The sequence below is a fragment of the Kocuria sp. GQ42 genome (genome assembly GCF_059758435.1).
The window spans coordinates 225,774-279,923 of record NZ_JCAXEN010000001.1 but is presented as its reverse complement, the minus strand read 5'-3'; the positions used below and the strand labels follow the sequence as shown (position 1 = coordinate 279,923).

The 54,150-nt window shown below is 70.5% G+C and carries 60 protein-coding genes (2 of these 60 running past the window's edge); 4 read left to right on the top strand and 56 right to left on the bottom strand.

Annotated features, from left to right (window positions below; all coding sequences use genetic code 11):
* The 4 genes from AC6CH6_RS01315 to AC6CH6_RS01300 all read right to left on the bottom strand — a co-directional run.
* Positions 1 to 94, bottom strand: the start of a protein-coding gene (locus tag AC6CH6_RS01315) for a holo-ACP synthase (protein ID WP_368796615.1). 278 nt of this gene lie to the left of the window's left edge; only the first 94 of its 372 coding nucleotides appear in the window; its start codon is at positions 92 to 94; the stop codon falls past the left edge of the window.
* A 77-nt stretch (positions 95 to 171) separates the two neighbouring features.
* Positions 172 to 2,064: a glutamine--fructose-6-phosphate transaminase (isomerizing) gene (gene glmS, locus AC6CH6_RS01310; protein WP_368812716.1), complete on the bottom strand. Its 1,893-nt coding sequence runs from the start codon at positions 2,062 to 2,064 to the stop codon at positions 172 to 174.
* Positions 2,065 to 2,188: 124 nt separating this feature from the next.
* Complete coding sequence (locus AC6CH6_RS01305; RefSeq protein ID WP_498253766.1) at positions 2,189 to 3,334, bottom strand: mannitol-1-phosphate 5-dehydrogenase; 1,146 nt, start codon at positions 3,332 to 3,334, stop codon at positions 2,189 to 2,191.
* Positions 3,334 to 5,415, bottom strand: a complete 2,082-nt coding sequence (locus AC6CH6_RS01300; RefSeq protein WP_498253765.1) for a PTS mannitol transporter subunit IICBA — start codon at positions 5,413 to 5,415, stop codon at positions 3,334 to 3,336. The genes AC6CH6_RS01305 and AC6CH6_RS01300 overlap by 1 nt, the downstream gene beginning before the upstream one ends.
* A 172-nt stretch (positions 5,416 to 5,587) precedes the next feature.
* Between AC6CH6_RS01300 and coaA the strand changes: the two genes are divergently transcribed.
* The 3 genes from coaA to mscL are packed head-to-tail and all read left to right on the top strand — an operon-like array spanning position 5,588 to position 7,764.
* Positions 5,588 to 6,544 (top strand): type I pantothenate kinase, encoded by a 957-nt coding sequence (gene coaA / locus AC6CH6_RS01295; RefSeq protein ID WP_031282962.1) that lies wholly within the window; start codon positions 5,588 to 5,590, stop codon positions 6,542 to 6,544.
* A complete protein-coding gene (locus AC6CH6_RS01290) occupies positions 6,544 to 7,362 on the top strand; it encodes a M15 family metallopeptidase (RefSeq protein ID WP_498253764.1) in 819 nt (272 codons plus the stop codon). The genes coaA and AC6CH6_RS01290 overlap by 1 nt, the downstream gene beginning before the upstream one ends.
* 36 nt (positions 7,363 to 7,398) lie before the next feature.
* Positions 7,399 to 7,764, top strand: coding sequence for a large conductance mechanosensitive channel protein MscL (mscL, locus tag AC6CH6_RS01285; RefSeq protein WP_240722372.1), 366 nt, complete (start codon positions 7,399 to 7,401; stop codon positions 7,762 to 7,764).
* A gap of 73 nt (positions 7,765 to 7,837) precedes the next feature.
* Here the strand turns inward: mscL and glmM are convergent, their stop codons facing one another.
* The 34 genes from glmM to rpsJ all read right to left on the bottom strand — a co-directional run bounded on the left by glmM (position 7,838) and on the right by rpsJ (position 29,551).
* The gene (glmM, locus tag AC6CH6_RS01280; protein WP_419966163.1) at positions 7,838 to 9,193 is read right to left on the bottom strand and encodes a phosphoglucosamine mutase; all 1,356 of its coding nucleotides are present in this window, start codon (positions 9,191 to 9,193) and stop codon (positions 7,838 to 7,840) included.
* 132 nt (positions 9,194 to 9,325) lie between these two features.
* Positions 9,326 to 9,832, bottom strand: a complete 507-nt coding sequence (gene rpsI, locus AC6CH6_RS01275) for a 30S ribosomal protein S9 (protein ID WP_031282957.1) — start codon at positions 9,830 to 9,832, stop codon at positions 9,326 to 9,328.
* 33 nt (positions 9,833 to 9,865) lie between these two features.
* Positions 9,866 to 10,309 (bottom strand): 50S ribosomal protein L13, encoded by a 444-nt coding sequence (gene rplM, locus AC6CH6_RS01270; RefSeq protein ID WP_017833326.1) that lies wholly within the window; start codon positions 10,307 to 10,309, stop codon positions 9,866 to 9,868.
* A gap of 295 nt (positions 10,310 to 10,604) precedes the next feature.
* Positions 10,605 to 11,573 carry a tRNA pseudouridine synthase A gene (locus tag AC6CH6_RS01265; protein ID WP_498253763.1) on the bottom strand — a complete coding sequence of 323 codons (969 nt, stop codon included), beginning with the start codon at positions 11,571 to 11,573 and terminating at the stop codon, positions 10,605 to 10,607.
* A 103-nt stretch (positions 11,574 to 11,676) separates the two neighbouring features.
* Entirely contained in the window at positions 11,677 to 12,438 is a 762-nt protein-coding gene (rplQ, locus tag AC6CH6_RS01260; protein WP_031282955.1) for a 50S ribosomal protein L17, sunset domain variant, read from the bottom strand.
* A 67-nt stretch (positions 12,439 to 12,505) separates the two neighbouring features.
* Entirely contained in the window at positions 12,506 to 13,513 is a 1,008-nt protein-coding gene (locus AC6CH6_RS01255; protein WP_133409344.1) for a DNA-directed RNA polymerase subunit alpha, read from the bottom strand.
* A gap of 137 nt (positions 13,514 to 13,650) precedes the next feature.
* Positions 13,651 to 14,055: a 30S ribosomal protein S11 gene (rpsK, locus tag AC6CH6_RS01250; RefSeq protein WP_017833322.1), complete on the bottom strand. Its 405-nt coding sequence runs from the start codon at positions 14,053 to 14,055 to the stop codon at positions 13,651 to 13,653.
* An 82-nt stretch (positions 14,056 to 14,137) separates the two neighbouring features.
* Entirely contained in the window at positions 14,138 to 14,506 is a 369-nt protein-coding gene (gene rpsM / locus AC6CH6_RS01245) for a 30S ribosomal protein S13 (RefSeq protein WP_017833321.1), read from the bottom strand.
* Positions 14,507 to 14,674: 168 nt separating this feature from the next.
* A complete protein-coding gene (gene rpmJ / locus AC6CH6_RS01240; protein ID WP_017833320.1) occupies positions 14,675 to 14,788 on the bottom strand; it encodes a 50S ribosomal protein L36 in 114 nt (37 codons plus the stop codon).
* A gap of 55 nt (positions 14,789 to 14,843) precedes the next feature.
* On the bottom strand, positions 14,844 to 15,065 hold the full coding sequence (infA, locus tag AC6CH6_RS01235; protein WP_017833319.1) for a translation initiation factor IF-1: 222 nt from the start codon (positions 15,063 to 15,065) through the stop codon (positions 14,844 to 14,846).
* Between the two features lie 263 nt (positions 15,066 to 15,328).
* The gene (gene rlmN, locus AC6CH6_RS01230) at positions 15,329 to 16,501 is read right to left on the bottom strand and encodes a dual-specificity RNA methyltransferase RlmN (protein WP_031282953.1); all 1,173 of its coding nucleotides are present in this window, start codon (positions 16,499 to 16,501) and stop codon (positions 15,329 to 15,331) included.
* Positions 16,502 to 16,551: 50 nt separating this feature from the next.
* A complete protein-coding gene (gene map, locus AC6CH6_RS01225) occupies positions 16,552 to 17,388 on the bottom strand; it encodes a type I methionyl aminopeptidase (protein ID WP_368796623.1) in 837 nt (278 codons plus the stop codon).
* 117 nt (positions 17,389 to 17,505) lie between these two features.
* Complete coding sequence (locus tag AC6CH6_RS01220) at positions 17,506 to 18,069, bottom strand: adenylate kinase (RefSeq protein ID WP_498253762.1); 564 nt, start codon at positions 18,067 to 18,069, stop codon at positions 17,506 to 17,508.
* A gap of 85 nt (positions 18,070 to 18,154) precedes the next feature.
* Positions 18,155 to 19,465 (bottom strand): preprotein translocase subunit SecY, encoded by a 1,311-nt coding sequence (gene secY / locus AC6CH6_RS01215; protein ID WP_031282952.1) that lies wholly within the window; start codon positions 19,463 to 19,465, stop codon positions 18,155 to 18,157.
* 268 nt (positions 19,466 to 19,733) lie between these two features.
* Positions 19,734 to 20,222, bottom strand: a complete 489-nt coding sequence (gene rplO / locus AC6CH6_RS01210) for a 50S ribosomal protein L15 (RefSeq protein WP_133409341.1) — start codon at positions 20,220 to 20,222, stop codon at positions 19,734 to 19,736.
* 2 nt (positions 20,223 to 20,224) lie between these two features.
* Positions 20,225 to 20,434, bottom strand: coding sequence for a 50S ribosomal protein L30 (gene rpmD / locus AC6CH6_RS01205; protein ID WP_017833313.1), 210 nt, complete (start codon positions 20,432 to 20,434; stop codon positions 20,225 to 20,227).
* Positions 20,434 to 21,165, bottom strand: coding sequence for a 30S ribosomal protein S5 (gene rpsE, locus AC6CH6_RS01200; RefSeq protein ID WP_017833312.1), 732 nt, complete (start codon positions 21,163 to 21,165; stop codon positions 20,434 to 20,436). Before rpsE ends, rpmD begins: the two co-directional genes overlap by 1 nt.
* A complete protein-coding gene (gene rplR / locus AC6CH6_RS01195) occupies positions 21,162 to 21,533 on the bottom strand; it encodes a 50S ribosomal protein L18 (protein WP_017833311.1) in 372 nt (123 codons plus the stop codon). Before rplR ends, rpsE begins: the two co-directional genes overlap by 4 nt.
* Before the next feature lie 2 nt (positions 21,534 to 21,535).
* Positions 21,536 to 22,072: a 50S ribosomal protein L6 gene (gene rplF, locus AC6CH6_RS01190; RefSeq protein WP_031282950.1), complete on the bottom strand. Its 537-nt coding sequence runs from the start codon at positions 22,070 to 22,072 to the stop codon at positions 21,536 to 21,538.
* A gap of 23 nt (positions 22,073 to 22,095) precedes the next feature.
* A complete protein-coding gene (rpsH, locus tag AC6CH6_RS01185; RefSeq protein ID WP_017833309.1) occupies positions 22,096 to 22,494 on the bottom strand; it encodes a 30S ribosomal protein S8 in 399 nt (132 codons plus the stop codon).
* An 85-nt stretch (positions 22,495 to 22,579) separates the two neighbouring features.
* Positions 22,580 to 23,149, bottom strand: a complete 570-nt coding sequence (gene rplE / locus AC6CH6_RS01180) for a 50S ribosomal protein L5 (protein WP_017833308.1) — start codon at positions 23,147 to 23,149, stop codon at positions 22,580 to 22,582.
* Positions 23,149 to 23,493 (bottom strand): 50S ribosomal protein L24, encoded by a 345-nt coding sequence (gene rplX / locus AC6CH6_RS01175; protein ID WP_109268117.1) that lies wholly within the window; start codon positions 23,491 to 23,493, stop codon positions 23,149 to 23,151. The genes rplE and rplX overlap by 1 nt, the downstream gene beginning before the upstream one ends.
* 2 nt (positions 23,494 to 23,495) lie before the next feature.
* Entirely contained in the window at positions 23,496 to 23,864 is a 369-nt protein-coding gene (gene rplN, locus AC6CH6_RS01170; RefSeq protein ID WP_017833306.1) for a 50S ribosomal protein L14, read from the bottom strand.
* A 355-nt stretch (positions 23,865 to 24,219) separates the two neighbouring features.
* On the bottom strand, positions 24,220 to 24,510 hold the full coding sequence (rpsQ, locus tag AC6CH6_RS01165) for a 30S ribosomal protein S17 (protein ID WP_017833305.1): 291 nt from the start codon (positions 24,508 to 24,510) through the stop codon (positions 24,220 to 24,222).
* Positions 24,507 to 24,782 (bottom strand): 50S ribosomal protein L29, encoded by a 276-nt coding sequence (gene rpmC, locus AC6CH6_RS01160; protein WP_017833304.1) that lies wholly within the window; start codon positions 24,780 to 24,782, stop codon positions 24,507 to 24,509. Before rpmC ends, rpsQ begins: the two co-directional genes overlap by 4 nt.
* 2 nt (positions 24,783 to 24,784) lie before the next feature.
* Positions 24,785 to 25,201 carry a 50S ribosomal protein L16 gene (rplP, locus tag AC6CH6_RS01155; RefSeq protein ID WP_017833303.1) on the bottom strand — a complete coding sequence of 139 codons (417 nt, stop codon included), beginning with the start codon at positions 25,199 to 25,201 and terminating at the stop codon, positions 24,785 to 24,787.
* Complete coding sequence (rpsC, locus tag AC6CH6_RS01150) at positions 25,202 to 26,053, bottom strand: 30S ribosomal protein S3 (protein WP_017833302.1); 852 nt, start codon at positions 26,051 to 26,053, stop codon at positions 25,202 to 25,204. It lies immediately after the preceding gene.
* The gene (gene rplV, locus AC6CH6_RS01145) at positions 26,054 to 26,419 is read right to left on the bottom strand and encodes a 50S ribosomal protein L22 (protein ID WP_017833301.1); all 366 of its coding nucleotides are present in this window, start codon (positions 26,417 to 26,419) and stop codon (positions 26,054 to 26,056) included. It lies immediately after the preceding gene.
* A 53-nt stretch (positions 26,420 to 26,472) separates the two neighbouring features.
* The gene (gene rpsS, locus AC6CH6_RS01140) at positions 26,473 to 26,754 is read right to left on the bottom strand and encodes a 30S ribosomal protein S19 (protein ID WP_017833300.1); all 282 of its coding nucleotides are present in this window, start codon (positions 26,752 to 26,754) and stop codon (positions 26,473 to 26,475) included.
* Between the two features lie 12 nt (positions 26,755 to 26,766).
* Complete coding sequence (rplB, locus tag AC6CH6_RS01135; RefSeq protein ID WP_017833299.1) at positions 26,767 to 27,606, bottom strand: 50S ribosomal protein L2; 840 nt, start codon at positions 27,604 to 27,606, stop codon at positions 26,767 to 26,769.
* 30 nt (positions 27,607 to 27,636) lie between these two features.
* Positions 27,637 to 27,942 carry a 50S ribosomal protein L23 gene (gene rplW / locus AC6CH6_RS01130; RefSeq protein WP_017833298.1) on the bottom strand — a complete coding sequence of 102 codons (306 nt, stop codon included), beginning with the start codon at positions 27,940 to 27,942 and terminating at the stop codon, positions 27,637 to 27,639.
* Positions 27,939 to 28,562 (bottom strand): 50S ribosomal protein L4, encoded by a 624-nt coding sequence (rplD, locus tag AC6CH6_RS01125; RefSeq protein WP_017833297.1) that lies wholly within the window; start codon positions 28,560 to 28,562, stop codon positions 27,939 to 27,941. Before rplD ends, rplW begins: the two co-directional genes overlap by 4 nt.
* A 7-nt stretch (positions 28,563 to 28,569) precedes the next feature.
* On the bottom strand, positions 28,570 to 29,226 hold the full coding sequence (rplC, locus tag AC6CH6_RS01120; protein WP_017833296.1) for a 50S ribosomal protein L3: 657 nt from the start codon (positions 29,224 to 29,226) through the stop codon (positions 28,570 to 28,572).
* 16 nt (positions 29,227 to 29,242) lie between these two features.
* The gene (rpsJ, locus tag AC6CH6_RS01115; RefSeq protein WP_003803825.1) at positions 29,243 to 29,551 is read right to left on the bottom strand and encodes a 30S ribosomal protein S10; all 309 of its coding nucleotides are present in this window, start codon (positions 29,549 to 29,551) and stop codon (positions 29,243 to 29,245) included.
* Positions 29,552 to 30,042: 491 nt separating this feature from the next.
* On the opposite strand from rpsJ, the gene AC6CH6_RS01110 reads away from it, so the two are divergent.
* Positions 30,043 to 30,426, top strand: a complete 384-nt coding sequence (locus AC6CH6_RS01110; protein WP_498253761.1) for a VOC family protein — start codon at positions 30,043 to 30,045, stop codon at positions 30,424 to 30,426.
* Between the two features lie 87 nt (positions 30,427 to 30,513).
* On the opposite strand, the gene tuf is transcribed toward AC6CH6_RS01110, so the two are convergent.
* From tuf to gcvP, 18 genes are all read right to left on the bottom strand, one after another.
* Complete coding sequence (gene tuf / locus AC6CH6_RS01105; RefSeq protein ID WP_133409339.1) at positions 30,514 to 31,704, bottom strand: elongation factor Tu; 1,191 nt, start codon at positions 31,702 to 31,704, stop codon at positions 30,514 to 30,516.
* A 159-nt stretch (positions 31,705 to 31,863) separates the two neighbouring features.
* Positions 31,864 to 33,978 (bottom strand): elongation factor G, encoded by a 2,115-nt coding sequence (fusA, locus tag AC6CH6_RS01100; RefSeq protein ID WP_133409338.1) that lies wholly within the window; start codon positions 33,976 to 33,978, stop codon positions 31,864 to 31,866.
* 69 nt (positions 33,979 to 34,047) lie between these two features.
* Positions 34,048 to 34,518, bottom strand: coding sequence for a 30S ribosomal protein S7 (rpsG, locus tag AC6CH6_RS01095; protein WP_017833292.1), 471 nt, complete (start codon positions 34,516 to 34,518; stop codon positions 34,048 to 34,050).
* Positions 34,518 to 34,892 (bottom strand): 30S ribosomal protein S12, encoded by a 375-nt coding sequence (rpsL, locus tag AC6CH6_RS01090; protein WP_017833291.1) that lies wholly within the window; start codon positions 34,890 to 34,892, stop codon positions 34,518 to 34,520. The genes rpsG and rpsL overlap by 1 nt, the downstream gene beginning before the upstream one ends.
* A gap of 314 nt (positions 34,893 to 35,206) precedes the next feature.
* Complete coding sequence (locus tag AC6CH6_RS01085; protein WP_498253760.1) at positions 35,207 to 36,019, bottom strand: IclR family transcriptional regulator; 813 nt, start codon at positions 36,017 to 36,019, stop codon at positions 35,207 to 35,209.
* 76 nt (positions 36,020 to 36,095) lie between these two features.
* Entirely contained in the window at positions 36,096 to 36,773 is a 678-nt protein-coding gene (locus AC6CH6_RS01080) for a 3-oxoacid CoA-transferase subunit B (protein ID WP_133409336.1), read from the bottom strand.
* Between the two features lies 1 nt (position 36,774).
* Positions 36,775 to 37,467, bottom strand: a complete 693-nt coding sequence (locus tag AC6CH6_RS01075; RefSeq protein WP_133409335.1) for a 3-oxoacid CoA-transferase subunit A — start codon at positions 37,465 to 37,467, stop codon at positions 36,775 to 36,777.
* A 50-nt stretch (positions 37,468 to 37,517) separates the two neighbouring features.
* A complete protein-coding gene (locus AC6CH6_RS01070) occupies positions 37,518 to 38,711 on the bottom strand; it encodes a thiolase family protein (protein WP_498253759.1) in 1,194 nt (397 codons plus the stop codon).
* A 71-nt stretch (positions 38,712 to 38,782) separates the two neighbouring features.
* Entirely contained in the window at positions 38,783 to 39,208 is a 426-nt protein-coding gene (pcaC, locus tag AC6CH6_RS01065) for a 4-carboxymuconolactone decarboxylase (protein WP_498253758.1), read from the bottom strand.
* On the bottom strand, positions 39,205 to 40,038 hold the full coding sequence (locus AC6CH6_RS01060; RefSeq protein ID WP_498253757.1) for an alpha/beta fold hydrolase: 834 nt from the start codon (positions 40,036 to 40,038) through the stop codon (positions 39,205 to 39,207). Before AC6CH6_RS01060 ends, pcaC begins: the two co-directional genes overlap by 4 nt.
* Positions 40,035 to 41,480: a lyase family protein gene (locus AC6CH6_RS01055; protein ID WP_498253756.1), complete on the bottom strand. Its 1,446-nt coding sequence runs from the start codon at positions 41,478 to 41,480 to the stop codon at positions 40,035 to 40,037. Before AC6CH6_RS01055 ends, AC6CH6_RS01060 begins: the two co-directional genes overlap by 4 nt.
* A 91-nt stretch (positions 41,481 to 41,571) precedes the next feature.
* Complete coding sequence (pcaG, locus tag AC6CH6_RS01050; protein WP_498253755.1) at positions 41,572 to 42,156, bottom strand: protocatechuate 3,4-dioxygenase subunit alpha; 585 nt, start codon at positions 42,154 to 42,156, stop codon at positions 41,572 to 41,574.
* Positions 42,149 to 42,970, bottom strand: coding sequence for a protocatechuate 3,4-dioxygenase subunit beta (gene pcaH, locus AC6CH6_RS01045; protein WP_017833282.1), 822 nt, complete (start codon positions 42,968 to 42,970; stop codon positions 42,149 to 42,151). The genes pcaG and pcaH overlap by 8 nt, the downstream gene beginning before the upstream one ends.
* A gap of 158 nt (positions 42,971 to 43,128) precedes the next feature.
* Positions 43,129 to 44,328, bottom strand: a complete 1,200-nt coding sequence (locus tag AC6CH6_RS01040; RefSeq protein WP_498253754.1) for a 4-hydroxybenzoate 3-monooxygenase — start codon at positions 44,326 to 44,328, stop codon at positions 43,129 to 43,131.
* Between the two features lie 135 nt (positions 44,329 to 44,463).
* Complete coding sequence (locus AC6CH6_RS01035) at positions 44,464 to 45,228, bottom strand: IclR family transcriptional regulator (protein WP_017833280.1); 765 nt, start codon at positions 45,226 to 45,228, stop codon at positions 44,464 to 44,466.
* A gap of 149 nt (positions 45,229 to 45,377) precedes the next feature.
* Positions 45,378 to 49,262, bottom strand: coding sequence for a DNA-directed RNA polymerase subunit beta' (locus AC6CH6_RS01030; RefSeq protein WP_031282944.1), 3,885 nt, complete (start codon positions 49,260 to 49,262; stop codon positions 45,378 to 45,380).
* Positions 49,263 to 49,323: 61 nt separating this feature from the next.
* Entirely contained in the window at positions 49,324 to 52,833 is a 3,510-nt protein-coding gene (gene rpoB / locus AC6CH6_RS01025) for a DNA-directed RNA polymerase subunit beta (RefSeq protein WP_133409327.1), read from the bottom strand.
* Positions 52,834 to 53,110: 277 nt separating this feature from the next.
* Positions 53,111 to 54,150, bottom strand: partial view of an aminomethyl-transferring glycine dehydrogenase gene (gene gcvP / locus AC6CH6_RS01020; RefSeq protein ID WP_498253753.1) — the end only. Its footprint extends 1,789 nt past the window's final position; only the last 1,040 of its 2,829 coding nucleotides appear in the window; the start codon falls outside the window, past its right edge — the gene reads right to left on this strand; it ends in the stop codon at positions 53,111 to 53,113.

The following is a 54,150-nucleotide window of genomic DNA, read 5'->3' as shown; positions in this document are numbered from 1 at the left end:
GGGTGAACAGCCGGGCCACGAGGCCGGGGGTGCGGGCGATCTGCTCCTCGAAGCGGGCGATGTCCACCACGTCGATGCCGGTGCCGATGATCATGGTCCCCAGCCTAACGACCGCCGGCCCGCCGCCCGGGAGGATCCGGGGCGGCGGGCCGGCGCAGCGGCGGGCGCGGACTACTCGACGGTGACGGACTTCGCGAGGTTGCGGGGCTGGTCGACGTCGTAGCCCTTCGCCGTGGCCAGCTCGCACGCGAAGATCTGCAGCGGGACCGTGGTCAGCAGCGGCTGGAGCAGCACCGGGGACTGCGGCACGCGGAAGATGTGGTTCGCGTAGTCGGCGACCGACTCGTCCCCCTCCTCCGCGATGACGATGGTCACGGCCCCGCGGGCACGGATCTCCTGGATGTTGGAGACCACCTTCGCGTGCAGCGAGTCCCGCCCGCGGGGGGAGGGGACGATGACGAACACCGGCTGGCCCTCCTCGATGAGGGCGATCGGCCCGTGCTTGAGCTCGCCGGCGGCGAAGCCCTCGGCGTGGATGTAGGCGATCTCCTTGAGCTTGAGCGCGCCCTCGAGGGCCACCGGGAAGCCGACGTGGCGGCCCAGGAAGAGCACGGACGAGGCGTCCTTCATGGACTGCGCGAGATCCTTGACCGCGGCCTGCGCGTCGATGACCTGCTGGATCTTGGCCGGCATGGCCTCGAGCTCGGCGAGGATCTCCCCGATCTCGTCCTTGTACTTGTTGCCGCGCAGCTGGGCCAGGTAGAGGCCCAGGAGGTAGGCGGCGGTGATCTGGGCCAGGAACGCCTTGGTCGAGGCGACGGCGATCTCGGGCCCGGCGTGCGTGTAGAGCGCGGCGTCGGCCTCGCGCGGGATCGTGGAGCCGTTGGTGTTGCAGATCGCCACGACCTTGGCGCCCTGCTCCTGGGCGTGCCGGACCGCCATGAGGGTGTCCATGGTCTCGCCGGACTGGGACAGGGCGACCACCAGGGTCCGCTCGTTGACGATCGGGTCCCGGTAGCGGAACTCGTGGGCGAGCTCGACCTCGGTGGGGATCCGGCACCAGTGCTCGATCGCGTACCGGGCGACCTGCCCCGCGTAGGCGGCGGTGCCGCAGGCCACGACGACGATCTTGTCCACGGCGCGGAGCACCGCCTCGTCGATCTTGAGCTCGTCGAGGACCAGGTTCCCGTCCGGGTCGGTGCGGCCCATGAGGGTCTGCTCCACGGCGGCGGGCTGCTCGTTGATCTCCTTCTCCATGAAGGACGGGAAGCCGCCCTTCTCGGCGGCGGCCGCGTCCCACAGCACCTGGAAGGGCTTGCCGTCGGCGCGGTTGCCGTGGAAATCGGTGATCTCGTAGTCGTCGGCCGTGATGGACACGACCTGGTCCTGACCCAGCTCCACGGCGCTGCGGGTGTAGTCGATGAACCCGGAGACGTCGGAGCCGAGGAAGTTCTCCCCCTCGCCCAGCCCGAGCACCAGCGGCGAGTTGCGGCGGGCGGCGACCACGCGGCCGGGGTGGTCGACGTGCACGGCGAGGAGCGTGAACGCGCCCTCGAGCCGGCGGCACGCGACCTGCATGGCCGCGGTGAGGTCCTGGTCGCCGAGGTCGTTGTAGGTGTCGGCCAGGAGCACGGCGGCGACCTCGGTGTCGGTCTCCGAGCGGAACTCGTGGCCCTTCTCGATCAGCTCGCGCTTGATCTCGGCGAAGTTCTCGATGATGCCGTTGTGGATCACGGCGAGCCGGCCGCCGTCGACGACGTGCGGGTGGGCGTTGACGTCCGACGGTCCGCCGTGGGTGGCCCAGCGGGTGTGCCCGATGCCGGTGGTGGAGCGGGGCAGCGGGCTGTCGCGCAGCTCCTGCTCGAGGTTGAGCAGCTTGCCGGCCTTCTTGCGGAAGCCGACGGTGCCGTCCGCGACGACGGCCACGCCCGCGGAGTCGTAGCCGCGGTACTCGAGGCGCCGGAGGCCCTCGACGAGGACGTCCAGGGCGTCGTGCCCGGAGCCGGTGCCGGGCACGTCCGAGCGCTGGGAGGAGGGGCCCACATATCCAACAATTCCACACATGCGCTTCACAGTACCGCATGGATCTCGCCCGGCCGGGTGCACCGGACCCGGCGGGCCGGGCCGTGTTCCCGCCTCTTCTGGGGACACGGCCCGGCCCGCCTGTGGGCCCTTCCGTGGGGCTCGCTCAGCCCCGCCGCTCCCGGACGGCGTCGGCCACCAGCGCCTCGAGCGGCGGGAAGAGCGGGTGCCCGGCGTCCAGCCCCGTGATCTCCCGGACGGCGTCGGCCGGCTCCAGCGTGTCGAGGAGCTCGCCCAGCCGGACGGCCTCCGGGTCGTCGGCCGGGTCGAAGCGCAGGGCGGCCCCGACGGCCGCCTGCAGCCCGTCGGTGCCGAGGCCCCGTTCGGCCAGCTCGGCCGCCGGGCCCACGAACCGCTCGTGCCGGCCGAGCTTGCGCAGCGGGGCGCGGCCCACGCGCTCCACGGTGTCGGGGAGGTGCTCGTTGGCGAAGCGGTCGAGGATCTTCGCGACGTAGCGTCCGTGCTCCTGCTCGTCGAACCCGTGCTTGGCCACGAGCAGCGCCTGCGTCTCCGCGAGCGCCGCCGCGACCCGCTCGCGGATCCCGGGGTCGGCGATCGCCTCCGCGATGCGGTGCCGGCCGGCCCGGTAGCCGAAGTACGCGCACGCGGCGTGACCGGTGTTGACCGTGAACAGCTTCCGCTCGATGTAGGGCACGAGGTCGTCGACGTAGGTCGCCCCCTCGATGGCCGGCTCGCTCCCCGCGAACGGGGTGCGGTCGATGACCCACTCGTGGAACTGCTCCACGACCACGTCGAGCCCGCCGCCGTCCTGCTGCGGCACGATCCGGTCGACGGCGGTGTTGGCGAACACCGCCCGGCGGTCGAGGTCCTCGCCGCCGTACTCGGCGCGGACCGCCTCGGCGAGCAGGTCCGTGGCGGACAGGGCGTTCTCGCACGCCATGACCGCCACGGGGGCGGCGCCGTCCGGGCGCGCGGCGATGCCGCGGGCCACGAGCGGCGCCACGAACTTGAGGATGTGCGCGCCCACGGCCGTGGTGACCACGTCCGCCGTGGCGATCTCGGCGACCACGGACTCCGGGTCGTCCGCCGAGTTGAGCGCCCGGTACCCCTCGACGACCGTGTCGCGGGAGCCGGCGCCGACCTCGTGCACGGTGTAGCTGGGAGTGGACGCCAGCGCGTCGATGAGCGGGGCCGCCACGTCGGCGAACACGACCTCGTAGCCCGAGCGGTGCATGAGCAGGCCGACGAAGCCGCGGCCGATGTTGCCCGCCCCGAAGTGGACGCACTTCATCAGTCGTTCACCTTCCCCAGCAGGTCGAGCACTTCGTCGGCGGTCCCCGCCTCGTCCAGCTGGCGCACCTTCTCCTTGTTGCCGAAGATCTTCGCGACCCGGGAGAGGATCGCGAGGTGCTCGTTGTCCTTGCCGGCGATGCCGATCACCCAGGTGACGGGCTTGCCGTTCCAGTCCAGGCCCTCGGGGTAGCGCACGACCGACAGGGCCGAGGAGCGGATGCTGTCCTTCGCCTGGTTGGTGCCGTGCGGGATGGCGAGACCGTTGCCCATGAAGGTGGACACCGACTCCTCGCGCTCGTGCATGGAGGCCACGTACGCGTCGGTCACGGCACCGGCCGCCACCAGCAGGCCGCCGGCCTCGTCGATGGCCTGCGCGGCGTTGCGCGCGCCGCCGTCCATGACGATCCGGTCCCTGGTGAGGATGGTGGCGTCCCTGGACGTCCCGGCGCCCTCGCCCGGGTCCGCGGCCACGGTGTCGCCGCCGGAGGCCGCTCCCCCGCCGCCGGCCGTGGCCGTGGCCGCCGCCGCGCCGCCGCCCGCCGGGACGGCGGCGCCGTTGCGCTGCTGCACGGCCTCGACGATCTCGTCGTAGCGGGGGCTGCCCATGAAGTTGTCGACGGTCACCACCGAGGCGCTGGGCACCTTCGGCCGGGCCCGCGTGGCCAGGTCCTGGTGGGTGACCACGATGTCGAAGTCGTCGGTGAGGTTGGCGATCGCCGCGTTGGTGACCTTGACGTCGGCGAACCCGGCCGCCTTGACCTTGTTCCGCAGCACGGAGGCGCCCATCGCGGAGGAGCCCATGCCGGCGTCGCACGCGAACACGATGCGCTGCACCGGTCCGCCGTCGGCCAGCTCACGGGCGGGGGTCCCGCCGGTGTCCGCGCCGCCGCTGGTGCCGACGATCGCGGAGGAAACGGAGCTCTTCTTGCCCTTCATCCCCTCCATCCGGGAGGTGGCCTCGGTGAGGTCCCCCTCGCCCTTGTCCTTGGAGGCCTTGAGGATGATCGAGGCCACGAAGAAGGACACGGCGGTCGCGGCCGTCACCGCGAGGGCCACGCCCACGTAGCTGTCGGTGGTGGCCTGCGCGAAGACGGCGATGATCGAGCCCGGGGCGGCCGGGGCGCGCAGGCCCGCGTCGAACAGGGTCAGCGTGAAGATGCCCGTCATGCCTCCCGCGATCGCCGCCAGGATCAGCGCCGGCTTCATCAGCACGTACGGGAAGTAGATCTCGTGGATGCCGCCCACGAAGTGGATCAGGGCCGCGCCGGGGGCCGAGGCGCGCGCGGCGCCGCGGCCGAAGACCGTGTAGGCCAGCAGGATGCCCAGACCGGGGCCGGGGTTGGCCTCGAGCAGGAACAGGATCGACTTGCCCTCCTCCAGGGCCTGGGCGGTGCCCAGGGGGGTGAGGATGCCGTGGTTGATCGCGTTGTTGAGGAACAGCACCTTCGCGGGCTCGATGAGGATCGAGGTCAGCGGCAGCAGCCCCCGGGTCACCAGGAAGTCCACCGCCGAGGCGGCCGCGTTGGAGAAGGCCAGCACGGCGGGGCCGATCAGGAAGAAGCCGAAGATGGCCATGGCCGCGGCCAGGATACCGGCGGAGAAGTTGTTCACGAGCATCTCGAAGCCGGGCTTGATCTTCCCGTCCCAGATGGCGTCGACCTTCTTCATCACCCACGCGGTCAGCGGGCCCATGAGCATCGCCCCGATGAACATGGGGATGTCGGTGCCCACGATCACGCCCATCGTGGCGATCGCCCCGACCACGCCGCCGCGGACGTCGTAGACCATCCGCCCGCCCGTATAGGCGATCAGCAGCGGCAGGAGGTAGGTGATCATCGGGCCGACCAGGCCCGTGTACGGCTCGCCCTCGGCGTTCTCGCCGAACCCGCCCAGCGGGCCGAAGGGGGTGAAGCCCGCCTCGATGAAGAACGCGGTGATCAGCCCCCAGGCGATGAACGCCCCGATGTTGGGCATGATCATCCCCGAGAGGAACGTGCCGAAGCGCTGCACGTGCGCGCGGGCCGCGGTCGATCGTCCTCCCGCCGGTGCTGTGGTCTCTGAGGTCGTTGCCGTCGCCATGGTCCTGTCCTGACTCTCGAGCGGGGTGGTCCTCCACCGGCGGAGCGCACGCGCCGTGCACTGCTGTGAGTTATCTCACGGCGAATACCGGATCGAGACCAAATCTACACCCGGGTACGGGGCCTGTCTCCGGTACACCTCGGGTGCCGGGGTGCGGTCTAGACTGTGGTCGATGACCGCATCTACGCTGAGCGAACGCGCCTCGCCCTTCGTGGAGCTCGACCGGCAGACCTGGTCGAGACTCTCCCACGAGATCGACGTTCCCCTCACCTCTCGGGAGATCGAGAACCTGCGCGGCCTCGGCGACCGGCTCGACGTCGCGGAGGTCCGCGAGGTGTACCTCCCCATCTCGCGGCTGCTGACCCTCTACGACGAGTCGTCGAACCGGCTCAACGCCTCGACCAACGCGTTCCTCGGCGAGGAGCACGCCCGGACCCCGTTCGTGATCGGCATCGCCGGCTCCGTGGCCGCCGGCAAGTCCACCACGGCCCGCCTCCTGCGCGAGCTGCTGTCCCGGTGGCCGTCCACCCCCCACGTGCAGCTCATCACCACGGACGGGTTCCTGTACCCCAACGCGGAGCTGCAGCGCCGCGGGCTCATGGACCGCAAGGGCTTCCCGGAGTCCTACGACCGCCGCGCCCTGCTGCGCTTCGTCGCCAAGATCAAGTCGGGCGCCCCCGAGGTGCGGGCGCCCAAGTACTCGCACCACAGCTACGACATCCTGCCCGGCGAGGAGGTCGTGGTGACCCGCCCGGACGTGGTCATCATCGAGGGGCTCAACGTGCTCGCCCCCGCCAAGGTGGGCCCCGGGGACCGGGCCGCCCTCGCCCTGAGCGACTTCTTCGACTTCTCGATCTACGTGGACGCCCGGCCCGCGGACATCGAGCGCTGGTACGTGGAGCGGTTCCAGGCCCTGCGCTCCTCCGCGTTCGCCGACCCCGGCTCCTACTTCCACCGCTACGCCGACCTCTCCGACGAGAAGGCCGTGGCCACCGCCACCGGCATCTGGCGGCGGATCAACGAGCCGAACCTGATCGAGAACGTGCAGCCGACGCGCGGCCGCGCCCGGCTGATCCTCTCCAAGGACTCCGACCACTCGATCCGGCGCGTGCTGCTGCGCAAGAACTGATGGACGTCCCGCGCGCCGGCGCCCTCCTGCTCGCCGCCGCGGTGCTCGTGGCCGGGTGCGCACCTGATCCCGGGGCCGCTCCCCCGGCCCCGCCCGAACCCTCCGGCACCACCACGGCACCGGCCGCGCCCGCCCCGCCCGGGTCCGGCCCTGCGTCCGGGCCGGCGTCCCCCTCCGGCACGGCGTCGCCGGCACCGGTCCCCACCCCCGGCCGGGGGCCGGGACCGCGCCCGGAGCTGGACGACCCCGCCTCGCTCGCCGTGGTGGTCAACAAGCGTCGGCCCCTGGACCCGCAGGACTGGGCACCCGCCGCCCTCGAGGACGTCGAGGGGCACCTGCTGCGTCCCGAGGCGGCCGCCGCGGCGCGCACGCTGCTGGCCGCGGCCCGGGCGGACGGCGTGCCGGTCCGGATCGTGTCGGGCTACCGCTCCTTCGCCGAGCAGTCCCGCACGTACGCCGGGTGGGTGGCGCAGAAGGGCCCGGAGGCCGCCGACACGGCGTCCGCCCGCCCGGGCCACTCGGAGCACCAGACGGGGCTGGCGGTGGACGTCGGCGACGGCTCCGGGTGCGACCTGCGCGTGTGCTTCGACGGGACGGCCACCGCCGCGTGGGTGGCCGAGCACGGGCCGGAGCACGGCTTCGTGGTCCGCTACCCCTGGGGGGAGCACGACACCACCGGCTACTGGTACGAGCCGTGGCACCTGCGCTACCTCGGCCCGGAGCGGGCCCAGGAGCTCGCGCGCTCGGGCGCCGCGACGCTCGAGGAGTTCTCCGGCCTGCCGCCGGCCCCGGACTACGGACCACCCGCGCCCGGCTAGTCTGTGGCCATGCTCAAGGGGTTCCGGGAATTCATCATGAAGGGCAACGTGCTCGATCTGGCCGTCGCCGTGATCATCGGCGCGGCGTTCGCCCAGGTCGTCAACGCCATGGTCGAGGCGGTGCTCATGCCGCTCATCTCCGCGCTGGTCGGCTCGCCCAATTTCGACTCGTTCGCGGTGCTCACCGTCAACGGCAACGACATCAGGTTCGGCGTGCTGCTCACCGCGCTCGTCAACTTCCTGCTCGTGGCCGCCGCCGTGTACTTCGCCATCGTGCTGCCGATGAACAAGATGATCGAGGCCCGCAACCGCCGGCTCGGCATCGATCCCACCGAGGAGGAGGCCGACGCCCAGGTGCAGCTGCTCACCGAGATCCGCGACGCCCTGCGCCGGCGCACCTGATCCCGGCCCCGCCGGACGCCGGAGGCCCGCACCGTGTGCACGGTGCGGGCCTCCGGCGTCCGGCGGGGCCGGCTCAGACGGTGAGGGCCAGCTCGCGCTCCACGACGGACGCGAGGAACTCCGTCTCGGCCCGGGCGATCTCCTCGGAGGCCGCCTCGACCATCACGCGGACCACCGGCTCGGTCCCCGAGGGGCGCAGCAGCACGCGGCCCGTCTCGCCGAGGCGCTGCTCGACCTCCGCGACGGCCGCCTGCACCCCGGGGTTGGAGCCCACCGCGGTGCGGTCCACCCCGCGCACGTTGAGCAGCACCTGCGGCAGCCGCGTCATCACGCGGGCCAGCTCCGCGAGCGGTGCGCGGGTCTGGGCCACGCGCGAGGCCAGCATCAGCCCGGTCAGCAGCCCGTCGCCGGTGGTGGCGTAGTCGGACATGATCACGTGGCCGGACTGCTCGCCGCCCAGGTTGTACCCGTGCTCGGTCATCGTCTCGAGGACGTAGCGGTCCCCCACGGCGGTCTCCCGCACGTCGATGCCCGCGTCCCGCAGGGCCAGCTTGAGGCCGAGGTTGCTCATCACGGTGGCCACGAGCGTGTCGTCGACGAGCCGGCCCGCGTCCTTGAGCGCCAGGGCGAGGATCGCCATGATCTGGTCCCCGTCGACCTCGCGGCCGGTGGCGTCCACGGCGAGGCAGCGGTCGGCGTCGCCGTCGTGGGCGATCCCGAGGTCGGCCCCGAGCTCGACGACGGCCCGCTGGAGGGGCTCCAGGTGGGTCGAGCCGCAGCCGTCGTTGATGTTCAGGCCGTCGGGCTCGGCGCCGATGACGTGCACGTCGGCGCCCGCGCCGCGGAAGGCGTCCGGCGAGACCCCGCTGGCGGCGCCGTTGGCGCAGTCCAGGACCACGCGCATCCCCTCGAGCCGGTGCGGGATGGCCCCCACCAGGTGCAGGACGTAGCGGTCCTCGGCGTCCGTGAGCAGGTGGATGCGCCCGACCCCGGCGCCGGTGGGGCGCCGGAAGTCGCCGGACTCGAAGACCTGCTGGATCTCGTCCTCCACCCGGTCCGGGAGCTTCCGCCCGCCGTGGGCCAGGAACTTGATCCCGTTGTCGGGGGCCGGGTTGTGCGAGGCGGAGATCATCACGCCGAAGTCGGCGTCGAGGTCCGCCACCAGGTAGGCCAGCGCGGGGGTCGGCAGGACCCCGGCGTCGTGGACGTCCACGCCCGAGCCGGCGAGACCCGCGGTCACGGCGGCGCTGAGGAACTCCCCGCTGGCCCGCCCGTCCCGGGCGACGACCGCCGTGGGGCGCCGCCCCTCGCGTGCGTGGCCGTGGCCGAGCACGATCGCGGCGGCCTGGGCCAGGTCCAGGGTCATGTTGGCTGTGAGGAGGTCGTTCGCGAGCCCGCGCACGCCGTCCGTTCCGAATAATCTAGACATCGCCCCCATCCTACGTTCCCCGCGGCCCGGACACCGGCAGGCGGGCAGAAACGAAAGGACCCCGTCCGACACCGGTGTGCACCGGGTCGGACGGGGTCCGTGACGCTGGGGCGGGCCGGGAGGCCCCTCCGATCAGCGCTTCGAGTACTGCGGAGCCTTGCGGGCCTTCTTGAGACCGGCCTTCTTGCGCTCGATGACGCGCGGGTCGCGGGTCAGGAAGCCGGCCTTCTTGAGGGTCGGGCGGTTGTTCTCGAGGTCGATCTCGTTCAGGGCGCGCGCCACGCCGTGGCGCAGGGCACCGGCCTGGCCGGAGGGGCCACCGCCGTGGATGCGGGCGATGACGTCGTAGGCGCCCTCGAGCTCCAGCACCTTGAAGGGGTCGTTGACCTCCTGCTGGTGCAGCTTGTTCGGGAAATAGTTCTCCAGGGTGCGGCCGTTGACGGTCCACTGGCCGGAGCCGGGGACGACGCGCACGCGGGCGACGGCCTCCTTGCGGCGGCCGACGGCCTGGCCGGAGACGGTGAGGGCCGGGCGCTCGGCGGCGGCCTCGGTCTCCTCCGCGGGGGAGGACTCGGAGGTGTAGCTGCTCAGCTGCTCCTCGCCGTCCACGATGTTCTGCTCTTCAGTATTCTGAGCCACGATTTTCCTCGCTCGTTTCTGTCGTAGGCCCGGTTACTGGGCGACCTGGGTGAACTCGAAGGTCTGCGGCTGCTGGGCACCGTGGGGGTGCTCCGGGCCGGCGTAGACCTTGAGCTTGGACATCTGCTGGGCGGCCAGCTTGTTCTTCGGGAGCATGCCACGGATGGCCTTCTCCACGGCGCGGACCGGGTGCTTCTCCAGCAGCTCGGCGTAGGAGCTGGACTTGAGCCCGCCCGGGTAGCCGGAGTGGCGGTAGGCCCGCTTCTTCTCGAGCTTGGAGCCGGTCAGGGCCACCTTCTCGGCGTTGATGATGATGACGAAATCACCGGCGTCCACGTGGGGAGCAAAGGTCGGCTTGTGCTTTCCGCGCAGCAGCGTTGCGGTCTGGCTGGCAAGGCGACCCAGGACGACGTCGGTGGCATCGATGACGTGCCACTGGCGCTGGATGTCACCGGGCTTCGGGGTGTACGTACGCACGTTAGTTTGCCTTCGTTCGGGTTATCTCGGTGGCGCTAGTTGGGATCACGCCGTTTCTCGGTGTGCCGTCCGGGGCTCGGGTGAGGGCCGAGCTGCATCCGGTGCCCGAGACCCCGGTGCACCGGACCGCCAGGCGTCCTGCAACGGGACAGCGGATCCGGGTACACGTGAACCGAGGCGGGACACGCACAACAGCACCCCACGGTACCGGATGGAGCGGCCAAAGACCACTCGGGCCATACACCCGGAGGGTGCGGCGGTCAATCTCCCCGCGGGCGCCCGGGCCCGCGGCGGCTCACGCTCCGCCGTGCCGGGGCGCCCGGGGAGCGTCGCGGGGATCTCCTCGGAGCTCCTCGCGGCCGGGGTCGCCGAGCGGGGCGCGCCGCGCCCGGGTGCGCTCGGCCCGCTCCCCCAGGGCGGCGTCCCCGGGGTAGCGGACCTCCTCGAGCACGAGCGCGTGCGGCGGGGCCATCAGCGCCTTGGCGTCCCGGACCCGCTCCGCGAGCCGGCGGCCGAGCCAGTCGGGGTCCTCGCGGCCCGCGCCCACGCGGGCGGCCGCGCCCACGACGGAGCGGACCATGTGGTGGCAGAAGGCGTCGGCCTCGATGCCCAGCAGCACGAGCCCGTCCCGGTCCCGCTCGACGGACACGTCCAGGACCTCCCGCACCGTCGTGGCGCCCTCCCGGGGGCGGCAGAAGGACAGGAAGTCGTGCAGCCCCACCAGCTCCTGCGCCGCCCGGGCCATGACGGGGACGTCGAGCACGTCCTTCGACCACCACGTCAGGTGCCGGGTCAGCGGGTCCCGGCCCGCCGCGCCGTCGTCGATCCTGTAGCTGTAGCGGCGGGAGACGGCGGAGAAGCGGGCGTCGAAGCCGGCGGGGGCGGCGCCCGCGCGGCGGACCACGACCGCGCCCGGGCACTCGGGCAGGCACTGCGCGCGGCGGCCGCGGCCCAGGACGTGGGCCAGGGCCCCCGTGAGGCGGCGTTCGAGCGCGCGCCCCGGGTCCTCGTCCCGGCCGCGGGCTAGACCGGTCCACTCCGCCGGGGCCAGGTCCAGGTGCGCCACCTGGCCGCGGGCGTGCACCCCGGTGTCCGTCCGGCCGGCCACCGCGACCCGCACGTCCCGGCGGACCAGCACGGCGAGGGCGTCCTCCACGGCCCCCTGCACGGTGGGCAGGCCCGGCTGACGGGCCCACCCGGCGAACGGCGCGCCGTCGTAGGCCAGGTCGATCCGCACGCGCACGGGGGAATCGGACGGGCTCATGGTCAGCTCCTGGAAGGGGGTGGAGGGGGTCCGGCGGGCACGACGACGCCGCCGGGGACCAGGTCCCCGGCGGCGTCGCGGTGTCCGTCCGTGCGTCGTCCGGTCAGCGCAGCTTCTGCGCGGCGGCGCCGCCGGCCGGCTGGAAGCCGGCCGCCTCGGCGTTGGCCGGCGAGTCGAACCAGATCTCGGCGGTGGTGCCCGCGTACCAGCGCGAGCCGGGCACGTGGTACTTCATCGAGTTCTTGTTGCCCTTGACCTCGAAGCCCTCGGGGGCCTCGCCGGACTCGAGCGGGGCGCGCGAACCGGGGAACTCGGCGTCGGAGTTCTCGGCCGCGACCTCGGCGGCCTGCTCGGAGCCGACCTCGGGGGCCTGCTCGTCGGCGGGGATCTCCTCGGCGGCGACCTCACCGGCGGTGGAGTCCGCCGGGGTGTCGACCGGGGCGGCGGGGGCCGGGGCGGCCTTCTCGGTGGCGCGCTCGGCCTCGGCCACGGTGGCCTTGGTCGCGACGGGCTCCATCACGAGCTCGATGACCGCCATGGGGGCGTTGTCGCCCTTGCGGTTGCCGATCTTGGTGATGCGGGTGTAGCCGCCGTTGCGGTCCTCCATCGCCGAGGCGATGGTGGTGAACAGCTCGTGCACCACGGACTTGTCGGTCAGCTGCGCCAGCACGCGACGGCGGGCGGCCAGGTCACCGCGCTTGGCGAAGGTGATCAGGCGCTCGGCGTAGGGACGCATCCGCTTCGCCTTGGTCACGGTGGTGGTGATGCGCTTGTGCTCGAACAGCTGCTGCGACAGGTTCGCCAGCATCAGGCGCTCGTGCGCGGGTCCGCCTCCGAGGCGGGGTCCCTTGGTGGGAGTAGGCATGGTTGTTGATCTCCTGGAAGTGTGTCCCGGCCCGGGCGGGCACCCGTCGGGACGTCAGCGGGAAGGACTAGTGGTCGTCGTCGTCGAACGGGTTCTCGTCGTCGATCGCGGCGGCGCGAGCGGCGAGGTCGAAACCGGGGGGCGAGTCCTTGAGAGACAGCCCGAGGTCGACGAGCTTGGCCTTGACCTCGTCGATCGACTTGGCGCCGAAGTTGCGGATGTCCATCAGGTCCGCCTCGGAACGGCCCACGAGCTCACCCACGCTGTGGATGCCCTCGCGCTTGAGGCAGTTGTAGGACCGCACGGTGAGCTCGAGGTCCTCGATGGGCAGCGCCATGTCGGCGGCCATCGCGGCGTCCGTCGGCGAGGGCCCGATCTCGATGCCCTCGGCGGCCGTGTTGAGCTCCCGGGCGAGACCGAACAGCTCGACCAGGGTGGTGCCGGCGGAGGCCACGGCGTCACGCGGGGTGATGGCCTCCTTGGTCTCCACGTCCAGGACCAGCTTGTCGAAGTCGGTGCGCTGCTCCACGCGGGTGGCCTCCACGCGGAAGGTCACCTTCAGGACGGGCGAGTAGATCGAGTCGACCGGGATGCGGCCGATCTCCGCGTCCCCGGCCTTGTTCTGGGCGGCGGAGACGTACCCGCGCCCGCGCTCGATGGTCAGCTCGAGCTCGAGCTGGCCCTTCGCGTTGAGGGTCGCGATGTGCAGGTCCGGGTTGTGGATCTCCACACCGGCCGGGGCCGTGATGTCCGCGGCGGTGACGACGCCGGGGCCCTGCTTGCGCAGGTAGGCGACGACGGGCTCGTCCTGCTCCGAGGAGACGGCGAGCTTCTTGATGTTGAGAATGACCTCGGAGACGTCCTCCTTCACGCCCTCCACGGTGGAGAACTCGTGGAGCACCCCGTCGAGCCGGATGCTGGTCACGGCGGCACCGGGGATCGAGGACAGGAGGGTGCGGCGGAGGGAGTTGCCGAGGGTGTAGCCGAAGCCGGGCTCGAGCGGTTCGATCACGAAGCGGGACCGGTTGTCGGCCACGACCTCTTCAGAGAGGGTGGGGCGCTGTGCGATGAGCACTGATGTTTCCTTTCAGCGGGCATCCGCTATATGACGCGCGCAAATGGTGGAAAACAGTTGATGGGTGCGGACCGGTGCCCGGTCCGTTGTCGGCATGCGCACCGGGACCCCGCAGGGTCCCGGTGGGCGTGCTCACATCAGACGCGGCGGCGCTTCGGCGGGCGGCAACCGTTGTGCGCGCTCGGGGTGACGTCCGAGATGGAGCCGACCTCGAGGCCGGTGGCCTGCAGGGAGCGGATGGCGGTCTCGCGCCCGGAGCCGGGGCCCTTGACGAACACGTCGACCTTGCGCATGCCGTGCTCCTGCGCGCGCTTCGCGGCGGCCTCGGCGGCCATCTGGGCCGCGAAGGGGGTGGACTTGCGAGAGCCCTTGAAACCCATCTCGCCGGCGGACGACCAGGAGAGGACGGCGCCGGAGGGATCGGTGATGGTGACGATGGTGTTGTTGAACGTCGACTTGATGTGGGCCTGGCCCTGGGTGACGTTCTTCTTGTCCTTGCGGCGGGGCTTGCGGGCAGCCGCTGCGCGAGTCTTCGGGGGCATGGAGATCTCCTACAAAGTTCGGGAAGAGTGGTGGTGGGCCGCTCGGGGGACCGCGGGGTCCTGGCGCACGAGCGGCAGCGGGCTACTTCTTCTTGCCGGCGACCGTGCGCTTCGGACCCTTGCGGGTGCGGGCGTTGGTCTTGGTGCGCTGACCGTGCACGGGCAGGCCGCGGCGGTGCCGGATGCCCTGGTAGCTGCCGATCTCGACCTTGCGGCGGATGTCGGCGGCCACCTCGCGGCGGAGGTCACCCTCGACCTTGTAGTTGTCCTCGATGTAGTCGCGCAGCTCCACGAGCTGGGCATCGGTGAGTTCGCGCACGCGCAGGTCGCCCGAGATGCCGGTGGCGTCCAGGGTGGCGAGCGCGCGGGTGCGACCCACGCCGTAGATGTAGGTGAGCGCAATTTCCAGCCGCTTTTCGCGGGGGAGGTCGACGCCTGCGAGACGAGCCATATCGGCAGTTCTCCTTGTGGTGTTCCAGAGGTCTGGAGCATCGCTGTCCGGTCGGGGACGTCATGTCCCCTCCGGTCCCCGGCCTCTGTACCGGGGGCGCCCGCCTGGATCTCTCCGGTCGGGAGCGGTGCCTTTATCGATCCACTTGCGTGGGCAGCTCGGGGCGGGTCAGCCCTGACGCTGTTTGTGGCGCGGGTTCTCGCAGATCACCATGACCCGCCCGTTGCGGCGGATCACCTTGCACTTGTCGCAGATCGGCTTCACGCTCGGTTGGACCTTCATCGCATTCCTTCGCGTCGTTCTCTCGAGTGGTGTGCGGCCCGGACGGCCGCCGGTCCTACTTGTAGCGGTAGACGATACGACCGCGGGTGAGGTCGTACGGGCTCAGCTCCACCACCACGCGGTCCTCGGGGAGGATCCGGATGTAGTGCTGTCGCATCTTCCCGGAGATGTGGGCGAGGACCAGGTGACCGTTGTTCAGCTCAACGCGGAACATCGCGTTGGGCAGAGCCTCGACCACAGTGCCTTCGATCTCGATGACTCCGTCTTTCTTGGCCATATCCTCCGCTAACTTCAGGTGCCCCCCGCCGGGGCGGCGAGCAGGGTTTCGGGTGTACATCGTCGTTAAACGCCGCAGCGGACCCGTACGCGCGCACCATCACCGTTCGTGGTGCACGGTGAGGTCGGCGTGGTCCGAAGTGTGCGGAATCGCTGGAGCACAGACAACCAACAGGACACTCTACGGGATCGGGGGCGCCTCCCGCAACGCGGGAGGCGCCCCCGGGGAACGGTGCCGCAGAACGGTGCCGGGGACGACGGCGCTCAGACGGTCGCGGCGAGCTGCCCGCAGGCCCCGTCGATGTCGGAGCCGCGGGTGTCCCGCACGGTGGTGGGGATGCCGTGGGCCCGGAGCCGCTCCACGAAGTTCTGCTCCACGCCGGGCCGCGACGCGGTCCACTTGGAGCCGGGGGTCGGGTTGAGCGGGATGGGGTTCACGTGCACCCATCCCCCGCCGCGGGCGTTGAGCTTCTCGCCGAGGAGGTCGGCGCGCCACCCGTGGTCGTTGATGTCGCGGATCAGGGCGTACTCGATCGAGACCCGCCGGCCGGTGGCCTGGTAGTAGTCGTAGGCGGCGTCGAGGGCCTCGTCGACCTTCCAGCGGGTGTTGATCGGGATGAGCTCGTCGCGCAGCTCGTCGTCCGGGGCGTGCAGGGACAGCGCCAGGGTGACCGGCAGCTTCTCCTGCGTGAACTTCCGGATCCCGGGCACCAGGCCCACCGTGGACATGGTGATGCCGCGGGCCGAGATGCCGAGGCCCTCCGGGGAGGGGTCGATGAGGCGGTGGATCGCCCCGATCGAGGCCTTGTAGTTGGCGAGGGCCTCCCCCATGCCCATGAACACGATGTTGGAGATGCGCAGCGGCTCCTGCTCGGCCCGGCCGACCCTGCCGCCGCGCAGCATCCGCGCGCCCTGCACGACCTGCTCGACCATCTCCGCAGTCGAGAGGTTGCGGGTCAGGCCCGCCTGGCCGGTCGCGCAGAAGGGGCAGTTCATCCCGCAGCCGGCCTGGGAGGAGATGCACATGGTCACCCGGTGGGTGTAGCGCATGAGCACGGACTCCACGGTGGCGCCGTCGAAGCACCGGTGCACGTTCTTGACGGTGTCCCCCTGGTCTGCCTCGAGGCTGCGCACGGTGGTCAGCAGCGTCGGCAGGGCCTGGGAGACGAGCTCCTCCCGGCCGGCCGCGGGCAGGTCGGTCATGTCCTCGGGGGCCGTGGCGAACCGGTCGAAGTAGTGGCGGGAGAGCTGGCCCGCCCGGAAGGGCTGGTGCCCCAGCTCGGCGAGGAACTCCCGGCGGCCCGCCATGTCGAAGTCGGCGAGGTGGCGCGGGGGCTTGCCGCGCCGCGGCGCGGCGAAGGTCAGCTGACCGGGCCGGGGCTTCACGGTGAGCTCGACGGGTGTGCTGGTGGTGCTCTGCTGCGGCTGCTGGGCCACGGTGTTCTCCTCGCGGTGTCGCGGGTCCGGGGTGGTGGAGGGCTGTCCGGTCACGGCAGGTCCTCCGGGATCGGGACGGGGCGCACGCCGAGGGGCTCGAGCTCCGAGGCCCCGCCGTCCTCGGCGGTGAGCACCCAGACGCCGTCGGCGTGCAGGGCCACGGAGTGCTCCCACTGGCTGGAGCGGGCGCCGTCGGTGGTGACCACGGTCCACTCGTCGTCGAGCACGCGGGTGCCGATCCCGCCGCGCACGAGCATCGGCTCGATGGCCAGTGCCATGCCGGCGCGCAGGCGGGGCCCGCGGTCGGTGCTGCGGAAGTTGAGCACGTCGGGCGCCATGTGCATCTTGGACCCGATGCCGTGGCCCACGTACTCCTCGAGGATCCCGAAGCGGTGCCCGGAGGCCTTCCGCACGTAGTCCTCCACGGCCGCGCCGATGTCGCCGACGTGCGTGCCGGTGGCCGCCGCCGCGATGCCGTGCCACATGGCGTTGCGGGTGACGTCGGAGAGCTCGGCGTCCGCGGGGTCCGGGCGTCCCAGGAGCACGGTGCGCGCGGAGTCCCCGTGCCAGCCCTCGACGACGGCCCCGCCGTCCACGGAGAGGATGTCCCCCTCCTGCAGCACCTGGTCCCCCGGGATGCCGTGGACGACCACCTCGTTGACGGACACGCACACCGCGGCGGGGTAGCCGAAGTAGCCGAGGAAGTTGGAGCTCGCCCCGTGCTCGTCGAGGACGGAGCGGAAGACGTCGTCGAGGGACGCGGTGGTCGCGCCGGGCACGGCGGCCGCCACGGCGGCGTCGAGGGCGCGGGAGGTCACCACCCCGGCGCGCTGCATGGTGCGCAGCTGGGCGTGGGTCTTGTACTCGATCCGGCGGCGGCCGAACATGCGGTCTTCCTTCCGAGCCGCTCCCCCGGTCGGGGAGCTCGCGGCTGTCGTGGGTTAAACGTGAGACCCCCGGGGGTGTCCGGGGGTGTCACGGCGTGCGCAGTGCGGGACGGTGCGTCAGGACAGCGCTGTCATGATCCGCTGGGAGACCTCGTCGACGGTCCCGAGCCCGTCGACCTCGCGGACGATGCCGCGCCGGTCGTAGACGTCGACGACCACGGCGGTCTCGGCGTCGTACACGTCGAGGCGGTGCCGGATGACCGCCTCCGTGTCGTCGGTGCGCCCCTCCTTCTGGGCCCGTCCGAGGAGCCGCTGGACGAGCTCGTCGCGGTCGGCGGTCAGCTTCAGCACGACGTCGAGCTCCTGCCCCAGCTCCGCGAGGATGGCGTCGAGCTCGTCCACCTGCGCGGCGTTGCGCGGGTAGCCGTCGAGCAGGAAGCCGTCGGCGGTGTCCGTCTCGGCGAGGCGGTCGCGGACCATCCGGTTGGTCACGGAGTCCGGGACGAGGTCACCGGCGTCGATGTAGCTCTTGGCCTCCTGCCCCAGGGGGGTCCGGCCCTTGATGTTGGCCCGGAAGATGTCGCCGGTGGAGATCGCCGGGATGCCGAGCCGGTCCGAGATGCGCACGGCCTGCGTGCCCTTGCCTGCGCCGGGGGGTCCGATGATGAGCATGCGGGTCATGAAGTCTCCTTGCGGTCGGTGGTGGCTGCCGTCCCAGTCTACCGGGGCGTGCCCGCCGTCCCCGGCGGGGGACGGCGGGGAGGGGTCAGCGCAGCAGGCCCTCGTAGTTGCGCTGCTGCAGCTGGGCCTCGATCTGCTTCACCGTGTCCAGGCCCACGCCCACCATGATCAGCAGCGACGGACCGCCGAAGGGGAAGTTCTGGTTCGCGTCGATCAGCACGAGCGCCACGAGGGGGATCATCGACACGATGCCCAGGTAGAGGGCGCCCGGGAACGTGATCCGGCTGAGCACGTAGGCGAGGTACTTCTCGGTGGGCCGTCCCGCGCGGATCCCCGGGATGAAGCCGCCGTAGCGCTTCATGTTGTTGGAGACCTCCTCCGGGTTGAACGTGATCGACACGTAGAAGTACGTGAAGAACACGATCATCAGGAAGTACATCGCCATGTACACGGGGTGGTCGCCGGTGACGAGGTAGGTGTTGATCCAGTTCACCCAGCCGGGGATGTCCGTGCCGTCGTCCGGCATGCCGAACTGGGCGAGCATGCCGGGGAGCATCAGCATCGAGGACGCGAAGATGATGGGGATGACACCGGCCATGTTGACCTTGAGCGGGATGTAGGTGGTGGTCCCGCCGATCGTGCGCCGGCCCACCATCCGCTTGGCGTACTGCACGGGCACGCGGCGCTGGGACTGCTCCACGAACACCACGCAGGTGATCACCACGAGCCCCACGGCCAGCACGGAGAGGAACACGCCCCAGCCCCGGGTGCGGAGGATCTCGCCCAGCGCGGAGGGGAAGGTCGCGGCGATGGACGTGAAGATGAGCAGCGACATGCCGTTGCCCACGCCCTTCTCCGTGATCCGCTCCCCCAGCCACATGATGATCGCCGTGCCGGCGGTCATCGTGATGATGATGATCAGCACGGTCAGCCAGGTGTCGTTCGGGATGATCGGCAGGGGGCAGTCCCCCAGCAGGGCGCCGGACCGGGCGAGCGAGACCACCGTGGTGGCGTTGAGCAGCGCGAGGCCGATGGTGAGGTAGCGGGTGTACTGGGTCAGCTGCGTCTGCCCCTGCGCCCCCTCCTCGTGCAGCTCCTGGAAGCGCGGGATGACCACGCGCAGCAGCTGCACGATGATGCTCGCGGTGATGTAGGGCATGACGCCCAGGGCGAAGACCGACAGCTGCAGCAGCGCGCCGCCGCTGAAGAGGTTCACCATGTCGTACACGCCGCCCGTGGTGGTCCCGAGGGCCAGGCACTGCTGCACGTTGCCGTAGTCGACGCCCGGCGCCGGGATGAACGTGCCCAGGCGGTAGAGCACGATGAGGGCGAGGGTGAACCCCAGCTTGCGTCGCAGGTCGGGGGTTCGCAACGCCCGTCCGAAAGCGCTGAGCACATGTCCTCCTAGAGACTGGGTCCGACCGGCATCCGGTGGCGGGGGGTGTGGTGGTGCGGGAGCTCGGTCCGGGGTCCCCGCGCCCGGTGGGCGCGGACGACTCCGGCAAGTCTAGCGAACGCGGCCCGCCCGGGACTCACCGGGGGCGCGCGCCGACGGGGCGGGCTCGTGCCCGCCGACGGATCAGGCCCCGCCCACGCTGGCGTGGACGAGGCCTGATCCGTGGGTGCCGCGGGGCCGGGCGTGCGCCCGGCCCCGCGGCCCGCGCTCACAGCGCGGTGGTGCTGCCGCCGGCGGCGGCGATCTTCTCCGCGGCGGAGCCCGAGAAGGCGTGCGCCTTCACGTCGACCGCGACCGCGATCTCGCCGGAGCCCAGGACCTTGACGGGCTGGTTCTTGCGCACGGCGCCGCGGGCCACGAGCGACTCCACGGTCACCTCGCCGCCCTCCGGGAAGAGCTCGGTGAGCTTGTCCAGGTTGACGACCTGGTACTCCACGCGGAACGGGTTCTTGAACCCGCGCAGCTTGGGCAGGCGCATGTGCAGCGGAAGCTGCCCGCCCGCGAAGCCCGCCTTGACCTGGTACCGGGCACTGGTGCCCTTGGTGCCGCGGCCGGCGGTCTTGCCCTTGGAGCCCTCACCGCGACCCACGCGGGTCTTGGCGGTCTTCGCGCCCGGGGCCGGACGCAGGTGGTGCACCTTGAGCGCGTGCACCTTCTCGTTGCTCTGAGCGGTGTTCTCAGCAGTGTTCTCTGCCATGGTTACTTGGCCTCCTCGACCTTGACCAGGTGGGCGACGGTGTTGACCATGCCCGCGGTCACGCCGTCGGCCTTGCGGACCACGACGTTGCCCGGCCGCTTGAGGCCGAGGGACCGCAGGGTGTTGCGCATGTTCTGCTTCTGGCCGACCACCGACCGGACCTGCGTGATGCGCAGCTCCGTGCCGTCGGGCTGGATACGCTTGCCGGACATCAGGCACCTGCCTTCTGGATCGAGCGCAGCAACGGACCGGGGACGACCTCGTCCATCGGGAGCCCACGACGGGCCGCGACGGCCGCCGGCTCCTCGAGCTGGCGGAGCGCCTCGATGGTTGCGTGCACGATGTTGATCTGGTTCGACGAGCCGAGGGACTTCGACAGCACGTCGTGGATGCCGGCGCACTCGAGCACGGCGCGGACCGGACCACCGGCGATCACACCGGTACCCGGGGTCGCCGGGCGCAGCATGACGACGCCTGCGGCGGCCTCGCCCTGCACGCGGTGCGGGATCGTGCGGTCCTCGATACGCGGGACGCGGAAGAAGTTCTTCTTCGCCTCCTCGACGCCCTTCGAGATCGCCGCCGGCACCTCCTTGGCCTTGCCGTAGCCGACGCCGACCATGCCGTTGCCGTCGCCGACGACGACGAGGGCGGTGAAGCTGAAGCGACGACCACCCTTGACGACCTTGGAGACACGGTTGATGGTCACGACGCGCTCGAGGAACTTGTCCTTCTCCTCGTCGCGGCCGCCGCGGCCACCGCGGCCGCCGCGCTCGCCGCGGCCCCCGCGCTCACCGCGGCCGCCGCGCTCGCCGCGGCCCCCGCGGTCGCCGCGGGAGTCCTGGGAGCGGTTGGCCTCGGTGGTCTGCTGGGCCCCGGTCGCCTCCGTGGAGGCAGTGCTGGCTTCGGTCACCTGGGTTTCCTTCTCGTTGTTCTGCTCGCTCACAGTGCCAGACCTCCTTCGCGGGCGCCGTCGGCGACAGCCGCCACGCGACCGTGGTACTTGTTGCCGCCGCGGTCGAACACGACGGACTCGACACCGGCGGCCTTGGCGCGCTCGGCCACGAGCTCACCCACGCGCTTGGCCTTGGCGGTCTTGTCCGCGTCGGCGCCGCGCAGGTCGGCCTCCATGGTGGAGGCCGAGGCGACGGTGACACCCTTGGTGTCGTCGACGACCTGGACGAACACGTGGCGGGCGGAGCGGTTGACGACCAGGCGCGGGCGCGCGGCCGTGCCGGCCAGGTGCTTGCGCACCCGGACGTGGCGGCGGCTGCGGGCGGCGGCCTTGGACTTGCCCTTGATCTTCAGAGCCATGGTTACTTACCAGCCTTTCCGGCCTTGCGGCGGATCTGCTCGCCGGCGTACCGCACGCCCTTGCCCTTGTAGGGCTCGGGGGCGCGGAGCTTGCGGATCTTGGCGGCGACCTCGCCGACCTGCTGCTTGTCGATGCCGTTGACCGAGAGCTTGTTGACGCCCTCGACGGCGAACGAGATGCCCTCCGGCGCCTTGAAGGTGATCGGGTGGCTGTAGCCGAGGGCGAACTCGAGGTCCTGGCCCTTGGCCTGCACGCGGTAACCGGTGCCGACGATCTCGATGCCCTTGGTGTAGCCCTGGGTGACGCCCTGGATCATGTTCGCGATCAGGGTGCGGGTGAGACCGTGCAGCGAGCGGGACTCGCGCTCGTCGTCGGGTCGGGTGACGGTGAGGGTGCTGTCGTCGAGCGCGACGGTGATCGGGCTGGCAACGGTGTGCTGCAGCTCGCCCTTGGCGCCCTTGACGGAGACGACGTTGCCGTCGATCTTGATCTCCACACCGGCCGGCACAGAGATGGGGAGACGTCCGATACGTGACATGTTCTCTTCCTTTCTGTTCCGGGTTACCAGACGTACGCGAGGACTTCGCCGCCCACGCCCTTCTTCGCGGCCTGCTTGTCGGTCAGCAGCCCGGAAGAGGTGGACAGGATGGCGATGCCCAGGCCGCCCAGGACCTTGGGGAGGTTGGTGGACTTGGCGTAGACGCGCAGGCCCGGCTTGGAGATGCGCCGGACGCCCGCGATGGAGCGCTCCCGGTTGGGGCCGAACTTCAGGGAGAGCGTGAGGGTCTTGCCGACCTCCGCCGCCTCCTCCTTGTAGTCCGCGATGTAGCCCTCGGCCTTGAGGATGTCCGCCACGCGAGCCTTGAGCTTCGAGTACGGCATGCTCACGGAGTCGTGGTAGGCGGAGTTGGCGTTGCGCAGACGCGTCAGCATGTCCGCGACAGGATCTGTCATTGTCATTTTGGGGGCACGTGCCCTTCCTCGTCCCGGTTTCCGCACCTGGCGGCGCCCGTGGGCGCCCGGCCGGACCTGGAACGTAGCGAGATTAGTTGGTCTTGAAGGGGAAGCCGAGCGCCTTCAGCAGCGCGCGGCCCTCGTCGTCGGTCTTCGCGGTGGTGACCACCGTGATGTCCATGCCGCGGACCCGGTCGATGCGGTCCTGGTCGATCTCGTGGAACATGGACTGCTCGGTGAGGCCGAAGGTGTAGTTGCCGTTGCCGTCGAACTGGCGGTCGGACAGACCCCGGAAGTCGCGGATGCGCGGCAGGGCCAGGGTCACCAGGCGGTCGAGGAACTCCCACATGCGGTCGCCGCGCAGCGTGGTGTGCGCGCCGATCGGCATGCCCTCGCGGAGCTTGAACTGCGCGATGGACTTCTTCGCCCGGGTCACGAGCGGCTTCTGGCCCGTGATGGCGGTGAGGTCGCGGACGGCGCCGTCGATGAGCTTCGAGTCCTTGGCGGCGTCACCGACACCCATGTTCACGACGACCTTGACGACGCGCGGGATCTCCATGACGTTGCCGTAGCCGAACTGCTCCTGCAGCGCGGGCACGACGGTCTCCTGGTACTTGTCCTTGAAGCGCGGGGACACGCTGATCTCGGTGGTTTCGGTCATCACAGGTCCTTGCCGGTGCTCTTGGAGACGCGGACGCGGACGGTCTTCTGGCGTCCGTCGCGCTCCACGGTCTCGGTGCGGTGGCCGACGCGGGTCGGCTTGTTGGTCTCCGGGTCCACGAGCGCCACGTTGGACACGTGGATCGGGGCCTCGACCTTGTCGATGCCGCCGGCTTCGCCCTGCATGGAGGCCTTGCGGTGGCGGGTGATCACGTTGATGCCCTCCACGACCACGCGGGAGGTCTCGGGGATCACGCGCAGGACCTTGCCCTGCTTGCCCTTGTTGTCCTTGCTGCCGGAGATGACCTGCACCAGGTCGCCGGTCTTGATCTTGAACTTCGCCATGGTCAGAGCACCTCCGGGGCCAGCGAGATGATCTTCATGAACTTCTTGTCGCGCAGCTCACGGCCCACGGGGCCGAAGATGCGGGTACCACGGGGGTCACCGTCGTTCTTCAGGATCACTGCGGCGTTCTCGTCGAACTTGATGTAGGAGCCGTCCGGACGACGGCGCTCCTTCTTGGTACGGACGATCACGGCCTTGACCACGTCGCCCTTCTTCACGTTCCCGCCGGGGATCGCGTCCTTCACGGTGGCGACGATGATGTCGCCGATGCCTGCGTAGCGACGTCCGGATCCACCGAGAACACGGATGGTGAGGATTTCCTTCGCACCCGTGTTGTCGGCGACCTTCAGTCGCGACTCCTGCTGAATCACTGATTACTCCTGTCGTCACGCCGGTTCCAACACCGATCGAGAGCACGGTGCGGGCCTTGCGGAACAGCTTGTCGGATGATGTGCCCTCCCCCGGCGCGCACGCCGGACCGGGCCCAGCCCTCCATGCCAGGAGCATCTGAACCCGCCACCAGGTGGCACGGGGGCGCCCTGCACGCGGTCATTATGCGCTGGCACGAAGAGCTGTGGATTGCACGGGCAGAGATTTCCGCCCATACAAGCTCACCAGCCTAGCACAGGCGGGGCGCCGTCCGTGCGGGCGGTGAACGGGCGACGGCCCGCCCCCTCGTGGAGGGGACGGGCCGTCGGGGCCGTGGCCGGCTCTAGCGAGCTCGGGTCACTTGGCCTTCTCGAGGATCTCCACGATCCGCCACCGCTTGGTCGCGGACAGCGGGCGGGTCTCGGAGATCAGGACGAGGTCGCCGACGCCGGCGGCGTTCTGCTCGTCGTGGGCCTTGACCTTCGAGGAGCGGCGCATGACCTTGCCGTACAGCGAGTGCTTGACGTTGTCCTGCAGCTGCACCACGACGGTCTTGTCCATCTTGTCGGAGACCACGTAGCCACGACGGCTCTTGCGGTCACCGCGCTCGTCGGCCTGCTCGGCCTCGTTGTTGATCTGCTCGGTCACTTGGCGTCCTCCTCGGAGGTGGTCTCGGCGGTGGTCTCGGCGGAGCCCGCCTGGGGCCGGATGCCGAGCTCGCGCTCACGCAGCACCGTGTAGATGCGCGCGATGTCGCGCTTGACGGCCTTGAGGCGGCCGTTGTTCTCGAGCTGACCGGTTGCGGACTGGAAGCGGAGGTTGAACAGCTCCTCCTTGGCCTTGCGCAGCGCCTCACCCAGAGAGTCCTTGTCGAGGGCCGCGAGGTTCTCGATGCTCAGATCCTTGGATCCAACAGCCATTCTCATTCACCACCTTCGCGACGCACGATGCGTGCCTTCATCGGGAGCTTGTGGATCGCCAGGCGCAGGGCCTCGCGGGCGACCTCTTCGGAGACACCGGAGAGCTCGAACATCACGCGCCCGGGCTTGACGTTGGCGACCCACCATTCGGGGGAACCCTTGCCGGAGCCCATGCGGGTCTCGGCGGGCTTCTTGGTCAGGGGGCGGTCCGGGTAGATGTTGATCCAGACCTTGCCGCCACGCTTGATGTGGCGGGTCATGGCGATACGGGCGGCCTCGATCTGACGGTTCGTCACGTAGGCCGGCGTGAGCGCCTGGATGCCCCACTCGCCGAAGGCGACAGTGGTGCCGCCCTTGGCAGCGCCCGACCGCTTCGGGTGGTGCTGCTTGCGGAACTTCACACGACGTGGGATGAGCATTTACTTACCACCCTCTGCGTTGGTCGCTCCCGCGGCCGGAGCCGGGGAGGCGGCGGAGTCGTTGCGCTCACGGCGTCCGCCACGGTCGTTACGGTCGGGACGACGACGGTCGCCGCCGCCGCCTCCACGACGCTCGCCCGGACCGCCGCGACGGTCACGGTCGCCGCCGCGCCCGCGCGAGGGAGCGGCGGCCTGCTGGGCCGCCAGTTCCTTCGCGGTGAGGTCGCCCTTGTAGATCCAGACCTTCACGCCGATGCGGCCGAAGGTGGTCTTGGCCTCGAAGAAGCCGTAGTCGATGTTCGCGCGCAGGGTGTGCAGGGGCACACGGCCTTCGCGGTAGAACTCCGAGCGGCTCATCTCGGCGCCGCCGAGGCGGCCGGCGCACTGGATGCGGATGCCCTTCGCGCCGGCGCGCTGCGCCGACTGGATGGCCTTCTTCATGGCGCGGCGGAAGGCCACGCGGGAGGCGAGCTGCTCGGCGACACCCTGGGCGACCAGCTGGGCGTCCACCTCGGGGTTCTTCACCTCGAGGATGTTCAGCTGGATCTGCTTGCCGGTGAGCTTCTCGAGCTCGCCGCGGATGCGGTCGGCCTCGGCGCCGCGGCGGCCGATGACGATGCCGGGGCGGGCGGTGTGGATGTCCACGCGCACGCGGTCCCGGGTCCGCTCGATCTCGACCTTGGAGATGCCGGCCCGCTCCATGCCCGTGGACATGAGCTTGCGGATCTTGATGTCCTCACGGACGTAGTCCTTGTAGCGCTGGCCCTCCTTGGTGGAGTCCGCGTACCAGTGCGACACGTGGTCGGTGGTGATGCCCAGCCGGAACCCGTGCGGGTTGATCTTCTGTCCCACTTAGCGGACCTCCTCGCTGTCAGGGCTCGCCACGATCACGGTGATGTGGCTCGTGCGCTTGTTGATGCGGTAGGCGCGGCCCTGGGCCCGCGGCTGGAACCGCTTCATGGTCGGACCCTCGTCGACGAAGGCCTCGCTCACGACGAGCTCCTCCTCCTTGAACGGCAGGCCGTCGCGGTCCGCCAGCTGGCGCGCGTTGGCGACCGCCGACTGGAGGACCTTGAACACCGGTTCCGAAGCACCCTGGGGGGCGAACTTCAGAATCGCCAGAGCCTCATTCGCCTGTTGGCCACGAATCAGGTTGACGACGCGCCGGGCCTTCATAGGCGTCACGCGGATGTAGCGCGCAGATGCCTTGGCTTCCATTGCTTTCCTTCTCTCGTCTTCTCGAAGTGCTCACGCTGCGGGATCCCGGAGGATCAGCGGCGCTTGCCCTTCTTGTCGTCCTTCACATGGCCGCGGAAGGTCCGCGTGGGGGCGAACTCGCCGAGCTTGTGCCCGACCATCGACTCGGTGATGAACACGGGGATGTGCTTGCGTCCGTCGTGCACGGCGATCGTGTGCCCGAGCATGTCGGGGACGATCATCGAGCGGCGGGACCACGTCTTGATGACGTTCTTGGTGCCCTTGTCGTTCTCCTTGGCGACCTTCAGGAAAAGGTGCTGATCGACGAAAGGGCCCTTCTTCAGGCTGCGTGGCATGTGTCAGGCTCCTTAGCGCTTGTTCTTGCCGGTGCGACGACGGCGGACGATGAGCTTGTCGCTCTCCTTGTTGGGGCGGCGGGTGCGGCCCTCGGGCTTGCCGTTCGGGTTGACCGGGTGACGGCCACCGGAGGTCTTGCCCTCGCCACCACCGTGCGGGTGGTCGACGGGGTTCATGACCACACCGCGGACGGTCGGGCGGACGCCCTTCCAGCGGTTGCGGCCGGCCTTGCCCCAGTTGATGTTCGACTGCTCGGCGTTGCCGACCTCGCCGACCGTCGCGCGGCAGCGCACGTCGACGTTGCGGATCTCGCCGGAGGGCAGCCGGAGCTGGCCGTACTTGCCCTCCTTGGCGACGAGCTGCACCGACGCGCCGGCGGAGCGGGCGAGCTTGGCGCCGCCGCCCGGACGGAGCTCGACGGCGTGGATCACGGTGCCGACGGGGATGTTGCGCAGCGGCAGGTTGTTGCCGGGCTTGATGTCGGCGCCGGGGCCCGACTCGACGACGTCGCCCTGGGACAGCTTGTTCGGCGCGATGATGTAGCGCTTGGAGCCGTCCACGAAGTGCAGCAGCGCGATGCGCGCCGTGCGGTTCGGGTCGTACTCGATGTGCGCGACCTTGGCGTCGACGCCGTCCTTGTCGTGGCGACGGAAGTCGATGACGCGGTACTGGCGCTTGTGCCCGCCACCCTTGTGCCGGGTGGTGATGCGGCCGGTGTTGTTCCGCCCGCCCTTCTTGGGCAGCGGCCGGACCAGCGACTTCTCGGGGGTCGTGCGCGTGATTTCTGCGAAGTCGGCAACGGAGGAGCCGCGACGGCCCGGGGTTGTCGGCTTGTGCTTACGGATAGCCATGTGTCAGTTCCTCGTTAAAGTGGTCTCCGCTCAGGCGAGCGGACCGCCGAAGATGTCGATGGTGCCTTCCTTGAGGGTCACAACGGCACGCTTGGTGCCCTTGCGCTGACCCCAGCCGAAGCGCGTGCGCTTCCGCTTCCCGGCACGGTTGATGGTGTTCACGGACTCGACCTTGACGCCGAAGATCTGCTCGACGGCGTACTTGATCTGGGTCTTGTTCGAGTCGGGCGCCACGAAGAACGTGTAGCGGCCCTCGTCGATGAGCCCGTAGGACTTCTCCGAGACGACCGGCGCGATGATGACGTCCCGGGGGTCCTTGATGGTGGTCGCGCTCACTTGGCGTCCTCCTGCTTCTTCTTGCTGGCGGCCGCCACGAAGGACTCGAACGCGTCCTTGGTGAAGACCACGTCGTCGGAGACCAGCACGTCGTACGTGTTGAGCTGGTCCGCGTAGAGGGTGTGCACGTCGTCGAGGTTGCGCACCGACAGCGCGGCCACGTCGTCCGAGCGGTGCAGGACGACCAGCAGGTTCTTGCGGTCGGAGAGCCCGCGCAGCGTCGCCTGGGCGGCCTTCGTGTTGGGGACGGTGCCCTCGACGAGTGCCTCCACGACGTGGATGCGGTTGTTGCGCGCCCGGTCCGAGAGGGCTCCGCGCAGGGCGGCGGCCTTCATCTTCTTGGGGGTGCGCTGGCTGTAGTCGCGCGGGGTCGGCCCGTGCACCACGCCGCCGCCGGTCATGTGCGGGGCGCGGATCGAGCCCTGGCGCGCGCGGCCGGTGCCCTTCTGCTTGAAGGGCTTGCGGCCGGCGCCGGAGACCTCGGCGCGGTTCTTGGTCTTGTGCGTGCCCTGGCGGGCCGCGGCCAGCTGAGCGACGACGACCTGGTGCAGCAGGGGCACGTTGGTCTGGACGTCGAAGATCTCGGCGGGCAGGTCGACGTTGACGGTCTGAGTTGCCATGGTCTGATCAGGCTCCCTTCACTGCGGTGCGGACGAGGACGACCGAACCCTTGGGGCCCGGCAGGGCGCCCTTGATGAGCAGCAGGGAGTTCTCGGCGTCCACGGCGTGAACGGTGAGGTTCTGCGTCGTGTGACGGACGGCGCCCATGCGGCCCGCCATGCGCATGCCCTTGAACACGCGAGCGGGGTAGGACGCGCCGCCGATGGATCCCGGCTTGCGGTGGTTCTTGTGGGCACCGTGGGAGGCGCCGACGCCGGAGAAGCCGTGACGCTTCATCACACCGGCCGTGCCCTTGCCCTTGGTCTTGCCGATCACGTCGACCTTCTGGCCGGCCTCGAAGAGCTCGACGGAGAGCTCCTGGCCCAGCTCGTAGGTGTCGGCGTCGGCCGTGCGCAGCTCCACGACGTGGCGGCGCGGTGTGACGCCGGCCTTCTCGAAGTGGCCGGCCAGCGGCTGGGTGACCTTGCGGGGGTCGATCGCACCGAACCCGATCTGGACGGCCGAGTAGCCGTCACGGTCCTGGTTGCGCAGCTGGGTCACGACGTTGGAGTCCGCCTTGACGACGGTCACCGGCACGAACTTCCCGTTCTCGTCCCAGACCTGGGTCATGCCGAGCTTCGTGCCCAGCAGGCCCTTCACCTGGCGTTCGAAAGTGGTAGTCATTGGGATGCGATCCTCTTTACAGCTTGATTTCGATGTTCACGTCAGCCGGCAGGTCGAGGCGCATGAGCGAGTCGACGGCCTTCGGCGTGGGGTCGATGATGTCGATCAGCCGCTTGTGCGTGCGCATCTCGAAGTGCTCACGGCTGTCCTTGTACTTGTGCGGCGAGCGGATGACGCAGTACACGTTCTTCTCCGTGGGCAGCGGCACGGGGCCGACCACCGTGGCGCCTGCGCGCGTCACCGTCTCAACGATCTTCCGGGCCGAGACGTCGATGACCTCGTGGTCATAAGACTTCAGCCGGATGCGGATTTTCTGTCCCGCCATGGCGTCGTGACTCTCTTTCTTGAACGATCTTCCCTGTGACGGAGCCGAGGGCTCCTTGTGCATGGCGCCACCTGGTGGGCGCCCCTCCACGCAGACTGAATCCGGAAGGATCCGGGTTCCTCACCCTGCTGGAGCTCCGACCCCCGAACTCGGGCGTGTCGTCCCGTGCTGGCACGGGGGCACACCGATTCCGTTTCTCGGGGCGGGCTGTATGTGGTCCGTGCGTGGCAGCTTCCAGGAGCTGCTGACCCCGGTTCTGCTTCGGAACCCGATGGTGTCCTGGGGTCTGCCGGTTCGAACCGTTGGGAGCACGCGTCGGCGCTTGAACAACGTCCTCCATCCTGCCAGAGATGGCAGACCGGTGCAAACGCACGACCGGGGGCGGGCCGTGCGCAACCGTGCCGGAACCGTGAGGCAACCGCGACCGGCGCCGGCGCCCACGGTCGTATCCTGGCCTCGTCCGCACCCCGACGTCCCAGGAGATGGGTCCCATGCTGTCCACCGCGAGACTGGTCGCGATCGTCCCCGTCCGGGAGCTCGACCGCGCCCGCCGGTTCTACCAGGAGACGCTGGGCCTCTCCCCCGCCGAAGCCCCCGAGCCGGACAGCGTCCTGTTCAGCGAGGACGGGCACACCGGCCTGCAGCTGCTGCTGCGCCCGGACGCGCCGGCGTCCGAGCTGACGCAGGCCAGCTTCGAGGTCCCCGACGTCGAGGCCGCGGTCCGGGAGCTCGAGGGCCGGGGCGTGCGCTTCGAGGACTACGACCTGCCCGGTCTGCACACCGTCGACCACGTCGTCACCGCCGACGGGATGCGCGCGGCGTGGTTCACCGACTCCGAGGGCAACGTCCTGTGCCTGCACCAGCTCACCGGCTGAGCCCCGTCGTGGCGACCCCGGAACGCGCGGAACCCCCCGCCGCTGCAGGAGCGACGGGGGGTTCTGCGCAGATCGGCAGTCCGGGGACTAGTTGATGATCTTGGTGACGCGGCCGGAGCCCACGGTGCGGCCACCCTCACGGATGGCGAAGCCGAGGCCCTCCTCCATGGCGATCGGCTGGATCAGCGCGACCGTCATCTCGGTGTTGTCGCCGGGCATGACCATCTCGGTGCCCTCGGGCAGCGTGATGACGCCGGTGACGTCGGTGGTCCGGAAGTAGAACTGCGGACGGTAGTTCGAGTAGAACGGGTTGTGACGCCCGCCCTCCTCCTTGGAGAGGATGTAGACGTTGGCCTCGAAGTCGGTGTGCGGGGTGATGGAACCCGGCTTGCACACGACCTGGCCGCGCTCGACGTCGTCACGCTTGAGACCGCGCAGCAGCAGGCCGCAGTTCTCGCCCGCCATGGCCTCGTCCATCTGCTTGTGGAACATCTCGATGCCGGTGACCGTGGTCTTCTGGACCGGACGGATGCCGACGATCTCGACCTCGGAGTTGATCGGCAGCGTGCCGCGCTCGGCACGGCCGGTCACCACGGTGCCGCGGCCGGTGATGGTGAAGACGTCCTCGATGGGCATGAGGAACGGCTTGTCCATCTCACGGATGGGGTCGGGCACGTTCTCGTCGACGGCCTCCATGAGCTCCTCGACCTTGGCGACCCACTCGGGGTCACCCTCGAGGGCCTTCAGCGCCGAGACGCGGACGACCGGCGCGTTGTCGCCGTCGAAGCCCTGGTCGGAGAGGAGCTCGCGCACCTCCATCTCGACGAGGTCCAGCAGCTCCTCGTCGTCGACCATGTCGGACTTGTTCAGGGCCACCAGCAGGTAGGGCACGCCCACCTGGCGGGCGAGCAGCACGTGCTCGCGGGTCTGGGCCATGGGGCCGTCCGTGGCGGCGACCACGAGGATGGCGCCGTCCATCTGCGCCGCACCGGTGATCATGTTCTTGACGTAGTCCGCGTGACCCGGGGCGTCGACGTGCGCGTAGTGGCGCTTCTCCGTCTGGTACTCGATGTGCGCGATGTTGATGGTGATGCCGCGCTGCTTCTCCTCCGGAGCGGAGTCGATGGCGCCGAAGTCGCGCTTCTCGTTCAGGTCCGGGTACTTGTCGGCCAGGACCTTGGAGATGGCAGCCGTGAGCGTCGTCTTGCCGTGGTCGACGTGGCCGATGGTGCCGATGTTGACGTGCGGCTTGGTGCGCTCGAACTTGGCCTTCGCCATGGTTGTTCCTCCTAGAACATTTGTCGAAACTTGCTCAGCACTACCCCACCGCGTGTTTCCGGGGGGAGCTTGAGGCGCTCAGCAGTACTGAAACCTCTGCAAGTCTACTTTGGCTGTGTCTGATTGATGAAATTCCCGGCCGGGGCCGAGGGGTGGTGCCTACTCGCCGCGGTTCTTCTGCACGATCTCCTCGGCGACCGCCTTGGGAACCTCCGAGTAGCTGTCGAACTGCATCGAGTACACGGCGCGGCCCTGGGTCTTGGACCGGAGGTCGCCGATGTAGCCGAACATCTCGGACAGCGGGACGAGGGCGCTGACCAGCTTGATGCCGCTCACGTCCTCCATCGACTGGATCTGGCCGCGGCGGGAGTTCAGGTCGCCGATGACCTCGCCCATGTACTCCTCGGGGGTGCGCACCTCGACCGCCATGAGCGGCTCGAGGAGGACGGGCTGCGCCTTGCGGGCACCCTCCTTGAACACCATCGAGCCGGCGATCTTGAACGCCATCTCGGAGGAGTCGACGTCGTGGTAGGCGCCGTCGAGCAGGGTGGCCTTGACGCCCACGACCGGGTACCCGGCGAGGATGCCGAGACGCATGGCGTCCTGGATGCCGGCGTCCACGGAGGGGATGTACTCGCGCGGGACGCGGCCGCCGGTGACCTTGTTGTCGAACTCGTAGAGCTCCTCGGCGTCCAGCGGGATCGGCTCGAACGCCATCTGCACCTTGGCGAACTGGCCGGAGCCGCCGGTCTGCTTCTTGTGCGTGTAGTCGATCTTCTCGACGGCCTTCTTGATCGTCTCGCGGTAGGCCACCTGCGGCTTGCCGACGTTCGCCTCGACCTTGAACTCGCGCTTCATGCGGTCCACCAGGATGTCCAGGTGGAGCTCGCCCATGCCGCCGATCTCGGTCTGGCCGGTCTCCTCGTTGAGGGACACGGTGAACGTGGGGTCCTCGGCGGAGAGCTTCTGGATCGCGATGGAGAGCTTCTCCTGGTCGCCCTTGGTCTTCGGCTCGATGGCCACCGAGATGACCGGGGCCGGGAAGGACATGGACTCGAGCACGATCGGCTTCTGCAGGTCGCACAGGGTGTCCCCCGTGGTGGTGTCCTTGAGCCCGATCGCGGCGTAGATGTGCCCGGCCTGGACGGTGTCGACCGGGTTCTCCTTGTTGGAGTGCATCTGGAACAGCTTGCCGATGCGCTCCTTCTTGCCCTTGGTGGAGTTGAGCACCTGGTCGCCGTTGGACGCCTTGCCGGAGTACACGCGGATGTAGGTCAGCTGCCCGTAGAACGGGTGGTTGGCCACCTTGAAGGCGAGCGCGGAGAACGGCGCGGTCGAGTCGACCGGGCGGGAGAGGATCTCCTCCTCGTTGTTCAGCGCGTGGCCCTCGACGTTCGGGACGTCCAGCGGGGACGGCAGGAAGTCGATGACGGCGTCGAGCATCGGCTGCACGCCGCGGTTCTTGAACGCGGAGCCGCACAGCACGGGGTACGCCTGCGAGGTGATGGTGAGCTTCCGGATGCCGGCCTTGAGCTCCTCGAGGGTGAGCTCCTCGCCGCCCAGGTACTTCTCCATGAGCTCGTCGTCGGCCTCGGCGACGGACTCCACCAGCTGGTTGCGGTACTCCTCGGCCCGCTCCTGCAGGTCGGCGGGGATCTCCTCGATCTCGTACTTGGCGCCGAGGGAGACGTCGCCCTTGGAGTCGCCCGGCCAGACGAAGGCCTTCATGGTGAGCAGGTCGACCACGCCGGTGAACTCGGACTCGGAGCCGATCGGCAGCTGCATGACCAGCGGCTTCGCGCCGAGGCGGTTGATGATGGTGTCGACGGTGAAGTAGAAGTCGGCGCCCAGCTTGTCCATCTTGTTGACGAAGCAGATGCGGGGGACGTCGTACTTGTCGGCCTGGCGCCAGACCGTCTCCGACTGGGGCTCGACGCCCTCCTTGCCGTCGAAGACCGCCACGGCGCCGTCGAGCACGCGCAGGGAGCGCTCGACCTCGACCGTGAAGTCCACGTGGCCCGGGGTGTCGATGATGTTGATCTGGTTGTCGTGCCAGTAGCAGGTCGTCGCGGCGGACGTGATCGTGATGCCGCGCTCCTGCTCCTGCGCCATCCAGTCCATGGTGGAGGCACCATCGTGGGTCTCGCCGATCTTGTGGGAGATACCGGTGTAGAACAGGATGCGTTCGGTGGTGGTGGTCTTCCCGGCATCGATGTGCGCCATGATGCCGATGTTGCGGACCTTCTTGAGGTCGGTAAGCACGTCAAGTGCCACGGTGGTTCCCTTTCGGAGATGGTGCCGGCGGCCTGTCGGCCCGGGTGGGGCCGACAGGCCTGGAAGATTCTACCAGCGGTAGTGGGCGAAGGCCTTGTTGGACTCCGCCATCTTGTGGGTGTCCTCCCGGCGCTTCACGGCGGCACCGAGACCGTTGGACGCGTCCAGGATCTCGTTCTGCAGACGCTCGGTCATGGTGTTCTCACGGCGGATCTTCGAGTAGCCGACGAGCCAGCGCAGGGACAGCGCCTGGGCGCGGCCCGGCTTGACCTCGACGGGCACCTGGTAGGTGGCGCCGCCGACGCGGCGGGACTTCACCTCGAGGGCCGGCTTGACGTTCTCCAGGGCCTTCTTGAGGGTGGCGACGGGGTCGGCACCGGACTTGGCGCGGACGCCCTCGAGGGCACCGTAGACGATGCGCTCGGCGGTGGACTTCTTGCCGTCCTGGAGGACCTTGTTGATCAGCTGCGTGACGACCGGGGAGCTGTAGACCGGGTCGACGACGAGCGGGCGCTTGGGAGCGGGACCCTTACGAGGCATTACTTCTTCTCCTTCTTGGCGCCGTAACGGGAACGGGCCTGCTGGCGGCCCTTGACACCCTGGGTGTCGAGCGCGCCGCGGACGATCTTGTAGCGGACACCGGGGAGGTCCTTCACGCGACCGCCGCGGACGAGCACGATGGAGTGCTCCTGCAGGTTGTGGCCCTCACCGGGGATGTAGGCCGTGACCTCCACGCCGCCGTTGAGCTTCACGCGGGCGACCTTGCGCAGCGCGGAGTTCGGCTTCTTGGGGGTGGTGGTGTAGACGCGGGTGCACACGCCGCGCTTCATGGGGCTGCCCTTGAGTGCGGGCGCCTTGGTCTTGACGACCTTCGGGGTCCGGCCCTTGCGGACCAGCTGCTGGATTGTAGGCACAGTGTCTCCTGATCGGACGGGACGCGTCAGCGGCCCGCTGGGTGTTCGGCTCCCCCGCGACCGGCCGGGGCCGGGAGCGGGTGCGGCGCCTGTCGTGGGCCCGGCGGGCGGGCACCACGGTCGCCGCGCCGAAGGTAGCTGGGCAGACGAAAAGGATGGCATTTCGGTACACAACGCGTACCGGAGGACCGAGTCCGTTCTGCCATGATTTCTTCGGCCTCCAGGGGCGCGGGCGCCGAGGGATGACCGTTCAATTCCTCGACAGCCTATCAGACCCCGGCCGGGGCGGGGAAACGGTGCCGGGCCGGGCCCGTTCAGCGCCCGGTCGCGGCGAGGTCGGCGGAGATCCTCCGGGCGCACTCGAGCAGGGGCGGCACGACGTCGTCCACGGGGTCCCCGGCGCTGGCGCCGGGCATCCCCACGCGCATGGAGACGTTCACGGCCGCGACCACGCGCCCGGTGCCGTCGGTGACGGGGGCGGCGACCGAGCGCAGCCCGACCTCGAGCTCCTGGTCGACGAGCGCCCAGCCCTGGGCGCGGACCCGGCGCAGGTCGGCCTCGAGGGCCGCGCGGTCGGTGAGGGTGTGCTCGGTCAGGCGCTCGATCCGCGCCGTGCGGAAGTACTCGTCGAGCTCCTCCGGGTCCAGCCCGGCCAGCAGCACCCGGCCCATGGACGTGGCGTGGGCGGGGAACCGGGTGCCCACGGCGATCGCCACGGTCATGATCCGGTGCGTGGAGACGCGGGCGACGTAGACGATGTCGGAGCCGTCCAGCACCGAGGCGGACGTGGACTCCTCGACCTGCGCCGAGAGGGTCTCGAGGTGCGGGGCGGCCAGGGCGGGCAGCGGCTGCGAGGAGAGGTAGGAGTAGCCGAGCTGGAGGACCACGGGGGTGAGCTCGAAGAGCCGCCCGTCGGTCCGGACGTAGCCCAGCTCCTCGAGCGTGAGCAGGAACCGGCGCGCGGTGGCGCGGGTCAGCCCGGTGCGCCGGGCCACGTCGCTGAGGGTCATCCGGGGGTGCCGGGCGTCGAAGGCCGTGATCACGCCGAGCCCGCGCGCCAGGGACTGCACGAACTGTCCGGGGGTGCCCCGCTCCCCCGCCGGGGCGGTCGGGTCCTGCTCGGTCATCGGTGGCCTCCTGCGGGCCTCGTCCGGGGTGCGGCGGCCGGTGCCGGCCCGCCGCGCCCCGGGAGCGGTGCTGGGCTCAGCGGGCGGGCCGCAGCGGGACGTCGACGACCTGCTGGAGCTCCTCGAAGCTCGTGCCGAAGGTCTCGCGCACCGTCACGCCGTCCTCCTCGAGGAGGAACACGGCCTGGTCGGTGTAGATCCGGGAGACGCAGCCGACGCCGGTGAGCGGCATGGTGCACTGCTCCACGAGCTTGGACCGGCCCTTCTTGGTCATCAGGGACATCATCACGAAGGTCATCTTCGCACCCGTGGCCAGGTCCATGGCCCCGCCCACGGCGGGGATCGCGTCCGGGCTGCCGGTGTGCCAGTTGGCGAGGTTGCCCGTCCGGTCCACCTGGAAGGCGCCGAGCACGCAGTAGTCCAGGTGCCCGCCGCGCATCATGGCGAAGGAGTCCGCGTGGTGGAAGTAGGAGCAGCCCGGCGTCTCGACCACGGGGATCTTGCCGGCGTTGATGAGGTCGGCGTCGACCTCGTCGCCGTGGGCCTCGGGGCCCATGCCGAGCATTCCGTTCTCGGTGTGCAGGGTGACGTCGTCCTCGGCGCTCAGGTAGTTGGAGACCAGGGTGGGCTGGCCGATGCCGAGGTTGACGTAGGAGCCGGCGGGGATGTCGCGGGCCACCACGCGGGCCAGCTCCTCCGGGGCGAGGGGCGTCTCGGAGGTCCTGGGCACGGTGTCCACGGTGTTCTCGCTCATCTCAGATGTCCTCTCGGGGGTCGGTCTGGGCGGGTGCGTCGATCCGCACGACGGTGTCCACGTAGATGCCGGGGGTCACGACGGCCTCGGGGTCCAGTCCGCCGCGCTCCACGACCTCCGCGACCTGCACGATGGAGGTGGTGGCGGCGGCGGCCATGATCGGGCCGAAGTTGCGGGCCGTCTTCCGGTAGACGAGGTTGCCGGCCCGGTCGGCGACGTGCGCCTTGGTCAGCGAGAAGTCGGCCTTGATGGGGTGCTCGAGCACGTAGTGGCGGCCGTCGATCTCGCGGACCTCTTTGCCCTCCGCGAGCAGGGTGCCGTAGCCGGTGGGGGTGAAGAACCCCCCGATGCCGGCGCCGGCGGCGCGGATCCGCTCGGCGAGGTTGCCCTGGGGGACGACCTCGAGCTCGATCTGCCCGGCGCGGTACTTCTCGTCGAAGTGCCAGGAGTCGGACTGGCGCGGGAAGGAGCAGATGATCCTCCGCACGCGGCCGAGCTGGATCAGCCGGGCCAGGCCCACGTCGCCGTTGCCGGCGTTGTTGTTCACGACCGTCAGGTCGGTGGCCCCGTGCTCGATGAGCGCGTCGATCAGCTCGACGGGCTGGCCGGCCACGCCGAAGCCGCCGATCATGACGACGGCGCCGTCGTGGATCGGGGCCACGGCCTGCGCGCAGCTCTCTGCGATGTTCAGCATGCGTTGTGCCTTCCTTCGGTGGTCTTCTCCGCCCGGGTCCCGCACGGGTCTCAGGCGTTCTGGTTCTCGAGCACGACGGCGAGGCCCTGGCCCACGCCGATGCAGATGGCCGCCACGCCCCAGCGGGCCCCGGAGGCCTGCAGGGACTTCGCGAGCGTGCCGAGGATGCGGGTGCCGGACGCCCCGAGGGGGTGGCCGATGGCGATGGCGCCGCCGTGCCGGTTGACGATCGCGGGGTCGATCCCCCACGCGTCGACGCAGGCGAGGGACTGGGCGGCGAAGGCCTCGTTGAGCTCGACGGCGGCGACGTCCTCCCACGTGATCCCGGCGCGGCGCAGCGCGAGGTTCGCGGCCTCGACCGGGGCGAAGCCGAAGAACTGCGGCTCGTTGGCCGCGGCGGCCCGTCCGGCGATGCGGGCGAGGGGCTGCAGGCCGGTCAGCTCGGCGGCCCTCTCGGAGCCCAGCAGCGCCGCGGAGGCGCCGTCGTTGAGGGGCGAGGCGTTGCCGGCGGTGACGGTGCCGCCCTGGTCCGCGGGGCGGAAGACGGTCTTGAGCCCGCCCAGCTTCTCGACCGTCGAGGACGCGCGGACGGACTCGTCCCGGGTCAGCTCGGTGCCGGGGACCGGGACGGTGAGGTCGTCGTAGAAGCCCTCGTCCCACGCCTGCTGGGTGAGCTGGTGGGAGCGGAACGCGAACTCGTCCATCCGCCCGCGGGTGATGCCGTGGCGCTCGGCGAGCTGCTCGGTGGCCTCGCCCAGGGACACGGTCCACTCCGGGTTCATCGCCGGGTTCACGAGGCGCCAGCCCAGCGTGGTGGAGGCGAGGGTCAGGTCGCCGGCCGGGTAGGGCTTCTCCGTCTTCGGGAGCACCCAGGGGGCCCGGCTCATGGACTCGACGCCGCCGACGAGCATCAGGTCGGCCTCGCCCGCGTTGATCTGCCGGGACGCGATGATCGCGGCGTCCAGGGACGACCCGCACAGGCGGTTGACGGTGGTGCCGGGGAGCTCGACGGGCAGGCCGGCCAGCAGCGTGCCCATGCGGGCGACGTTGCGGTTCTCCTCGCCGGCGCCGTTGGCGTTGCCGAGCACGACCTCGTCGATCGCGGCGGGGTCCAGCGCGGACGCGCGCCGGACCTGCTCGCCGATCACCAGGGCGGCCAGGTCGTCGGGGCGCACGCCCGCCAGGGCGCCGCCGAAGCGGCCGAAGGGGGTCCGCACGGCGTCGTAAATGTAGGCCTCGGTCATGGTGTTCCTCACTTGCGTCGTTGCACGTCGGTCACGGGGTGCCGGAATGGGGTGGTCGGAGGGCCGGCAGGTCAGGGGGCCGGGGGCGGCCCGGAGTCCTCGGCGTCGAGGGCGTCGAGGACCTGCTTGGCGTGCTTGAAGGCGTTGTTGGCGGAGGGCACGGAGAGGTAGATCGCCGACTGGAGCAGGATCTCCTTGATCTCGTCCCGCTCCAGGCCGTTGCGCAGGGCGGCGCGCACGTGCATCTCGAACTCCTCCCAGTGCCCGGCGGCGATCAGCGCGGTCAGGGTCACGGCGCTGCGCATCCGCCGGTCCAGTCCCGGCCGGGTCCAGATCTCGCCCCACGCGTAGCGGGAGATGAAGTCCTGGAACTCGGCGGTGAAGGCGTCCTTGCCGGCCTCGGCGCGGTCCACGTGGGCGTCGGAGAGCACCTCGCGGCGCACGGCCATGCCGTCCGCGTGGGCCTCCTGCTCGGTGCGCCGGGGGTTGCCGCTCATGCTCGTGCTCCTTCGTGGTGGGGTGGGTGGGCGCCGATGTGCTCGTCCAGCAGGCGCGCCACGTCCTGCGGGGCCTCGGCGGGCACCAGGTGGCCCGCGCCCTCGACGACCACGAGGCGGCCGCCGGTCGCCCCGGCCAGCTCCGCCGCGGCGTCGGGCGGCGTGGCGGCGTCCTGCGCGCCGACCACGGTGAGCACGGGGACGTCGACGGCGCCGAGGCGTCCGGTCGCGTCGAAGCCGGCGAGGGTCTCGCAGGCCCGGGCGTAGGAGAACCGGTCCGCGTCCTGGAGGGCGTGCAGCAGCCCGGTGGTCGTGACCGCGTCCCGCTCGATGAAGCCCGGGGCGAACCACCGCTGCGCGGAGCCCACGACCTGGGTGGGGGTGCCGGCGGCGGCCACGAGCCGGGCGCGCTCGGACCACGACGCGGGCTCCCCCACCCGGGCGGCGGTGCCCACCAGCACGGCCGCCGCCAGCCGGTGCGGCGCGTCGAGCAGCAGCTGGAGGCCGACGCAGCCGCCGAGGGAGGTGCCCGCGTAGTAGAACGGACCTCCGGTTTCGAGGCCGGCGGCTTCGCGGTAGCGGTCCACGGCATCGAGCACGGCCCGGGCGAGCTCGGCGGTGCCGAACGGCTCGTCGGTGGGCGCGGAGCCGCCGTGGCCGGGGAGGTCCCAGCCGACCACGCGCAGGTCGGTCTCCAGCAGGTGCGCCGCGGCGGACCACAGCGAGGCGGCGGAGGTGCCGAGGCCCGGGCCGAGCACCAGCAGGGGCGCCCGCGGCGACGGGGCCCGGCGGGTCGAGAACTCGACGAGGGTCAGGACGGGGACGGTCATGCGGGTGCTCCTGGGCGGGTCCGGGGGGTGGACGGACGGTCGTTCGCGGACCGGCGGTGCTGGGCGAGCACGCGGTCGATCAGCAGGTCGTTGGCCCCGAGGTACCCGGCGGGGTCGAGCAGCCCGGCCACGACGTCCCGGTCCACGGGGGTGCCGTCGGCCAAGGCGGTGCCGGCGGCGAGGCCCACGAGGGCGTCGAGCATGCCCGGTCCGTCGGTCGCGTGCTCGCGCACGACCGCCTGCACGCGCTGCCGCCCCGTGGCGCCGTCGGCGGCGGGCGGCAGCAGGGGCGCGAGCTCCGCGCTGATCCGCTCGGCGAGCACGGCGGGACCCGACGCGTCCAGGTTGGCCCGCATCCGGGCGCTCCGCACGGTGAGCCCGGCCGTGAGCTCGGCCGCGTGCGACGACGCCGCGACGGCGAGCCGGGCGAGCTCCCGCAGCGCCGGCCACTCCGTGTGCCAGGCGCCGTCGGGGCGCTCGTCGACGAACTGGGAGGCGGCGACGTGGAGCTGGGCCACGAGCTGCGGCGCCGTCAGGGCGGTGCGCTTGAGCAGCACGGACAGCACCGGGTTCTGCTTCTGCGGCATCGCCGAGGACACCCCGCGGCCCTCGGCGGCCGGTTCGCGCAGCTCGCCGAGCTCGGGGCGGGACAGCAGCAGGACGTCGTTGGCGATCCGGCCGAGGGCCGCGCAGACCGCCGCGAAGGTCTCGCCGGTGCGCAGCACCGGCCGCCTGGTGGCGTGCCACACGTGCGGCGGCAGGCTCAGGCCGAGCTCGTCGGCCCAGCGGCGGGCGAGCTCGAGGGCCTGCTCGGCGGCGTCGGGGGCGCCCGGGAAGAGCGCGAGGCTGCCGGCGAGGGTGCCGGCGGCGCCGCCGCAGGACACCGGGAGCCGGGCGAGCCCGGCGAGGTCCGCCTCGAGGTCCTGCAGCCCGGCCAGCCAGCCGGCGGCCTTGAGCCCGAAGGTGGTCGGCAGCGCGTGCTGGGTCAGGGTGCGGGCGGCCTGGACGGTGCCGCGGTGGACGTCCGCCAGCCGGGCCAGGGCGTCGGCCGTCTCGGACAGCTGCTCGGCGAGGGGGACGGCGGCGCGCCGGGCCAGCAGCATCATGGCGGTGTCCATGACGTCCTGGCTGGTCAGGCCGCGGTGCACGAAGCGCACGGCGCCGGGGTCGAGCTCCCCCAGCCGGCGCCGGTAGTCGGCGAGGAGCGGGATGACGGGGTTGCCGCCGCCCTCGGCGCGCCGGGCGATGTCCCCGGCGTCGTAGTCCGCGGCGCGGGCGGCCGCACGCGCGGCCGCGGCGGCGGCGCGCGGGGCGAGCCCGGCGTCCGCCTGCGCGGCGACCCAGGCGGCCTCGACGTCGAGCAGCGCCTGGAGCACCGCGGTGTCGTCCGTGTGCGCGTCACCCCGGTGGGCTCCGGGGCGGAGCAGCCCGGCGTCGGTCATGCGCGTCCTCCTTCGGTGGTCGTCGGGTCGTCCGTGGCGGGGTGGTGCCGTGCGGGGGCCCCGGGGCGGCCGGGGCCCCCGCACGGAGCGGTCACGCCTCGAGGTTCGGGTAGGTGAGGAAGACGGTCTCGCCCTCGCCCTGGAGCCGGAGGTCGAAGCGCAGGGAGCCGTCGGCCTCCCGCTCGGCGACCAGGGTGCGGCGGCGGTCCTCGGGCAGGGAGCGCAGCAGCGGGTCGTTCGCGAGGGCCTCGGTGTCCTCCGGCAGGTAGATGCGGGTGAACAGCCGGTTCGTCACGCCCCGGGCGAAGACGGTCAGCGTGATGAACGGCGCCTTGCCGGGCTCGGTCGGCCCCGGGTCCACGGTGGTGAAGGTGTAGTGGCCCTCGTTGTCGACGGACGCGCGGCCGAAGCCGGTGAAGGTGTAGCCGTCGCGCACGAGCGAGCCGGTCGCGGTGGGGACGTGGCCGTTGCCGTCGGCCTGCCAGATCTCGAGCATGGCGTCCGGCACGAGGTCGCCGTGGCCGTCGGTCACCGTGCCGTGCAGGCGCACCGCCTGCGGGTGCCCGAGCGGGACCAGCAGCTCGCCCTTGTCGTAGGGCAGCGCGTAGCCGAAGAACGGCCCGATGGTCTGGCCGGGGGTGGCCGGGAGTGCGGGGGTCGCCGGGGTCTCAGACATTGGAGTCGCCTTCCGTCCAGGTGCGGTTCGAGCCGCTGAGCACGATGTCCCAGGTGTAGCCGAGCAGCCACTCGTGCTCGGACGCTTCGTGGTCGTAGTCGGCCACGAGCCGGCGGCGGGCCTCGGGGTCCACGATGGACTGGAAGATCGGATCCAGCGCGAACAGCGGGTCCGAGGGGAAGTACATCTGGGTGATCATCCGCTGGGTGAAGTCCGTGCCGAACAGGGAGAAGTGCACGTGCGCGGGCCGCCAGGCGTTGTGGTGGTTCTTCCAGGGGTACGGCCCGGGCTTGATGGTGACGAACTCGTAGGAGCCGTCGTCGCCGGTCAGGCAGCGCCCCACGCCGGTGAAGTTCGGGTCGATGGGGGCCGGGTGCTGGTCCCGCTTGTGGATGTACCGCCCGGCCGCGTTGGCCTGCCAGATCTCCACGAGCTGGCGGCGCACGGGCCGGCCGTCGCCGTCGAGGACCCGGCCGCGGATCTTGATCCGCTCGCCGATGGGCTCCCCGCCGGACTGGATGGTCAGGTCCGACTCGAGCCGGTGCACGTCACGCTCGCCGAAGGCGGGGGCGTGCAGCTCGATGGTCTCCGGGTCCGCGTGGTGCAGGTCCTTGGTGGGGTGCCGCAGGATCGAGCTGCGGTAGGGCGCGTAGTCCAGCCGCGGCTGCGTCTCGGTGCGGCCGGACGCGCTGTAGTCGGCGCTGATGCCGGCCATCTCGCGGTCGAGGTCGGCCTGCGTGTCCGCCGCGTCGTCGGGGCCCTTCGGGGTGAGGTGCACGAAGGATTCCTCCGGCCCCTGGTCCTGGTCGGTCATGGTTCAGCTCCTTTGTTGCGAGGTGGCTGCCGCACCGGCGGGCGTGGTGCCCGCGGCGAACTCTCCGAGGCTAGCGCATTCGGTGCAGCATTCGCACATATGTTCACTGTGCGAACTTATTGTGGGGTCACAGTGGGGAGGCCCGGCGGGGCCGGGGGTCAGCGGTCGTCGGGCCAGCCGGTGTAGGACTCCGCGAAGTAGGCGGCGCCGCGCTCGGAGCCGGTGATCGCCTTGAACTCGCCGCGCCGGCGCTTCTGGTTGAAGGGGTTCTCCCCCGGCTGGGTGTGCATGAGGTGGGTGGCCCAGTAGGAGAAGTTCTGCGCCTTCCACACCCGCTCCAGCGCCGTGGCCGAGTACCCGGCCAGCCCGGTGCCGTCGCCCGAGCGGAAGAACTCGACGATCGCCGGGGCGAGCACGCGGACGTCGCAGAACGCGAGGTTCAGGCCCTTGGCGCCGGTCGGGGGGACGGTGTGGCCGGCGTCGCCGACGAGGAACAGGTTGCCGTGGCGCAGGGGCTCGCAGACGTAGGAGCGGAACTTCAGCACGGTCTTGTCGAAGATGGGGCCCTCCTCGAGCCGGAGCCCGTCGGGGCCCTCGACCCGGCGCTGGAGCTCGGCCCAGATCCGCTCGTCGTCCCAGTCGTCGACGTCCTCCTCGGGGTCGCACTGGAAGTACATCCGCTGGACGGTCCCGCTGCGCTGGGAGATGAGGGCGAAGCCGTGCTCGGAGTTCGAGTAGATGAGCTCCGGGGCGCTCGGCGGGGCCTCGGCGAGGATGCCGAACCAGGCAAAGGGGTACTCGATGAAGTTGTCGGTGCGCTCCTGCTCCGGGATGGCGCGGCGGCAGATGCTCTGCGAGCCGTCGGCGCCCACGAGGATGTCGCAGCGGATCTCGAAGTCCTCGCCCGCGGCGTCGGTGAAGCGGATGCCGGGCCGGTCGGTGGTCAGGTCGACCACCTCGGTGTCCGTGACGGACCAGCGGACGTCGCCGCCGTCGCGCTCCCGGGCGTCGGCCAGGTCCAGGAACACCTCGTTCTGCGGGTAGAGCCACACGGACTCGCCGACGAGCTCCTTGAAGTCGATCCGGTGGCTCTCCCCCTCGAAGCGCAGCACGGTGCCCTCGTGCTCGTGGCCCTCCGTGAGCACCCGCCCGTCGACGCCGGAGTCGGTCAGCATCCGCACCGTGGGCGCCTCGAGGATGCCCGCCCGGTGGGTGGCGTGGATGGTGTCCTTGTCGCGCTTCTCGACCACGATGCTGTCGATGCCGGCGCGGCCGAGCAGGTGGGCCAGCATCAGCCCGGCCGGGCCGCCGCCCACGATGCCGACCTGCGTGCTGAGAACGGTGCGCTGTGCGCTCATGAGTGCTCCTGGTGATACGACGGGAATCGTGTCCAGTGTCTCAGCGGCCTGTGGGCGGCACCACAGTCGTCCCGTTGAACGGGATGCTGGGGGCGACGGGCGCGGGGTGCCCGGGAGCCGGCGCCGCGGCCGGTCTCAGCGGGGGGCGTCCCGCAGGGTCCGGCGGATGCCATGGGCCGCGGTGTGCAGCGCCTGGACGATCGCCCCGGCCCGCGCGGCCGGGTCGCCCGCCGGGGTGATGACGCCCAGGCCCGCCACCACCTGGTCGCCGCGCCCCCGCACGGGGACGGCGATGCCCGCCGTGCCGGCCTCGAGATAGCCGGTCTGCAGGGCGTGGCCCGCGCCGCGGATCCGCTCGAGCTCCGCGGCCAGCACCGCGGGCTCGGTCGGCGAGAGCTCGGTGAAGGCGGTGAGGGGCCCCTGCAGGTACTCCTCCTGGTAGTCCTGGGGGGCGTGCGCCAGCAGCACGAGGCCCGTGGCCGACAGGTGCAGGGGCAGCCGGCCGGCCACCTCCGACCGGACGGGCACCGCCCGGGGGTGGGAGAGCCGTTCCACGAGCAGGACCTCGCGGCCCTCCACGATGCCGAGCTGCACGTGCTGGCGCAGCACCGCGTGGATGTCGCCCATGAAGGGGCGGGCGGCGCGCGCCAGGCCGAGCTCGCGCGAGGAGCGGTTGACCAGCTCCCACAGCCGGGTGCCGACCACGTAGTGCCCGCCCTCCACCCGCTCGAGCCAGCCCTGGCGGGCCATGTCCCGGGCGAGCCGGTGCGCGGTGGCGGTGGGCAGCCCGGTGAGGGCCGCGATCCGGCCCCCGGTCAGCCGGGAGTCCTCCGCCGTGAACGCCGCGAGGATCCGGTCCGCCCGCTCGAGCACGGACTCCCCGGTGGGTGAGTTCGCCATGGTGACTCCTGGGGCTCCTTCCTGGTCCGCGGCCCGGCCCCGTGGCCGGCCGCGGGACGGGGGCAGCCCCGCCCCGGAAGACGCTTCTTCCGGAACGGGGCTGCCGTGGTGACCACGAGGGTGATCACGTCCTGCGCGGGACGCCGACCTCAGTTGGAGCCGAAGTCGTAGTCCTCCAGCGGGATCGCCTGGAACTCGGCGGGCGAGGAGTTCTCCTCCGCGTAGCTGAAGTCCGAGAACGAGCCCGGCTCCGTGAACAGCGAGGCCTTCGCCTCGTCCGTCGGCTCCACGTCGATGTTGTTGTACCGCGCGAGCCCGGTGCCGGCCGGGATCAGCTTGCCGATGATCACGTTCTCCTTGAGGCCCACCAGCGGGTCGGACTTGCCCTCCATGGCCGCCTGCGTGAGCACGCGGGTGGTCTCCTGGAAGGACGCGGCCGACAGCCACGAGTCGGTGGCCAGCGAGGCCTTGGTGATGCCCATCAGCTCCGGGCGGCCGGCGGCCGGCCGGCTGCTCTCGGCCACGGCCTTGCGGTTGGCCTCCAGGAAGCGCACGTTCTCGACGAGCTCGCCCGGCAGCAGGTCCGTCTCGCCCGACTCGATGATCGTCACGCGGCGCAGCATCTGCCGCACGATGACCTCGACGTGCTTGTCGTGGATGCCCACGCCCTGGGAGCGGTACACGCGCTGCACCTCGTCCACGAGGTGCTTCTGCGCCTGCCGCGGCCCGCGGATGCGCAGCACCTCCTTGGGGTCGACGGCGCCCGAGACCAGCTGCTGGCCGACCTCGACGTGGTCGCCCTCGGTCACGAGCAGCTTGGCGCGGCGCAGCACCGGGTACCCGATCGCCTCGTCCCCGTTGTCCGGGGTCACGACGAGCTTCAGGGCCTTCTCGGTGTCCTCGATGCTGACCCGCCCGGCGACCTCCGAGATCGGCGCGACGCCCTTGGGCGTGCGGGCCTCGAAGAGCTCCTGGATACGGGGCAGACCCTGGGTGATGTCGCCGTCCGAGGACGCCACACCACCGGTGTGGAAGGTGCGCATCGTGAGCTGCGTGCCCGGCTCGCCGATGGACTGCGCGGCGATGATGCCGACGGCCTCGCCGATGTCCACCAGCTGGTTGGACGCCAGCGAGCGGCCGTAGCAGGCCGCGCAGACGCCCACCGCGGACTCGCAGGTCAGCACGGAGCGCACGCGCACCGTGTCGGCCCCGCCCGCGAAGAGGGCGCTGATGAGCCCGTCGGAGAGGTCCGTGCCGGCCTCGGCCAGGATCTCGCCGTTGGCGTCCACGACGTCCACCGCGAGCACCCGGCCGTGCACGGTGTTCTCGATGTCCTCGTGCAGCACGCGGGACCCGCTCTCCTGCACGTCGGCGAGCGGCAGGTTCAGGCCGCGCTCCGTCATGCAGTCCGCCTCCCGCACGATGACGTCCTGGGAGACGTCGACGAGACGACGGGTCAGGTAGCCCGAGTTCGCCGTGCGCAGCGCGGTGTCGGCCAGGCCCTTGCGGGCGCCGTGGGTCGCGATGAAGTACTCCAGCACGGACAGGCCCTCGCGGTACGAGGACTTGATCGGCCGGGGCATGATCTCGCCCTTGGGGTTGGACACGAGCCCGCGGATGCCGGCGATCTGGCGGACCTGCATCCAGTTGCCTCGGGCGCCGGAGGACACCATGCGGTTGATGGTGTTCAGCGGGGACAGGTTCGCCTGCATGGCCTGGGCGACCTCGTCCGTGGCCTTGGTCCAGATGTCGATGAGCTCCGAGCGGCGCTCGTCGTCGTCGATCAGACCGCGGTCGTACTGGCCCTGGATCTTCGCGGCCTGCGCCTCGTAGCCCTCCATGATGGCGGGCTTCTCCGGCGGGGTCGCGATGTCCGAGATCGCCACGGTCACGCCCGAGCGGGCCGCCCAGTGGAACCCGGCGTCCTTGAGCTCGTCCAGCGTGTGCGCCACGGTGACCATCGGGTACCGCTCCGCGAGGTCGTTGACCAGCGCGGACAGGTGCTTCTTGTCCGCGACGGCCTCGTCCCAGGGGTAGTCCTCGGGCAGCGTCTCGTTGAACAGCACGCGGCCCAGCGTGGTCTGCACCAGCACGGGCTGACCCGGCTCCCAGCCCTCGGGGGCCTCCCAGCCCTCGAACGGCACGAAGTCGTCCAGCTCGATCCGGCACAGCGCGTTGAGGTGCAGCCGGCCGGCGTCGTGGGCCATGATCGCCTCGGCCACGGAGGAGAACGAGCGGCCCTCCCCCTCCTCGCCCTCGCGGACGGTGGTGAGGTGGTACAGCCCGATGATCATGTCCTGCGAGGGCAGGGCGATCGGCTTGCCGTCCGAGGGCTTCAGGATGTTGTTCGAGGACAGCATCAGGATGCGCGCCTCGGCCTGGGCCTCCGGGGACAGGGGCAGGTGCACGGCCATCTGGTCACCGTCGAAGTCGGCGTTGAACGCGCCGCACACGAGCGGGTGGAGCTGGATGGCCTTGCCCTCGACGAGCTGCGGCTCGAACGCCTGGATGCCCAGACGGTGCAGGGTGGGGGCACGGTTGAGCAGCACCGGGTGCTCGGTGATGACCTCCTCGAGCACGTCCCACACCTGGGGGCGGTAGCGCTCGACCATGCGCTTGGCCGACTTGATGTTCTGCGCGTGGTTGAGGTCCACGAGCCGCTTCATCACGAACGGCTTGAACAGCTCCAGCGCCATCTGCTTGGGCAGACCGCACTGGTGCAGCTTCAGCTGCGGGCCGACCACGATGACCGAGCGGCCGGAGTAGTCGACGCGCTTGCCGAGCAGGTTCTGCCGGAACCGGCCCTGCTTGCCCTTGAGCATGTCGGACAGCGACTTCAGCGCACGGTTGCCCGGCCCGGTGACCGGGCGGCCGCGGCGGCCGTTGTCGAACAGCGAGTCCACGGCCTCCTGCAGCATCCGCTTCTCGTTGTTGACGATGATCTCCGGGGCGCCCAGGTCCAGCAGGCGCTTGAGCCGGTTGTTGCGGTTGATCACGCGCCGGTAGAGGTCGTTGAGGTCCGACGTGGCGAAGCGGCCGCCGTCGAGCTGGACCATCGGGCGCAGTTCCGGCGGGATCACCGGGACGGCGTCCAGGACCATGCCCAGCGGGGAGTTGTCCGTGGTCAGGAACGCGTTGACGACCTTGAGCCGCTTCAGGGCGCGGGTCTTGCGCTGGCCCTTGCCGGTGGCGATGGTCTCCCGCAGGGACTCGGCCTCCGCCTCGAGGTCGAAGGTCTCGAGGCGCTTCTTGATCGCCTCGGCGCCCATCGAGCCCTCGAAGTACATGCCGTAGCGGTCCACCATGACGCGGTAGAGCGCCTCGTCGCCCTCGAGGTCGTTGACCTTGAGGTTCTTGAAGCGGTCCCAGACCTGCTCGAGGCGGTCGATCTCCAGGTTGGCGCGCTTGCGCACGTTGGCCATCTGGCGGTCGGCGGAGTCGCGGAGCTTGCGCTTCTCCGCGGCCTTGCCGCCCTCCTCCTCGACCCGGCCGAGCTCGGTCTCGAGGTCGCGGGCGATCGCGGCGATGTCGGAGTCGCGGGTGGACTCCATCTGCGCCTTCTCCCGGTCCACGGCGGCCTGCAGGTTCGGCAGGTCGTCGTGGCGGGCGTCCTCGTCCACCGACGTGATCATGTACGCCGCGAAGTAGATGACCTTCTCCAGGTCCTTCGGGGCGAGGTCCAGCAGGTAGCCGAGCCGCGAGGGCACGCCCTTGAAGTACCAGATGTGGGTCACGGGAGCGGCGAGCTCGATGTGGCCCATGCGCTCACGACGCACCTTGGCCCGGGTGACCTCCACGCCGCAGCGCTCGCAGATGATGCCCTTGTAGCGCACGCGCTTGTACTTGCCGCAGTAGCACTCCCAGTCCCGGGTGGGACCGAAGATCTTCTCGCAGAACAGGCCGTCCTTCTCGGGCTTGAGCGTGCGGTAGTTGATGGTCTCCGGCTTCTTGACCTCGCCGTAGGACCAGGTCCGGATGTCCTCCGCGGTCGCAAGACCGATCCGCATGAGGCCTAGTGAAGATTCGTTGGACATGAGGGTCCTTTATCTCTTTCTCTGGAAAAGTTGACGTCTCGTCGGGGTGGACCGAGCGGGATCAGACCTCTTCGACCGAGCTGGGCTCGGAGTGCGAGAGATCGATGCCCAGTTCCTCGGCCGCCCGGAAGACCTCGTCATCCGAATCGCGCATCTCGATGGTGTTGCCGTCCGCCGAGAGCACCTCGACGTTCAGGCACAGCGACTGCATCTCCTTGATGAGGACCTTGAAGGACTCGGGGACACCCGGCTCGGGGATGTTCTCGCCCTTCACGATGGCCTCGTAGACCTTCACGCGCCCGTGCACGTCGTCGGACTTGACCGTCAGCAGCTCCTGCAGCGTGTAGGCGGCGCCGTACGCCTCGAGCGCCCAGACCTCCATCTCACCGAAGCGCTGACCGCCGAACTGCGCCTTACCGCCCAGCGGCTGCTGGGTGATCATGGAGTACGGGCCGGTGGAGCGCGCGTGGATCTTGTCGTCCACGAGGTGGTGCAGCTTCAGGATGTACTGGTAGCCGACCGACACCGGGTCCGGGAACGGCTCGCCGGAGCGGCCGTCGAACAGCCGGGCCTTGCCGGACCGGTCGATCAGCCGCACGCCGTCGCGCGTCGGGTTGGTGTGGTCGAGGAGGTCGAAGATCTCCTCCTCGCGCGCGCCGTCGAACACCGGGGTGGCCACGTTCGTGGGGCCGGACTGCTTCGGGAAGTTCGGCAGCCGGTCGAGCCACTCGGGGTCGCCCTCGATGTTCCAGCCCTGCTTCGCGAGCCAGCCGGTGTGCACCTCGAGGACCTGCCCCAGGTTCATGCGGCCGGGCACGCCCAGCGGGTTGAGGATGATGTCCACGGGGGTCCCGTCCTCGAGGAACGGCATGTCCTCCAGGGGCAGGATCTTCGAGATGACACCCTTGTTGCCGTGGCGGCCGGCGAGCTTGTCGCCGTCCGTGATCTTGCGCTTCTGCGCCACGTACACCCGGACCACCTGGTTGACGCCCGCGGGCAGGTCGTCGTCCTCGTCGTCGCGGTCGAAGACGCGCACGCCGATGACGGTGCCGGACTCGCCGTGGGGCACCTTCAGGGACGTGTCGCGCACCTCGCGGGACTTCTCGCCGAAGATCGCCCGCAGCAGGCGCTCCTCCGGGGTCAGCTCGGTCTCGCCCTTCGGGGTGACCTTGCCCACGAGGATGTCGCCGGCCTGGACCTCCGCGCCGATGTGGATGATGCCGCGCTCGTCGAGGGCGGACAGCACCTCCTCGGACACGTTCGGGATGTCCCGGGTGATCTCCTCGGCGCCCAGCTTCGTGTCGCGGGCGTCGATCTCGTGCTCCTCGATGTGGATCGAGGTGAGCACGTCCTCCGAGACCATGCGCTGGGAGAGGATGATCGCGTCCTCGTAGTTGAGGCCCTCCCAGGACATGTAGGCGACCAGCAGGTTCTTGCCCAGCGCCAGCTCGCCCTGGTCCGTGGAGGGGCCGTCGGCGATGACCGAGCGCTCCTCGACGCGATCGCCCTCGGAGACGATGACGCGCTGGTTGTACGTGTTGCCCGGGTTGGAGCGCGTGAACTTGTTGATCGGGTAGACCGTGGTCGTCCCGTCGTCGTTGAGCACGCGCACGAGGTTCGCCGAGACCTCCTCGACCACGCCGGCCTTGCGGGCCAGCACGGAGTCCCCGGCGTCCAGGGCCGCGTAGCGCTCCATGCCGGTGCCCACGAGCGGGGCCTCGGACTCGAGCAGCGGCACGGCCTGGCGCTGCATGTTGGCACCCATGAGCGCGCGGTTGGCGTCGTCGTGCTCCAGGTACGGGATGAGCGCGGTCGCCACGGACACCATCTGGCGCGGGGAGACGTCCATGAACTGCACGGCGGTCGGGTCGACCAGCACGGCCTCGCCGGAGCCGTCGGCGGCGCGCGCGAGGACGGCGTCCTCGGCGAACCGGTTGTCCGGGCCCAGCGGGGCGTTGGCCTGGGCGATCGTCACGCCGCGCTCGTCGTCGGCGGTGAGGTACTCGACCTCGTCGGTGACGAGGCCGTCGACGACCTTGCGGTACGGGGTCTCGATGAAGCCGAAGGGGTTGATCCGCCCGTAGGTCGCCAGCGAGCCGATGAGGCCGATGTTGGAGCCCTCGGGGGTCTCGATCGGGCACATGCGGCCGTAGTGCGACGGGTGGACGTCACGGACCTCCATGCCGGCGCGGTCGCGGGAGAGACCGCCCGGGCCGAGCGCGGACAGGCGGCGCTTGTGGGTCAGGCCCGCGAGCGGGTTGTTCTGGTCCATGAACTGCGACAGCTGCGAGGTGCCGAAGAACTCCTTGATCGCCGCCACGACGGGACGGATGTTGATCAGGGTCTGCGGGGTGATCGCCTCGACGTCCTGGGTGGTCATGCGCTCGCGCACCACGCGCTCCATGCGGGACAGGCCCGTGCGGATCTGGTTCTCGATCAGCTCGCCCACGGCGCGGATGCGGCGGTTGCCGAAGTGGTCGATGTCGTCGACGTCCACGACGACCTCGCGGGGCTCGCCGTCGCGCACGCCCTTCATGGTGCCGCCGCCGGCGTGCAGGGTGACGAGGTAGCGGATCATCGCGACGATGTCGTCGACCGACAGCACGGAGGCGTCCTCGTCCTCGAACGCCTTGTCGAGGCCCAGCTTCCGGTTGATCTTGTAGCGGCCGACCTTCGCGAGGTCGTAGCGCTTGGAGTTGAAGTACATGTTGTCGAGCAGCGCCTGCGCGGCGTCGACCGTGGGCGGCTCCCCCGGGCGCAGCTTGCGGTAGATGTCCAGCAGCGCGTCCTCGCGGGACTCGACGGTGTCCTTCTCGAGGGTCGCCCGGATGGAGTCGAACTCCCCGAACTCCTCGAGGATGCGGGACTCGCTCCAGCCGAGGGCCTTGAGCAGCACGGTGACCGACTGCTTGCGCTTGCGGTCGAGGCGCACGCCCACCTGGTCGCGCTTGTCGATCTCGAGCTCGAACCAGGCGCCGCGCGAGGGGATGATCTTCGCGGAGTAGATGTCCTTGTCCGAGGTGCGGTCCTGGCCGCGCTCGAAGTAGGCGCCCGGCGAGCGGACGAGCTGGGACACGACGACACGCTCGGTGCCGTTGATGACGAAGGTGCCCTTCTCGGTCATCAGCGGGAAGTCGCCCATGAACACGGTCTGCTGCTTGATCTCGCCCGTGTTGTTGTTCATGAACTCGGCCTTGACGTACAGGGGCGCCGAGTACGTGGCGTCCCGGTCCTTGCACTCGTCCATGGTGTACTTCGGGTCGTAGAACTCCGGCTCCGAGAAGGACAGGGACATGGTGCCCTGGAAGTCCTCGATCGGGGAGATCTCCTCGAAGATGTCGGACAGGCCGGAGGTGCGGGCGATGCCCTGCTCCCCGGTCTCGATGGCCTGCTGGACACGGGCCTGCCACCGCTCGTTGCCCACGAGACGGTCGAAGCTGTCCGTCTGGAGGGCCAGCAGGTTCGGCACGTCCAGCGGTTCATGGATCTTGGCGAAGGAGATGCGGCGCGGGATGTTCCCGTCGGCCGGTCGGTTAGCGGTTACGTTCGAATCGGTGCTCGAGGCGACCAAGATGGATTCCTTCCACAGACCTGCAGTTGAATCGCGCAGTTCCCGAATCGGGGATACGGGTGGGCGAGGGCCAGCGGACACGAGATGCTGGTTCGCTCCCCGGGGGCGCCCACCGCTATATGAAGGCACGCAGAATGAGGGACAACGCAAAGATCCAGCATAGACGCGAAGTGCGGCCCTGTCCACACGACCGGTGGACGCGGGCGTCCACCGGTCGTAGGATGGGAGATTTTCGTGCTCCGGGTCTCACTGCCCCCAGGGCGCCGGGCCCGGCGGGTCAGCCCGCGGCCGCGAACGCCTCGACCGGCGGGCAGCTGCAGACGAGGTTGCGGTCCCCGGCGGCGTTCTCCACCCGGCCCACGGGCGGCCAGTACTTGGCCCGGCGCAGCTCGGGCAGCGGGTAGGCGGCCCGGGACCGGGGGTAGGCCCGGTCCCACTCGTCGGCCGTGAGCACCTCCGCGGTGTGCGGCGCGTGGCGCAGGACCGAGTCCTCGAGCGCGACCTCGCCGTCGGCCACGGCGGTCATCTCCGCGTGGATCGCGCGCATCGCGGCCACGAACCGGTCGAGCTCCGCGAGGTTCTCGGACTCCGTGGGCTCCACCATGAGCGTGCCCGCCACCGGGAACGCGAGGGTGGGGGCGTGGAAGCCGTAGTCCACGAGCCGCTTGCAGACGTCCTCCGCGGTCACCCCGGAGGCCTTGGTGAGCGCGCGCAGGTCGAGGATGCACTCGTGCGCCACGAACCCGCCGGGTCCCGTGTAGAGGGTCGGGAAGACGTCGGCCAGCCGGGCGGAGACGTAGTTCGCGCTGAGGATCGCGGTGCGCGACGACGCGGCGAGCCCCTCCGCGCCGGTCATGGCGATGTACATCCAGGAGATCGGCAGCACCCCGGCCGACCCGTGGCGGGCCTGGGACACGGGGAAGGAGTCCTCCCCGCCGTCCGGGGCCGCGGGGTCCCCGGGCAGGAACGGCACGAGGTGCTCCGCCACGGCCACGGGCCCCACGCCGGGTCCCCCGCCGCCGTGCGGGATGCAGAAGGTCTTGTGCAGGTTCAGGTGGGAGACGTCCCCGCCGAAGCGGCCCGGCCGGGCGAGGCCCATGAGGGCGTTGAGGTTGGCGCCGTCCACGTAGACCTGGCCCCCCGCCGCGTGCACGGCCTCGCACACGGCCGTGATCTGCTCCTCGAACACGCCGTGCGTCGAGGGGTAGGTGACCATGATGCCCGCGAGCTCCTCCCCCGCGCTCCCGATCTTCGCGGCGAGGTCCTCGAGGTCCACGGAGCCGTCCCCGGCGGTGGCCACGACCACCACCTTGAGGT

What these genes read in the sequence shown, in the direction of transcription:
- rpsS (WP_017833300.1), bottom strand. Translation starts at nt 26,754, where the DNA reads ATGCCACGCAGCCTGAAGAAGGGCCCTTTCGTCGATCAGCACCTTTTC.
- infA (WP_017833319.1), bottom strand. Translation starts at nt 15,065, where the DNA reads ATGGCCAAGAAAGACGGAGTCATCGAGATCGAAGGCACTGTGGTCGAG.
- glmS (WP_368812716.1), bottom strand. Translation starts at nt 2,064, where the DNA reads ATGTGTGGAATTGTTGGATATGTGGGCCCCTCCTCCCAGCGCTCGGAC.
- pcaC (WP_498253758.1), bottom strand. Translation starts at nt 39,208, where the DNA reads ATGAGCGGCAACCCCCGGCGCACCGAGCAGGAGGCCCACGCGGACGGC.
- rplB (WP_017833299.1), bottom strand. Translation starts at nt 27,606, where the DNA reads ATGGCTATCCGTAAGCACAAGCCGACAACCCCGGGCCGTCGCGGCTCC.
- rpsJ (WP_003803825.1), bottom strand. Translation starts at nt 29,551, where the DNA reads ATGGCGGGACAGAAAATCCGCATCCGGCTGAAGTCTTATGACCACGAG.
- pcaG (WP_498253755.1), bottom strand. Translation starts at nt 42,156, where the DNA reads ATGTCTGAGACCCCGGCGACCCCCGCACTCCCGGCCACCCCCGGCCAG.
- AC6CH6_RS01110 (WP_498253761.1), top strand. Translation starts at nt 30,043, where the DNA reads ATGCTGTCCACCGCGAGACTGGTCGCGATCGTCCCCGTCCGGGAGCTC.
- AC6CH6_RS01040 (WP_498253754.1), bottom strand. Translation starts at nt 44,328, where the DNA reads ATGAGCGCACAGCGCACCGTTCTCAGCACGCAGGTCGGCATCGTGGGC.
- coaA (WP_031282962.1), top strand. Translation starts at nt 5,588, where the DNA reads ATGACCGCATCTACGCTGAGCGAACGCGCCTCGCCCTTCGTGGAGCTC.
- AC6CH6_RS01265 (WP_498253763.1), bottom strand. Translation starts at nt 11,573, where the DNA reads ATGAGCCCGTCCGATTCCCCCGTGCGCGTGCGGATCGACCTGGCCTAC.
- AC6CH6_RS01030 (WP_031282944.1), bottom strand. Translation starts at nt 49,262, where the DNA reads ATGTCCAACGAATCTTCACTAGGCCTCATGCGGATCGGTCTTGCGACC.
- AC6CH6_RS01085 (WP_498253760.1), bottom strand. Translation starts at nt 36,019, where the DNA reads ATGACCGAGCAGGACCCGACCGCCCCGGCGGGGGAGCGGGGCACCCCC.
- AC6CH6_RS01080 (WP_133409336.1), bottom strand. Translation starts at nt 36,773, where the DNA reads ATGAGCGAGAACACCGTGGACACCGTGCCCAGGACCTCCGAGACGCCC.
- AC6CH6_RS01305 (WP_498253766.1), bottom strand. Translation starts at nt 3,334, where the DNA reads ATGAAGTGCGTCCACTTCGGGGCGGGCAACATCGGCCGCGGCTTCGTC.
- AC6CH6_RS01220 (WP_498253762.1), bottom strand. Translation starts at nt 18,069, where the DNA reads ATGACCCGCATGCTCATCATCGGACCCCCCGGCGCAGGCAAGGGCACG.
- AC6CH6_RS01035 (WP_017833280.1), bottom strand. Translation starts at nt 45,228, where the DNA reads ATGGCGAACTCACCCACCGGGGAGTCCGTGCTCGAGCGGGCGGACCGG.
- rplO (WP_133409341.1), bottom strand. Translation starts at nt 20,222, where the DNA reads ATGGCAGAGAACACTGCTGAGAACACCGCTCAGAGCAACGAGAAGGTG.
- mscL (WP_240722372.1), top strand. Translation starts at nt 7,399, where the DNA reads ATGAAGGGCAACGTGCTCGATCTGGCCGTCGCCGTGATCATCGGCGCG.
- rplC (WP_017833296.1), bottom strand. Translation starts at nt 29,226, where the DNA reads ATGACTACCACTTTCGAACGCCAGGTGAAGGGCCTGCTGGGCACGAAG.
- rplE (WP_017833308.1), bottom strand. Translation starts at nt 23,149, where the DNA reads ATGACCGAAACCACCGAGATCAGCGTGTCCCCGCGCTTCAAGGACAAG.
- pcaH (WP_017833282.1), bottom strand. Translation starts at nt 42,970, where the DNA reads ATGACCGACCAGGACCAGGGGCCGGAGGAATCCTTCGTGCACCTCACC.
- rplP (WP_017833303.1), bottom strand. Translation starts at nt 25,201, where the DNA reads ATGCTCATCCCACGTCGTGTGAAGTTCCGCAAGCAGCACCACCCGAAG.
- AC6CH6_RS01075 (WP_133409335.1), bottom strand. Translation starts at nt 37,467, where the DNA reads ATGCTGAACATCGCAGAGAGCTGCGCGCAGGCCGTGGCCCCGATCCAC.
- map (WP_368796623.1), bottom strand. Translation starts at nt 17,388, where the DNA reads ATGTTCGGCCGCCGCCGGATCGAGTACAAGACCCACGCCCAGCTGCGC.
- tuf (WP_133409339.1), bottom strand. Translation starts at nt 31,704, where the DNA reads ATGGCGAAGGCCAAGTTCGAGCGCACCAAGCCGCACGTCAACATCGGC.
- rpsH (WP_017833309.1), bottom strand. Translation starts at nt 22,494, where the DNA reads ATGACAATGACAGATCCTGTCGCGGACATGCTGACGCGTCTGCGCAAC.
- AC6CH6_RS01070 (WP_498253759.1), bottom strand. Translation starts at nt 38,711, where the DNA reads ATGACCGAGGCCTACATTTACGACGCCGTGCGGACCCCCTTCGGCCGC.
- rpsK (WP_017833322.1), bottom strand. Translation starts at nt 14,055, where the DNA reads ATGCCCCCGAAGACTCGCGCAGCGGCTGCCCGCAAGCCCCGCCGCAAG.
- rpsG (WP_017833292.1), bottom strand. Translation starts at nt 34,518, where the DNA reads ATGCCTCGTAAGGGTCCCGCTCCCAAGCGCCCGCTCGTCGTCGACCCG.
- AC6CH6_RS01290 (WP_498253764.1), top strand. Translation starts at nt 6,544, where the DNA reads ATGGACGTCCCGCGCGCCGGCGCCCTCCTGCTCGCCGCCGCGGTGCTC.
- rplR (WP_017833311.1), bottom strand. Translation starts at nt 21,533, where the DNA reads ATGGCTCTGAAGATCAAGGGCAAGTCCAAGGCCGCCGCCCGCAGCCGC.
- rplQ (WP_031282955.1), bottom strand. Translation starts at nt 12,438, where the DNA reads ATGCCTACTCCCACCAAGGGACCCCGCCTCGGAGGCGGACCCGCGCAC.
- rpmJ (WP_017833320.1), bottom strand. Translation starts at nt 14,788, where the DNA reads ATGAAGGTCCAACCGAGCGTGAAGCCGATCTGCGACAAGTGCAAGGTG.
- rplX (WP_109268117.1), bottom strand. Translation starts at nt 23,493, where the DNA reads ATGGCGAAGTTCAAGATCAAGACCGGCGACCTGGTGCAGGTCATCTCC.
- rplD (WP_017833297.1), bottom strand. Translation starts at nt 28,562, where the DNA reads ATGGCAACTCAGACCGTCAACGTCGACCTGCCCGCCGAGATCTTCGAC.
- rplV (WP_017833301.1), bottom strand. Translation starts at nt 26,419, where the DNA reads ATGGAAGCCAAGGCATCTGCGCGCTACATCCGCGTGACGCCTATGAAG.
- glmM (WP_419966163.1), bottom strand. Translation starts at nt 9,193, where the DNA reads ATGTCTAGATTATTCGGAACGGACGGCGTGCGCGGGCTCGCGAACGAC.
- AC6CH6_RS01055 (WP_498253756.1), bottom strand. Translation starts at nt 41,480, where the DNA reads ATGACCGACGCCGGGCTGCTCCGCCCCGGAGCCCACCGGGGTGACGCG.
- AC6CH6_RS01060 (WP_498253757.1), bottom strand. Translation starts at nt 40,038, where the DNA reads ATGACCGTCCCCGTCCTGACCCTCGTCGAGTTCTCGACCCGCCGGGCC.
- rpmC (WP_017833304.1), bottom strand. Translation starts at nt 24,782, where the DNA reads ATGGCTGTTGGATCCAAGGATCTGAGCATCGAGAACCTCGCGGCCCTC.
- rplF (WP_031282950.1), bottom strand. Translation starts at nt 22,072, where the DNA reads ATGTCACGTATCGGACGTCTCCCCATCTCTGTGCCGGCCGGTGTGGAG.
- rpmD (WP_017833313.1), bottom strand. Translation starts at nt 20,434, where the DNA reads ATGTCCGGCAAGCGTATCCAGCCCGACGGCACGGAGCTGCGCATCACG.
- AC6CH6_RS01300 (WP_498253765.1), bottom strand. Translation starts at nt 5,415, where the DNA reads ATGGCGACGGCAACGACCTCAGAGACCACAGCACCGGCGGGAGGACGA.
- rpsM (WP_017833321.1), bottom strand. Translation starts at nt 14,506, where the DNA reads ATGGCTCGTCTCGCAGGCGTCGACCTCCCCCGCGAAAAGCGGCTGGAA.